Here is a 52,629-nt window from a genome sequence, read left to right on the forward strand (position 1 = left end):
TTCCGACCGAGTAGAACACCATGTAACCGCCCACCAGTCGGCTCGCCGCATCGGGCCGCACGGCGATGATCAGGCTCTGGCTCGTCACGTGCACGGCCTGGAGTCCCAGATCCAGCACGATCACGCCGGCGACGACCAGCCAGAGCGAGCTTTGCAGGCAGGCGATCGGAGCCCAGGCAGCCAGCATCAGCAGCAGTGACAGCCCGGTGGTCCGCTGGGCCCATCCGAGATCGGCAAGCCGCCCGGCATTGCGCGCCGCGAGCGCTCCGGCGAACCCGGCGACGCCGAGCAATCCGATGGTGGTATGCGACAGCGCGAAGGGAGGCGCCGAGAGCGGCAGCACGATCGACGTCCAGAACACGTTGAGATTGGCGAAGATCAGAAACGCAAACAACGCGCGCTCGCGCAGTATCGGCTCCTCGACAAACAGCGAGGCGGTTGAGCGCAACAGCGACAGATAAGAGGATCGGGCCAGCGCCGACTGCCGGCCGCGCGGCAGCACGCGCAGGAGCAGCGCCGCCATGGCCAGCATGAGGCCGGCCGAGACCAGGTAGACCATTCGCCAGCCGCCGAAATCGGCCAGCGCGCCCGAGGCGAACCGCGCCAGCAGGATGCCGGCGACGATGCCGCTCGTGACGGTGCCGATCGCGCGGCCGCGCCCGTCCGGTCTGGCCAGCGTCGCGGCAAAGGCGACGAGGACCTGGACGACGACGGCGAGCATGCCGACTAGCGCCATTCCCACAAGCAGCACGGCGGCATGCGCCGCCGTGCCGACGATGACGAGGCCGATCGCCGACAGCACGGTCTGGCCGACGATCAGGCGGCGGCGATCCCAGAGGTCGCCGAGCGGCACGATCAGGATCAGGCCGAACGCGTAGCCGATTTGGGTGAAGGTCACCACCATCCCGATCGCGGCGGGGTCGATGCCGAGATCGCGCGCCATGGCATCGAGCAGCGGCTGCGCGAAGTAGATATTGGCGACGCTCAGGCCGCAGGTCAGCGCCAGCAGCATCGCCATCCCGCGCGAGAGCCCGCGCCCGGCGGTGTCGTCGGCCTTTTCGTCGGCGTTGGTCGGTCCGGCTGTGGCGGCATCGTGGATTGTCATTGTCGTCTCCGGCACGTTCTATCTAGTCTTAAAATAAGACCAGTTGCACACCGCGCTGTCCAGTCCTATTTTAAGACCAATTTGGAGGCGGCGAATGAAGCGGACCGGTTTTGCCGAGGCTGACTGCCCGGTGGCGCGTGCACTGGACGCAGTTGGGGACATTTGGTCGCTTCTGATCGTGCGCGATGCCTTCGACGGGCTGCGTCGATTTGGCGATTTCCAGAAGAACCTCGGCATCGCCAAGGGCATGCTCACTGCGCGGCTGCACAGGCTGGTGGAGCTTGGCGTGCTCGAACTGATTCCGGCCTCCGACGGCAGCGCCTATCGGGAATATGCGCTGACCAAGAGGGGGCGCGAGCTGTTTCCAGTCGTGGTCAGCTTGCGCCAATGGGGCGAAGCGAATCTCTACGCGCGCGGCGAAGTCCATTCGGACCTGGTGGACGAGACGGGCCAGCCGGCCGGGAAGCTCGTGCTTCCGTCGCGGGCCGGCCGTCCACTGGCATGGTCCGATACCAGGGTGAGAAAGGCCGGTCTGCGCAAGCGCTGATTCGCGTCGGCCTTGGTGCGTCCTCGAGCTAGAAGCGCGACTCAGGGCACCGGATGATTCGCCGATCCCTGCACGATCTTTCCGGCCGCGTTCACCCGCAGATATTCGCAGATCCGCTTTCCCCGCTCGTTCTCGTAGAACACCACCACGCTATCAGGGCTGACGAACAATTCGATCAGCGAGAAATGCAGATTCGGCAACAGGGCGAGCGCCTTGCCCCAATAGGCGCGCAACGCATCCTTTCCGCGCACGGTGCCGCTTTCATCGAATCCCATCGCGGGGATGCGGTCCGAGGTCATCACGGTTTCCTCGTCATAGAGCGTGAGCACGCGTTCGAGCTCGCGCGCGTTCCAGGCCTCGACCCAGGTGCGGCCGAGCTCTGCAAGCGATGACGGCTGATGATGGTTTGGCATGGCGTTCTCCCTGATCGGCCCTTGGTGAGTGGCGGGCCATATAGGTCAATAATACTTACCTATATCAATTTGTCCATACCCCAAAGAAGAATGTGGGCGCGCGGCCCGCGCGGTTGCGGGAAAAGCCCCCGTCGCGTATCTGCTTGCCATGACAGCAGCACAGACCGACCGCTCCGCGTCGACGCCCTCGGTGGCCTCGGCGCATGACAAGATTCTCATCGTCGACTTCGGCAGCCAGGTGACGCAGCTCATTGCGCGTCGCGTGCGCGAGGACGGCGTCTATTGCGAAATCGTCCCGTTCAACAAGGCCGAACAAGCCTTCAACGAGATGAAGCCGAAGGCGGTGATTCTCTCCGGCGGCCCTGAATCGGTACATGAGGCGGGATCGCCCCGGGCGCCGCAAGCGATCTTCGATTCCGGCGTGCCGGTAATGGGCATCTGCTACGGCCAGATGGCCATGGCGGAGCAGCTCGGCGGCACCGTCGAGGGCGGCCATCACCGCGAATTCGGCCGCGCCGATGTGGAGGTGAAGGCGCCGAGCAAGCTGTTCGAGGACGTCTGGTCGGCAGGCGGCAAGAACCAGGTCTGGATGAGCCATGGCGACCGCATCACCAAGATGCCGCCGGGCTTCTCGGTCGCCGGCACCTCGCCGAACGCGCCGTTCGCGATCATACAGGACGAGACGCGCAAATATTACGGCCTGATGTTCCACCCGGAAGTGGTGCACACGCCCGACGGCGCCAAACTGATCCGAAATTTCGTCCGCAAGATCGCAGGCCTTTCCGGCGACTGGACCATGCGCGCCTTCCGCGAGGAGGAGATCGCGAAGATCCGCGCCCAGGTCGGCACGGGCAGGGTGCTCTGCGGCCTGTCCGGCGGAGTCGATTCCGCGGTCGCGGCCGTGCTGATCCACGAAGCGATCGGCGAGCAGCTCACCTGCGTTTTCGTCGATCACGGCATGCTGCGCCTTGACGAAGCGAAGACGGTCGTCGACCTGTTCCGCCACCACTACAACATCCCGCTCGTGCACGTGGATGCCTCGAAGCAGTTTTTGGGCGAGCTCGAAGGCGTCACCGACCCGGAAGTGAAGCGCAAGACCATCGGTCGCCTCTTCATCGAGGTGTTCGAGGCGGAGGCCAAGAAGATCGGCGGCGCTGACTTCCTGGCGCAAGGCACGCTCTATCCTGACGTGATCGAGAGCGTCTCCTTCACCGGCGGCCCGTCGGCGACGATCAAGTCGCACCACAATGTCGGCGGGCTCCCCGAGCGCATGAACATGAAGCTGGTCGAGCCCCTGCGCGAGCTGTTCAAGGACGAGGTGCGCAAGCTCGGCCGCGAGCTCGGCCTGCCCGAAATCTTCGTCGGCCGCCACCCGTTCCCGGGCCCCGGCCTCGCCATCCGCTGCCCCGGCGAGATCACCCGCGACAAGCTCGAGATCCTGCGCAAGGCGGACGCGGTCTACATCGACCAGATCAGGAAGCACGGTCTCTACGACGACATCTGGCAGGCCTTTGCCGTGCTGCTTCCTGTGAAGACCGTGGGCGTCATGGGCGACGGCCGCACCTACGACTTCGTCGTCGGCCTGCGCGCCGTCACCTCCACCGACGGCATGACCGCGGACTTCTACCAGTTCGACATGAAGTTCTTGGGCGAGACCGCGACGCGCATCATCAACGAGGTGAAGGGCGTGAACCGGGTGGTGTATGACGTGACCAGCAAGCCGCCTGGGACGATTGAGTGGGAGTAGTTTTTAGAGACCGAGGCATGCTGATGCGCGCCGCGTTGAAAGTGGTGATGGCCGCAATATTTGCCATGCCGGCTGCGGTGGCTCTGGCGAAGTCTCCGGACTGCGCGAGTTGGCCCAATAACATGGCCCTCGTGCACCTCAAGAACGCCGGCCTGATTGATATCCCATCAGTGATCGAGGCGCAGACCAAGGCCGTTCGTCTCGCATCCGAAAAGATCGGCAAAGACCTCTACCAGCAGGTTTACGACATCACGTTTCACACCAAGGATGGCAAGACGATCGAGGTCATCACGAAAAGCCAAGCATCAAGCGAGGAATGCTCGATGAGCGGCGTCGACATCTACGTGGTCTCGAACAAAATCGGCGGGTCGGCGGAGCTGCCATCTGACGGCAGGACTAAAAAGTGATCCGGTTGCATCGAAAGCTCAAGAACCGAAATTGACCTGCAGCGGATGCGTAGGGCGGATTAGCCGCAAATCCGGCCTCTCTCGCCGAGTCGCGCGCAAGATGGCAGATTACGCTTCGCTAATCCGCCCTACGATCTCTGTCACGGCTTCACGAACCGATACACGAAGCGATCGGTTTTGCCCTTGATGGCGGGATCGAACACCTTGATCGTGTGCGGATCGTCCTTGTTCGCGAGCAGGGTGCTTTCCGCGTCCAGCACGAAGCCGACCGCCTCCACCTCCTTGCGAACGGATGCAGGCTCAATCCGATGCAGCGATTGGGCCTCGCTCGTGCCCGCCCCGAGCGCGGCGGCGTGGTCGACGATGACGTAGCACCCGCCGGGCTTCAGCCGCTCGTAGACGGCGCGATTGAAGTCGGCCGCCGTCGCGCCCCTGGCCTGGATCAGCGCGGTGTGGAGGTCGTGATAGAACAGGTGCAGCCACAGGACATCCGCTGGTCGCGTGACCTGCGGCATCGCCACGAGGTCCGCTGACACGGCTTCGACGTTGTCTCGGCCCGGCTCCTTCGCAAGCCTCCGCATAAGGCCGAGCGGATCGTTCTTGAAGTGCACGACTTCGGCCGGCACGAAGCTGTCAACCCGTCCTTCGGGTCCCACGATCTCGGAGAAGACACGGGTCCAGTCGCCGTCGGCTGGGTAAACGTCGATCACGGTGGCGCCCGCATCGATACGTGCGAACCGGATCAACTCGGACAGCTTGGATTGGTCGTACATCTGGATTTCCTTTAGGCTTGGGCATTCGACACGCGCGCGGCTCGTGCCAGTGCCTGCGTGTCGACGTACTCCCGGATGTTCGTCAGTTTGCCGTTGCGAACGGCGATGGCGAAGACCCAGTCGTCCCTAAACGTCTTGTTCGTGGCTTTGATCTTTCCCTTTGCGAATCCGACGACCAGGACCCGGTCTCCTTGCGCCACGAACTCGCGGGGTTCGGTGGACGTTTCGATCGACTTGGATGCCGTCTCGAGCAAATCCGCCACCCCGTCGTGCCCGCGATGCGTTCCGGCCAGCGGCCAGTCCTCGCCGGGGATGATCCACTCGATGTCCTCGCTGACCAGCGCCAGCAGAGCCTCGCTGTCGCCGCGGCCGATCGCGGCGAAGAAGTCCTTCACGGTCTGGATGTTCTTGTCGGTGCTCACAGTCATTTCTCCATGTCACTCGGATCGGATCGCGCGCGATCCGATCCCGTGTGTCGTATCCCCCAGGGTGGGAACCTCGTGTTCGTCAGTCGAACTTGACCAGATCCTTGAAGATCAGTTGACCCCAGCTGTTTCCACGCGCCTGCAGGAGCAGTCCGCCTTCCGAAAGCCCGCCAAGCTTGATCGGCGCGAAGCCGAGAGTTTCCGCAAGCGTGCCAATCTCCACTGTGGCGTCGTGATCGTCGCTCGCCAGGAACACGACTCTCCTGCCACCATGGAGGGCCGGATCCTGGGCAAGGACGGCAGCACCCAAATGGTTGAAGCCCTTGACCAGTCGACCGCCGGTGAAGGCTTGCGCGAGGGCCTTGGACGAAGGTTGTCCCCCCAGTCTCTCAGGCGGCACGCCGTAGGCGTTGGTCACATCGACGATCGTCTTGCCCTGCCAGGTGGGCAGCGCTTTCGCGACATCCTGGTGCGACTCGAAACGGACCGCCAAAAAGACGATGTCCGCCTTGACGGCGTCCGCCAGCTTTTTGGGAATGATCGAGGGTCCGATCACGGCCGCGGCGGATGTAAAGCTTTCCGGGTCGCGCGTGGTTGCAACGGAGACTTCGATGCCGTTGCGGGCAAACGCGCTGGCCAGGGCTTGGCCGATAGGGCCGAAGCCGATGATTGCGTAGCTCATGATGTTTCTCCGAATTTGTGTCGATGGCGCGGTCAGACCTGGGCCATGCCGCCATCGACGGCGAGATCCACGCCGGTGATGTAAGAACTTTCATCGGAGGCGAGGAACGTGACGGCAGCCGCGATTTCCTCCGGCTTGCCCCTGCGACCCATCGGGACCTGTGAAGCAAATTGGCTGGCCGCTTGCTCGGCTTGCTCGCGGGTCAAGCCCGTCGTCGTCTCCAGGGCGGGAGTCTCCGTTGGCCCGGGGCTCATCGTATTGACGCGGATTTTGCGGTCCTTCAGCTCCAGCGTCCAAGCGCGCGAGAAGCTGCGCACCGCCGCCTTGCTCGCGGCGTAGACGCTGAACCCCGGCAACCCCTTCACGTTCGACACCGAAGAGTTCAGGATGATCGAACCGCCGTCCTTAAAGAGGGGGAGGGCTTTCAGCACCGTAAAGAACAGGCCTTTCACGTTCACATCGAAGGTCTGGTCGAAATGGGCCTTGGTCGCTAGCGCGAGCGGCGCGATTGTCCCCGCGCCTGCGTTCGCGAAGAGAATGTCGATGTGACCATGTTTCTCCTTCACGACGGCATAGAGCCGGTCCAGATCTTCCAGGCGCGACACGTCGCTCACGACCGTCGTCACGTTTCTCTCGATGAAGGCTGCGGCCTCCTTCAGCTCTTTCTCGCGTCGCCCGGTGATCACCACGTGCGCACCTTCGTCCACGAAGCGCTTGGCCGTGGCCAATCCAATGCCGCTGCTGCCGCCGGTGATGACGGCGATCTTGCCTTCTAGTTTTTTCATGATGTTTATCTTTCATTGTGTGTGGGCCAGGCGCGGGACCGCGCCGGGATCAGAGTTGCGCCAGGCCGCCGTCGACGGCGACTTCGCTGGCGGTCATGAAGCTGCTGTCCGAGGAGGCGAGAAAGGCAGCCACCGCCCCGATCTCCGCCGGATCGGCCATGCGCTGCAGCGGAGTCATCGCGGCGAACACCTTCTGTCCCTCTTCGCCCAGCGCTTCCTTCGCGAGTTCGGTCGCGGTCGCTCCGGGCGACAGCACGTTGACCCGGATGCCGCTGCCTTTCAGGTCCTCCGCCCAGGTCCGCGCGAGGTTGCGCACGGCCGCCTTGCTCGCGCTGTAGGCGCTCATGGCCGGGGCGCCCGTCGTGCCGGCGCTCGATCCCGTCAGGATGATCGAACCGCCCCGGCGCATCAGCGGCAGCGCCTTCTGCACCGTGAAAATCGTACCCTTCACATTGGTGTCGAAGGCCTCATCGATGTGCGCGGCGGTGATCTTGCCGAGCGCAAGCTGACTTCCCGCGCCGGCATTGGCGAAGACGATGTCGAGGATTCCGCGCTCGGCCTTCACCGCCGCGTAGAGGCGGTCGAGGTCGGCTTCATCCGAGACCGAGCCCTTCACCGCGCGGGCATTGGGCCCGAGGGCGGCGACAGCAGCGTCGAGGGCTTGCTGTCGGCGGCCGAAGATGAAGACGAAAGCGCCATCCTCGATGAAGCGCTTTGCCGCGGCGCGGCCGATGCCGGTCGCGCCACCCGTGATGACTGCAACCTTGCCGTCAAGCTTTCCCATGATGTCTCCTGTCGTGGTGTCGGGGCAGCATCTGCCCCCGAGGACCCCGACATAGGTCCGCCGGCCCCAAGCGTTGAGTGCGGAAGCGCGCACATCGGTGGTGCGAAATCGATCCGGCCGGACGACTAACGCCGACGGCGACGATCGGTGTCCGTCGCTCAGAATGGGCCCTGCTGGCCGGAACCGGCTATGATCACTGCCCATACTGCTGTAGGAGGCATCAGATACGGCTTGAAAGGCGCACCGCGCGGTGCGGGATTGCACCATGATCGACTGGGACGATGTTCGCTATTTTCTAGCCGTCGCGCGGGGAGGCTCGGTGCGGGCGGCCGCCGAGCACCTCGGCGTGAACCACGCGACCGTGCTGCGACGCATCGCCCAGCTCGAGGAACGCCTTGGGGTCCAGATGTTCGAAAAGCTGCCTTCGGGCTACCGGCTGACGGCTGCGGGCGAGGAGGTCCTCGAATTCGCCGACCAGATGGAAGCCTCGTCACACCAGCTGGAGACGCGCGTGTTCGGGCGCGATCAGAGCGTGCGCGGGCGTCTGCGGGTGACGCTGGCGCCGCCGATGGCGACACATTTGCTGATGCCTGATTTCGCCGATTTCGCGCGTCTGCATCCCGATATCGAGATGGATGTCCTGTCGTTCGGCGAACTGGCAAATCTGACCAACCGTGAGGCCGACGTCGCGATCCGCGTCGTCTACGAGCGCAAAACCCTGCCGCAAAATCTTCATGGCATGAAGGGACCGGAGCTGTTCGGCGCCGTCTACATGTCCAGGGATCGACTGGCCGCGTGGCGTGCGGGCGCGCCGGATCCCTTCCGCTGGATCGTCATCAGCATGCACGGCATCCCGGATTGGGCCAGCGCGGGCGAGGTTCGCACCACGGACGTTCCATTCAGGACCAGTGACGCCGGAGCGCAGATCGCTGCTGTCCGGCAAGGGCTGGGGATCACGACACTGCCGTGCTTCGTCGGCGATGCCGACCCGCTGCTGGTGCGGGTGCCGGGGACCGACCTGCACATGTACGGAACGGTCTGGCTCCTCACGCAGGGAGAGACGCGCAAGACCAAGCGCGTGCGGCTGTTCACGGAGTTCGTATCACGCAGGCTCGCCGCGTACGCGCCGCTGCTGGCGGGGCTGTCGGTGGCGCGCGAGTGACGCGGGGCGGGTCGTGGGCGGAAAGCTTGGCCTCGACAGATCAAGGCGTTATCGTGCTTCCGAAACAATCGAGCGGGAGTAGGGTTGTGACTGCTATTGATCCAGCATCGCTGGGTGTTGTTTCCTGGAGAGGCAGCGCCGCTTAGGTCATGGGGTTTGGGGTATTCATCCATCGATTGGACTCGATCTACGACGACAGCCCCGCTGAGCAGTACCAATTTCCCAGTCAATATCTTCATCGCGTTGAAGCCTGCATCGGCGATTGGATAGTATATTACGAACCGAGCAAGGTTGCTGAAACGCGCGGTTACTTTGCAATTGCTCGGGTTCAGCAGGTTCTTCCCGATCCCGGTACTTCCGGGATGTATCTCGCTTTAATGGAACCGGGAAGCTATCTCGATTTTGCCAATTCAGTCCCATTCAACGGACCGACGGGTCCAGTAGAGCGCGGTGTTCTTAACGAACAGGGGCGGATTTCAGGACGCGCTCAGTCCGCAGTCCGCCCAATCTCTCCCGACGATTTCAATAGAATATGCGAGCTTGGTTTCGCGGAGAACGCGCCGCTGCTGCCGCGGCGCGACGGCGACCTTCCATCGCTCGATCTTAACGACCAGCCGCAGGTGCCATTCGCGGTTGAGCAGCAGCGCGACCGTGTTAGCGTAACGATCTCGAAAGTCCTGCGTGATCGAGTTTTCCGCCGCATCGTGCTGCGTGCCTATGAAGAGCGTTGCGCCGTCACCGGCCTCAAGCTCATCAATGGAAAGGGGCGCGCGGAGGTCGCGGCGGCTCACATACGCTCCGTCGAGGCAAACGGGCCGGACATCATCAGCAATGGCGTTGCTCTTTCGGGCACCGCACATTGGATGTTTGATCGTGGTCTCATCAGCTTCGCGGACGATCTGGAGATATTGATCTCGCGCCAGACAAACGATCTGGAGGGAGTGCAATCGATCATCAACAAGACGGGGCGCGCTCTTGCGCCGCGTCGTGCGTCAGATCGGCCACATCCGCACTTCTTAAAGTGGCACCGCGAGCATTGTTTCAAGCAATAAGCAAAACCATACGGCTCATGCGCTCGTACCCGCCCGCCGCTGAGCCGCAATCAGCATCTCCACAAACGCGGTCACCTTCGGCGGGCGGAAGCGGGCTGCGGGGTAGACCGTGTGGATGCCGCCGGATGGCAGTTGCCATTGCGGCAGGATGTGGATGAGGCGGCCCGCCGCGAGATCGTCGGCCACCAGGAAATCCGGCAGCACCGAAAGGCCGCCGCCGGCGAGCACCGCTGCGAGCACCCCCGGCGTCGTGTCGATGGCGATGCTCGCCTGCAGGCGCACGGCGCATCGATCGAGATCACCGCGCGAGAACTGCCACAGCAACGGCTCGCGCAGCGCCATGTTGGCGATGAACGGTAGCGTCACCAATTCGTCGGGATCGCGCGCGGCGGCGATCCGATCCGCGAATGCGGGAGCGCCGACCAGACATTGCCGGAACGATCCGATCTTGCGCGCCTGCAGGCTGGAATCGACCAGCCACCCCACACGGATCGCCATGTCGATCTGGCCTGAGGCGAGGTCGACCGTCTGATCTTCGAGCGTCAACTCCACGCGGCAGTGGGGATAGCGTGCCGCGTAGGCCGTGACGACGGCGACGACGACGGCGGTGCCGTAGTCGTTGGGCGCCGTGATCCGCAAGGTGCCGGTCGGCGCGGCGGCTGCCTGAGCGAGCTCGTCGAAGGCATCCTCCGCTTCGCGCAGGATCATGACGCAGCGCGCATGAAACATGCGGCCCGCCTCGGTCGGATGAACCCGGCGCGTCGTGCGCACGAGCAGGCTGGTGCCGAGATCGCGCTCCAGCTGCGCCACCTGCTGGCTCACCACGGCCTTGGTGATGCCGAGCCGTTCGGCGGCCCGCGTGAACGATCCGCTGTCCACGACGGCTGCGAAGTAGGCCAGTCGGTTCAGGTTCATGGGCTCTGTCCGGTCAGATTTATTGTCAGTCAATACCATACATTATGTCTGTTTTGTTGATATTTATCTACCAATGTGCGCGTGCCACATTGCGGTTCAAGGAGATCGCCATGTCCGCGCCCATTCAAATCACCTACCTGTTCGATCCGCTCTGCGGCTGGTGCTACGGCGCCGCCACGCTGCTCGAACAGCTCGTGACCCGTCCGGCTTTCGCTGTCGAACTTGCGCCGACAGGTCTGTTCGCCGGCGAGGGCGCCCGTCCGATGGACGACGGCTTTGCCGCTTATGCCTGGAGCAACGACCAGCGGATTTCGCGCTTGAGCGGCCAGCCCTTCAGCGAAGCCTATCGCCGCGATGTGCTGGGCGACCGTACGCGCCTGTTCGATTCCGGTCCGGCGACACTGGCGCTCACGGCTGTCGCGCTCACGGCGCCTGATCGGGAGTTCGCGGCGCTGAAGGCCTTCCAGCTCGTCCGCTATGTCGAGGGCCGCGACAGCACGGACATCTCCGTTCTGTCGGATGTGCTGCGCGCGATGAATTTGCCGGAGGTTGCCGCGCGCTTGGCGAGCCCCGACGCCGCGTTGATCGCCGCGTATCGCGCACGCCTCGAGGCCGCGCGTGCCGAGATGCGCCGGTTCGGTGCAAGCGGCGTCCCGGCCCTCATCGTCGGGGCGGGCGATGACCGCCGCCTCGTGCAGGCAAGCGCCCTGTTCGGCAGCCTGAACGTCCTGATCGACGGACTGAAGGCGGCCTGAGCGCAGCGGTCAACACGACCGGACGATCAGTGTGAATTTCCCAATCGCAGACTAGCACCAGGAGACCAACATGCCGACAAGGAGAACCATCATGAAAACCACTCTCGCCGCGGGCGCCGCCGCCGTCTTCGCACCCGCAGGCCTCGGCCATGCCGCGGGCGGGCTCGCCTGGAAGCATTTTCCGGCCGGACAGAACGGCTTCTTCCGGGCGCCCGTTCTGGTGTCCGGGCCAAGCGAAGCCGTGCTGATCGATGGCGGCTTCACGCTGTCCGATGGCAAGGCTGTCGCCGACGCCATCAAGGCCACCGGCAAGAAGCTCACCACCATCTATATCAGCCAGTCGGACCCGGATTATTATTTCAGCCTCGGCGCGATCAAGGCTGTCTTCCCCGAGGCCCGCGTGCTCGCGTCGCCAGCGACATTGGCGGCCATTCACGCCAGCGTCGAAAAGAAGCTTGCCGTCTGGGGGCCGCAACTCAAGGCGAACGGCCCGCAGGTGCTGGCCGATGTGGTCATCCCCGAAGCGTTCGACGGCAAGACGCTCAGCGTCGACGGCGAGACCATCGAGATCGTCAGCGCCGACGGCCTGGCCAACCGGCGCTATCTGTTCGTACCCTCGCTCAACGCGGTGTTCGGCGGCGTGCTGATCTTCTCCGGCGTCCATGTCTGGACCGCCGACACGCCGACCAGGGAGCAGCGCGCCGCCTGGATCGCCAATCTCGAAAAGATCGCGGCGCGCAAGCCGGCGATCGTCGTGCCCGGCCATTTGTCGGCGGATGCGAAGACCGACCTGTCCGGTGTCGAGCACACCATCGCCTACCTCAAGGCGTTCGACGAAGAGTTGGCCAAAACCAAGGATTCGGCGGCGCTCAAGGCGGCGATGGAAGCGCGCTTCCCCGGCCTCGGCATGGGCGTTGCGCTCGACATCGGCGCCAAGGTCGCCACCGGCGAGATGAAGTGGGGTTGAGATGGGGGCGAACCTCGACCTGATCCGCGCCACCTATGAGGGATCATCGTCGGAAGAGAACGGCCGCAACTTGCTGGCCGCTCTCGCTCCCGATGCCGCATGGACCGAAGCGGAAGGGTTTCCATACGCGGGCACCTATGTCGGGGCGGAGGCGATCATATCAGGCGTGTTCCGGCGTCTCGCCATCGAATGGACCGGCTACCGCGCCGATGTTCACACCTATCTCGAAGACGGCGACCGCGTCGCCGCCTTCGGCGTCTACTCCGGGACCTACAAGGCGACGGGCAAGTCCATGCGCGCCAATTTCGCGCATCTCTATCTGGTGAAGGACGGCAAGATCGCCAGCATGACCCAATATGTCGACACCGCGATGGTGCAAAAGGCATTGGAGCCTGCCGGCCGGTAACAGCCGCATCACGTCGGAATGCAGGAGGGGGAGCCCGCGACATGCGGGCTCCCCTTTTTCGTTCCGGCGTCTGCTAGATCTTGATGGAATTGTGCCTGGCCGAGGAAGTCCACCGCGCGCCAGAACGTGGTCATGGATATGACCGCCGGCCCCGTCTATACCGAGGTCCCACGACAGGCCAGAGCGGCGATCGTATGCTCGCAGTCATGGTGTTGAAGATATGACTGCCGACGACCTTGGATTTTTGACGTGAGGAGCCATGGCGGTTTCGGAAGACAACAAATCTCTCGCCCGCTATCTGAGAGATGTTACGCAGGGTTCACCGACGGTTACGAAATATTGGGATGACGCCCACGTCAGTGACGTCGACATCATGATCATCAAGGACGTGCCGGCAGGAGGCGTTTCCACTTATGCCAGCCTCGCGCTCTCTGACGCAAAAACCGGCCTGACGTCTGGCGGCAAGGCCCTGGGCGTCGAGATTCTGCTGGCTCTGGCGACGGCCGAGGGCGCCAACATGATCGCGACTTGCGCTTTCAGCATCAAGAAGGGCGAGATCACACCCTTGCCCGGCGTCGTCATTCCGCGAGCCCTGGAACTGTATGGCGAAGGGCGCGAGATGAAGCACGCCATGCTCATCTCTCCGTTCGTTTGGGACCTGGAAACACAGTCCTTCTCGGCCAAGTCCGTCGCCTGGCTGCAGGTACTGCCTATTTCCGACGCCGAGCGGGACTACGCGCTGGCGAACGGGCCCGAAGCGCTGGAGGATCTGCTCCAGGACCGACAGATCGACGTGTTTGACATCGATCGTCCCAGCGCTCTTTGATACCCTGACCGCCGCTATCTTCGTGGACGCCTGCGCTTCGCCTGGAGGATGCTGATGGCATTCGGCCCGATGGGTATCGCTTCGCGTCTCCCTACCGCGGCGCCAGCCCCGCACCGTTTTGAAATGCCAACAGCCCAATGCAGAAAATCGCTGCGCCAACCCACAGCACCACCGGGACCAGGTACGGCGACGAAATGACTTCGAGCACCGGGAACGCTTTGTCTGAAACAAACCTTCTGTGTGCCACCCATGCGGTTGCGACGAGGGGTGTAAAGGTGACAACGAAGTAGAGCGCCCCCAAAACCCAGCCAAAGGCGGTCAAATCCCTGGATCGCGTGACCTCTCCCGCGAAGCCAAGCGCGGCAATTGATACGAACGCGCCCAACGCGCTGATGAGGAGCTCGGCAGCCAGGACGACGATGGATAGAGTTGCAGTCATGCTTGGATTCCGTTTGCGAATGAGATTTCCCTGAAGCCGCAGCCCGGATGGCCGGTGACCGCATCAGCCACGATTGAAGTCCTCGAGATCGCGGATGAAGCGTTCGAAGTCGGGCGCCAGTTCGTGCAGAGGAAGGCAGTTCATCCGTACTGACATCTTGAAGGGGAACGCCCACTTTGTGGGTGAAGGGGGGCCGACAGTCTAACGCGTAGAGGAAGGTGCTTGCAATCGGTGTGGTGTTCCCTGAGGAAACCAGTTGCCGGACGTAGCTCCATCCGGGCTAGCGATCCGTGCCAAACCGCAATCGGTCGAGCGTGTCATGGCCGTCAGCGACTAGATGGCGCCGCCACGGAGGAGGGACGATGAAGGCGGCGCTGCAAAACTATCAGGACCGCATGCGACGGGTGCTGGACCATATCGACCGGCATCTCGACGGAGATCTGGACCTGGACGGCTTAAGCGCTGTTGCCGCCTTCTCGAAATTTCATTTCCACCGGCAGTTCTCGGCAACCTTCGGATTATCTGTGCATCGCTATGTCCAGCTGGCCCGCATGAAGCGCGCTTCGCACCAGCTGGCCTATATGGACGCCCTTGATGTCACGGATGTTGCGATGGATGCCGGTTACGACGCACCGGATGCCTTCGCCCGCGCCTTTCGGCAACGGTTCGGGCAATCTCCGTCGTCGTTCCGGAAGTCTCCCGACTGGGAGCCGTGGCTTGCGGCCTTAGGGCCTCTCGACAACGCCAGGAGCAAGCTCATGCAGAAGACGTTTACCACCGACGACGTGACGATCCGCGATGTGCAACCCACCAAGGTGGCGATCATGGAGCATCGCGGCGACCCGGCGACGCTTCCCGCCACAATCCAGCGCTTCATCGCGTGGCGCAAGGCGGCTCACCTGCACCCCAGCACAAGTCCGACCTTCAATGTCTGGCGTTCCGAGCGGCGGCCTGCGTCACCCGCCGATTACAGCGTGGACCTTTGCGTCGGGACCGCACAAGCGATCGTGGCGAACGGCGAAGAAATCAAGGCCGGCGAGATCCCCGGCGGACGCTGCGCGGTGCTGCGCGTTGTCGGTTACACCGACAATCTGGAGCCCGCCGCGCTCTATCTTTATCGCAACTGGCTTCCCGCCAGCGGCGAAGAAGCACGCGACTTCCCGATCTATTGCCAGCGGCTGAGCTTCTTCCCGGAGGTGCCGGAGCACGAGACAGTCGCGGACGTTTTTCTGCCGCTGAAATAGCGCCGCTCGCGGCGGCCTGTCGCTTCCGATCACGGAAACGGGCAGGCCGCCATTCCCCGATCAATATCGCCACGATGTGATCCCGCGTTCAACTCGGGAAACGGGTGGCAGCTCGCCGGTGCCTGATGTCTTGTTCGGCTCCTTTTTGACATCAGGAGAGTCTCGCGGTGGAACTGGCAAACAAGACGATCATCGTAACCGGCGCCAGCAGCGGTATCGGTGCTGCCGCAGCATCGTTGTTCGCGTCCGAAGGCGCCGATGTGGTGCTCGGGGCGCGTCGCGGCCCCGAGCTGCAGGCCGTTGTTGCAAGCATCAAGAGCGCCGGAGGGCGCGCGACGTTTCTCGCCGGGGATGTTCGGGACACCGGCTATGCAGCCCGCCTTGTCGAGCACGCCGTCAAGACTTTCGGAAAGCTCGACGGCGCTTTCAACAATGCCGGCATTGTCGGCGAGATGACGCCAGTCCCCGAGATGAGCGTCGAAAACTGGACCGATGTGCTTGCGGTGAATCTCACCTCGGCGTTCCTCAGCGCGAAGGCGCAGATCCCGGCACTGCGCAAGCAGGGCGGCGGTTCGATCGTTTTCACCTCGTCCTTCGTTGGCTTCAGCAACGGGGGCCTGCCGGGAATGGCGGCGTACGCAGCCTCAAAGGCAGGACTGATCGGCCTGGCTCAATCGCTGGGCGCCGAGCATGCGGCCGAAGGCATTCGCGTCAACGCGCTTCTGCCTGGAGGGACCATCACCCCGGCGGCGGGCGAGGGAAATCCCGACGCCCTGAATTTCATCGCCGGGCTCCACCCGATGAAGCGGATGGCCAGTCCCAAGGAGATCGCGCAGGCGGCGGTTTTTCTCCTGAGCGACCGGGCATCGTTCATGACGGGCAGCCCCATGACGGTTGACGGCGGCATGTCGGTCCGCCTGACCTGACCACGAATCCGCTCGGGCCCGATCGACGGGGCTCTGCGCCGTCGATCGAGCCAATTGATAGCGGGGCGCGCAGTGCGCGAAGGCCTGCTTCACCCGTGCGCCTCCTGCCAGTGCGGATAGGTGACATAGGCGGTGACGGCGCCTTGCTCATGCGAGCGAATGGTGACCTGCGTGCCCTTGGGCATGTGGACGGTCTCGCCCGGACCGGCGGTCATGGTGCCGGCGTTGCTCGACACCGAGAGCTTCCCTTCGAGCACGATCATGACGTCGTCGACAGCGATTGTCTCGTCGAGGATCTGGTTCGGCGCGTAGCGGCCGTAGCCGATGGTGATCGGCGCGCCGTGACGCTGGTCGATCACGTTGCCGACGAATATGTCGCCATCCTGGCCGGGCGAACGCTCGAGCGTTGCGTCCGAGATGGCAAACTTGCGAACTTGCATGAGATGTCTTCCGTCTTTTCAAAGTGGGCGGGTTGAGGACGATAGAAGCCTCAGGCAAGTGTTTTGTTCAGCGCGCCTTGCGGGACCGTTTGACGCAGATTGCGCGACGATGGCTGGCGCGCAGGAGACGATTGGTGCCCAGCCCACGGCGACGGTCGCCTCGGCGCAAACACTGGATGTTCGCCACGCATCTCCATGATACGAAACCCCCGTCGTTCGCTTCCGGAGCCAATGTTCATGTCTGCCACCGCGCCGAGTCAGTCGCCCGCAACCGCCGCCGAAACTGATCCCGAAACACTCGGCTGGATGAAAGGCTTCCCGCCGTCTCCGGACCGCACCATCAGCTTCCAGGATGGTTCGTTCCGCAGCTTCCCCGAGCTACGCTGGGCATGGAGCAACATCCGCCAGCTGGTGCCGACCGTGAATGTCTGGCGCGGCGCGGGGCCTGCATCGGTGTTGCCGCGGGAAGGCCACGACATCGATGCGTCGGCCTCGACCACCATGGACAGGCGGCCCATGACGTTCGCGAAGATGCTCGAGGAAACCTACACCGACGGCATCGCCGTGCTGCATCGGGGCAAGCTGATCTATGAGCGCTATTTCGGTGCGTTGAAGCCGCACAAGCCGCATATCGCGATGTCGGTGACGAAGTCGTTCACCGGCGTGCTCGCCGGCATTCTGGTCGCCGAGGGCAAGATCGATCCGCAGGCGCCCGTCACGGACTATGTGCCGGAGCTGAAGGCGAGCGCGTTCGGCGACGCGCGCGTGCACGAGGTCATGGATATGACCACCGGGCTCGAATACACCGAAGTCTACACCGACAAGAACTCGCATGTGTGGGGACTGCGGCGCGCCAACGGCATGGCGCCGATTCCACCCGACTATGACGGTGCGACCACCATCTTCGATTTCCTGGTCGGGCAAAAGAAGCAGGGCGAGCACGGCAAGGTCTTTGCCTACAAGACCGTCAACACAGACGTGCTGGCCTGGATCATCCGGCGCGTCAGCGGCATGACGTTGTCCGATCTGCTCTCCGAGCGCATCTGGCAGCCGATGGGCGCGGAGGAAGACGCGCATTACCACGTCGATCGCATCGGCACCGAAAGCGGCGGCGGCGGCCTGTCGACCTGCTTGCGCGATCTCGCCCGATTCGGCGAGACCATGCGCAATCACGGCCGCTCCAACGGCCGGCAGATCGTGCCTTCATCTGTCGTCGAGGACATCGCGCGCGGTCGCGATCCCGAGAAATTCAAGCCCGCCGGTTACACCACGCTACCCGGCGCCTCCTATCGCAATCAATGGTGGGTCACGCACAATGCCCACGGCGCATATATGGCGCGTGGCGTTCACGGCCAGGGCATCTATATCGATCCCAAGGCCGAGATGGTGATCGCGCGCTACGCCTCGCACCCCGCAGCGGGCAACGCCGCCAACGACCCCGTGACGCTGCCGGCCTACATGGCGCTGGCGAAGGAGCTGATGGCGGGCGAGTGAGGTCCGCCTACGGCAGCTCCCGCCAGCGCATCGGCAAAATGCCGTCCTGCCTGAAACTGGCGAGGAAGCGGAAGCGGGCGGCTTGCGGATTGGGGCGGGCTTCGATCGGCGTGCCCAGGATCTGCACAACGTCCGTCTCGTCATAGGCGGGCCAGGGTGGCAGACCCGATCCGTTCGGGTCCCCGTGCGCAGCGAAATTCACCCAATAGCTCATCATGATCCGCGCCAGAGCGCGGTCCTGTTCGGCCGGCGGTGCTGAGCTGCCGATCACCTGTTGCGGTGTCAGTGTGCCGAACACGAACGGGATTTCAGTGACGTGCGAGGCGATCGGCGTGTAGTGCGAGGTATAGCTGAAGTGATAGCCGTAGACTGGCGCGCGTCCCCCGCGCCAATGCAATCGCAGCCACTGCCAGCATTGCTCGCCGACCACGATGTCGCCCGTGAGCGCCGCCGCAGAAGTCCTGGCCTCCGCATCGGTCGCCGCGGGATAGACCTTCAGGAAATCGGCCATGCGCTCCTTGCCGAACATCGCCTCGGCCGCGGCGAGAAAGGCTTGCGCTGATTCGTCGGGGAGTGACTGCGAACGGAAAGGAAATTCCTCGGCCGCATTCCAGCCCGCCAGCAGCGGGATGTACATCTGTTCGCCGCGCCGGAAGCGCCGCGCGGGCACATCAGGAACGACAAGACCATCGATACTCGGCGAGAAGGCCGTCACGACCGGGCTGGTCCTGAAACTCCACGGCGCGGCTGCATTCAACGAATCGGCCGGCATGCTGCGCAAAGCTGCGATCGACGCGTTGTCCTGCTGCCGGGCAAAAGCGAGACCACGCGCGCGGGCTTCTTCAAAGCCCTGAAGCGGGCCGTGTTTGCCATCCCAGAACGCGCCGCTCTGTCCTATGGCCTTGTGAAACAGTCCGTGCGCGAGCGGCGAGGCGATCAGGATTCCGACGGCCATGGCGCCGGCGGATTCGCCGAACACGGTGACGTTCTCGGGGTCGCCTCCGAAGCCGGCGATGTTGGCCTTGACCCAGCGCAGCGCCGCCAGTTGATCCTGCAGGCCGTAATTGCCTGAAGGCGCCTCCGCGTCGAGATCGGGGTGGGCGAAGAAGCCTAAGATGCCGAGGCGGTAGTTGAAGCTGACGACGACGACACCTTTCGCTGCTAGCGCGTTGCCATCGGTTGCGGGATTCGCCGAGGAGCCGAACTGAAAGCCGCCGCCGTGAATCCACACCATCACGGGCCGCTTCTCATCCGCGTGCTTCGCCGCGGTCCAGATGTTGAGATAGAGGCAATCCTCGTCGCGCGGTCCCGGCCGCGGGTCGTTTTCGAGCGCCGATAGACACCCCGCGCCGAACACAAGCGCATCGCGCACGCCATCCCAGGACTCCGGGGGCTGCGGAGCGCACCAACGCAGAGGCCCGACCGGCGGTGCTGCGTAGGGAATGCCTTTGAACGCGATCACGCCGCTTGCATCGCGCGGGCCGCCACGCACGGCCCCCGCTTGCGTGCGGACCACGCGTTGCAGCCCGGCTGCTGTCGTACTCGTGAAACCATGCATGGCCGTTTCTTTCGATAGCGTGGGCGGCGCCCGGACGCCCCCGGGCAGGTTCAGGCGGCACCCTATCGACATTCCTCTTCGCTCGATTTAGATGTTCTACCAATCAATTTCTAAAAACCGGCAACATGCGGCAGCCGCTCCGTTTTCCATGGCCTGATCTTGATGTGGATGATGTCTCCGCGCCCGTTATCGCCGTGCGCGTCGACGTGATCGGGACCAAGGACGAGGTGCCCGATCACAGGCACCGCAAGGGGCAACTTGTCTTTGCGCTGGGCGGCGCCGTGACGTGCCGCGTTCCCACCGGTCTGTGGATGGTGCCGCCGCATTGCGCGGTGTGGATTCCAGGAGGCATGCAGCACAGCAACCTCGCGACGGAAAACGCCCGGCTGGTTTTCGTCTACATCGAGCCTGAGGTCGTGGACCTGCCGGATCGGTGCTGCACGCTTTCGATCTCCCCACTGCTGCGTGAAGTGATCGTCGAGCTGGCCAATCAGATCGCGGATGACGAGGCGAGGGTGGAGCTTCTGGCGAGCGTCCTGCTGCGCGAGCTTCCCCGCATGCCGGTTCAGCAGCTGCATCTGCCGCTCTCGCCCGAGCCGCGGTTGAAGAAGATTGCCGCGGCGCTGGCGAAAAACCCTTCCGATCGCAGGACGCTGGCCGAATGGGCCGATCGCGTCGCGCTGAGCGAGAGCAGCCTCGCGCGTCTCGTGGTCAGGGAGACGGGCTTAAGCTTCGGGCGGTGGCGCCAGCAATTGCACCTGATCGTCGCCTTGCGGGAGCTGACGTCCGGCGCGAGCGTGCAGCAGGTGTCCGCCGATCTCGGCTACGACTCCGTCGCGGCCTTCATCACCATGTTCAAGAAGGCGCTCGGGAAACCACCAGGGAAATATCTGAGCGGTATTTTCCCTGAATATAAGAATTGACTTATATTAGCGTCGACCGATATTAATCCTGGCACGAAACGACAAGGAGGAGCGCCATGGAGATCGACGTCGTCAGGGTATTAGGGCTGGTTACGCGTTCGGTGAGGAATTTCGAGAAGGACGGGAAGGCAGCCAGTGCGGTGACACTGACGCGGCTTTACGAGACCAGCGTCGACGATCTCTGGGACGCAGTGACCAGCGAGCAACGCATTCCGCGCTGGTTCTTTCCGGTCGGGGGAGATCTCCGGCTCGGCGGAAAATACCAGCTCAAGGGGAATGCAGGCGGGACCATCACGGCATGTACGCCGCCGACCCATTTTGCGGCGACCTGGGAATTCGGCGGCGCGATGAGCTGGATCGACGTCAAGCTGACCGCAGAACGAAGCCAGGCGCGGCTGACGCTCGAGCACACCGCGATGATCGAGGATCATTGGAATCAGTTCGGTCCAGGGGCAGTCGGGATCGGCTGGGATCTCGCCATTGCCGGGCTGGAGCGATATGTTGCGACCGGGGCATCGGTCGACCATGAGACGGCCGAGGCATGGATGGGCTCTCCCGCGGGCAAGGAATTCATGACGAGCAGCGGCGAGTATTGGCGCGCAGCGCATGTCGCAAGCGGCGTGGATCCTGCGTCCGCGAAACAGCGGTCGGACCGTACCATCGCTTTCTATCGCGGCGAGACGCCGCCCGACGTGGCGCATCCGGGCACAGGAAGCTGATGCAAATCTTCGAGGTCCTTGCCGACCCCGTCCGCCGTCGCATCCTCGAGCTGCTTGCGCCCGGCGAGATGGCGTCCGGCGAGGTCGTCGAAGTGATCGGAGCGGAGTTCGGGATCACGCAGGCCGCCGTGTCGCAGCACCTCAAGGTGCTGCGCGAGAGCGGCTTCGCGACGGTTCGGGCGGAGGCGCAAAGACGGCTCTATTCGGTCGATGCTGCGGGCCTCCAAGCGGTGGATGCATGGATCGGTCAGTTCCGCAATTTCTGGGAGCCGAAGCTGGATGCGCTGGCGACGGAAATCGCGCGCGGCAAACGCGAGCGTCGTAACGCGCCAATGAGCAAGCGGAGCGGGAAGCGGGCGTGAAGGCATCGCGGCCACGCCTCATGGAGACGTTTCCGTTCTTTGCCCGGCGGGGGATGGGCTTGAGCGGCGGCATCTCGGTGTCGCCCGGGCTGGCGGCCCATCTGAGGCCGTACTGCAGGTTCGCGGCCTGCGCGGCGGCGACGAGCTGTACAAAGCCCCAGACGATTGCGGCGGGCAGCATCGATAGCTCGAAGCTCATCGCCATTGGCTGTCCCCCAATCTGCAAGAAATCAGCGCGATCCCGGGTGCCATCCGGGAGTTTGGGAATCTCGGGATCGAGGTGATCCCAGGCATATCCGCGCGAGCAGAACAGCACGACGGACGGTTTGAACGTGCTGGCATCGTCCAGCGTGCCGACATAGATGCCGATTAAGTCCGGCTTCTCGTCCGGCTTGTTGTAGATAGGCGAGCCGCAGTTCGGACAGAACCCTTTGCGCTTGACCGCGCCGCTGACGGCAGTGCGCTCGATTTCGCGCACCTCGCCTGTCACCGCGACTGCGCTGCGCGCGAACACGAAGATGGAGCTGTGGCCGCTGCCGGTATCGCGCTGACAGTCGCTGCACTGGCATTGGAAGCCGCGGATCGGCGCGGACGCAATGGTGTAACAAACCGCGCCGCAGGCACAACGACCTGAATATGTCATTCGTCTCCCTCCCAACGGGCCGGCGCGATTTCACACAAGCCGGATATTTGCCGGCCCGCTCACTCGCGCGACATCTTCTCGAACCTCTTCACCAGCCGCTCCCGCTTCAGCCGCGACAGGCGCTGGATCCAGAACATGCCGTCGAGCTGGTCGATCTCGTGCTGGTGGCAGACAGCACGCAAGGCTTCCGACTCCTCTTTGTGCATGCTGCCGTCGAGATCCCGATAGCTGATCCGCACGCGGGCGTGGCGCTGGACCTCGTCGTTGACGCCGGGCATCGAGACGCTGCCTTCGTGATGCAGGATCATCTCGGGTGAGGCCCATTCGATCTCCGGATTGACATAGGTCTGTGCACCGTCCCTGGCGTCGAGCTCGAGCACGACGACGCGCAAGGGCACGCCGACATGCGGCGCCGTGATGCCGATGCCGGGCGCGGCGCGCATGGTCTCGAGCAGATCATTTGCAAGCTCGCGGAGCGCATCGTCGAACGCGGTGACGGGGTGAGCCGGCATCGCGAGCCGGCGGTCGGGATAGCGGACGATCGGGCGAATGGTCATGCAAGCTCCTAGCACTCACGGATGGTTGAAGATCCCGTTCTTGACGCCCTACCAACTGGAAGGTAGCTAGGGACCATGACCAACGTTTCCTCGACAGCCGACGACATCCTGGCCTGCGCGCGCAGCTTGATCATCGCGGGCGGCTACAATGGTTTCAGCTACGCCGACGTGGCCGAGGTGGTCGGTATCCGCAAGCCGAGCATCCACCATCATTTCGCCAGCAAGGTCGATCTGGTCCGCACGCTCGTGTCGCGCTACCGCGCCGAAGCCGAGGCGGGACTGTCCGCGCTCGAGCGCAATGTCCCTGATCCGCGCGACCAGCTCGAAAACTATGTCGCGTACTGGAAGGCGTGCATCAATGATGCGACAGCGCCGTTCTGCGTGTGCGCGCTGCTGGCCAGCGAGCTTCCGATCCTGCCGGAGGAGGTTGCGCTCGAAGTCCGTGCGCACTTCCGCTCCTTGGCTTCCTGGCTGACGGCCGTCATGGAGCGTGGCAAGCGGAAAGGGCAACTCAAACTCTCCGGCACAGCCCGCGTCGAGGCCGAAGGATTCATGGCGACCATTCACGGCGCCATGCTGTCGGCGCGTGCCTATGGCGATCCAAAGATGTTCGGTGTGATTACCACCCCGCTGCTGGACCGGCTGTCCAACAAGCACTGAGAGACATCGGCGAGACGATGACGATAGCCAGCAAGTGGGCTGGATCGAAGACGGTTTCGTTGTGTGTAAGAAAACTACCAACTAGTAGGTATAGGAGAGACTGCGATGGCGCGATATCAATTGAATCCGGTTCATTGCGACCGCGAGCGATGGCTGAAGCAATATTACTTCGTGCGAGCGGCGTTCTCGGTTGCCTGGGTCGCTGCTGCGGTTGCCGCCGGGGCTTCTTCTCCAGTGATCGCCGGCGCCTTGCTCGTCCTCTATCCCGCATGGGACGCCGCTGCCAACTTCGCGGACGCGGTTCGCAGCGGCGGACTCGCTCAAAGCCGCCCGCAGGCTCTGAACGTTGTGGTCAGCCTGGCGACCACCGTCGCGGTGCTTGTGACCTTGCAGATGAGCATGAACCGGGTGCTCGGAATCTTCGGGGCATGGGCGATCCTGTCGGGATTGCTCCAACTCGGAACGGCCATCCAGCGCTGGCGGAGTTTTGGCGCGCAATGGGCCATGGTGCTCAGCGGGGGCCAGTCGGCTCTCGCAGGCGGCTTCTTCATCTTTCAGGCCACGATGCCCGCGATTCCCTCGATCGCGAATGTCGCGGGCTATGCTGCAGTCGGTGCGCTCTACTTCCTGGTCTCGGCGGTCTGGCTCACGGTCGGCGAGTGGCGGCGTAGCGCGGCTGTTTGAAGCCTTGCCATTCAAGCCTTGTCGCGGACGCTCACCCGTCCGGATAGGGCGTGCCGTCCTTGTGCACGAATCGGCCGTCGGAGTTGGCGCTCATCATGTCGATGTCGGAGCAAATCGTGAGATCGTCGGGCGAGCGAGAGCCGACTTCGAGATAGAGGGCGATGGCGCTCGAACGGTTGATCAAGTGATGGCCGTTGCCGCTGTTTTTCGCGAAGGCGGCGCAGTCACCGGCGCGGAGCACGATCTCGCATTTGTCCTCGATCAGCGTCACTTCGCCTTCGAGGACATAGACGAATTCGTCCTCATGCGAGTGCCAATGCCGCTGGCTCGACCAGTTGCCGGGCGGCAAGCGCATCAGGTTGACGCCGAAATCGGACAAGCCTCCGGCATTGCCGAGCCGCTGCCGGACCCGATCGGCGCAAGGTGCATCGAAGGGCGCGGGGTAGCCGGCGCCCTTGCGGGCGGGTACGGCAGCGATGTCGATTTTCGGCATAAGCATTTCCCTGCAGTTCTCTAGCGTTGCGTGGCCTGGCACATCGCGGAGCGCCAGGCGCGTCGTCGAACCCGGTCACGGATTTCGCCGCATCCGCACGGCCAGTTCCGCACGGCAAGGCCGGATGGCGCGCGAGGAGGCGGACGATCGCGTTTGCGACGGGACGAATTCAATAGCGGCGGGATGATGCCATCATGCAGGTGTTTTGCCCGACGAGTCAAACGGCGGGTCTTCCTTCGCACTGCAAAGAGCTGCGCTGTAAGTCCTTGATCCGACAGCGCCCCGCTACTGTGCATGGGGTTGTTTTCGCGTTTTTTGTTTGGCAGGTCACAAAAGCGTGCCGCAAAAACTTGCGTCGGCCTGTCGGCCCACCATGTTCCCATTCGTCTTCCACCCAGACAGATCTGACGGGAGACCAAAATGAACGCTTCCTCCTATCGCTGGGTGATCGTCGCCGCGGGCGGCTTGCTCGGCTGCGTCGCCATCGGCGGCATGTTTTCGCTGCCGGTATTCCTGCAGCCGATCGCAAAGGACACCGGCTGGTCCGTGACCGGCATCTCCAGCGCCATGACGATCGGCTTTCTGGCAATGGCCTGCACCAGCATGGTCTGGGGCACGTTGACGGACCGGTTCGGGCCGCGGCTGGTGGTGCTGACGGGATCGACGGTGCTGACCGTGAGCCTGTTCGCGGCGAGTCACGCCACCTCGCTGCTGGCGTTTCAGTTCGTCTTCGGGCTTCTGGTCGGAGCGTCCTGTGCGGCGATCTTCGCGCCGATGATGGCGACCGTGACCGGCTGGTTCGACACCCATCGCAGCCTCGCGGTCTCGCTGGTGTCGGCCGGCATGGGCATGGCGCCGATGACGATGGCGCCGCTCGCGGCCTGGCTCGTCTCCGGCCATGACTGGCGCACCTCGATGCAGATCGTGGCGCTGGTGGTCGGCGCCATCATGATCCCGGTCTCGTTCCTGGTGCGCCGCCCGCCGGCGCTCGCGCACGCCGTGGCCGCGCCTGCGGGCGAGGGCGCCGTGCAAGGTGAGATGTCGATGGGAGAGGCGCTGCGCTCGCCGCAATTCCTGATCCTGCTCGCGACCAATTTCTTCTGCTGCGCCACCCATTCCGGCCCGATCATCCACACCGTCTCCTATGCCGTGAGCTGCGGCATCCCGCTGGTCGCGGCGGTGACGATCTACAGCATCGAAGGCTTTGCCGGCCTTGGCGGACGCATTGCCTTCGGCCTGATGGGTGACCGCTTCGGCGCCAAGCGCGTGCTCGTCTCGGGCCTGCTGTTGCAGGCGTTCGGCGCACTCGCCTATGTCTTCGCGCACCAGCTTGCGACGTTCTACGCCGTCGGGGCCGTCTTCGGCTTCATTTATGCCGGCACCATGCCGCTCTACGCGGTGCTGATCCGCGAAAATTTCCCGCTCAAGATGATGGGCACGGTGATCGGCGGCACCGCCATGGCCGGCAGTCTCGGCATGGCCACGGGCCCGCTCGCCGGCGGCCTGATCTACGATGCGTTCTCGAGCTACGCTTGGCTCTATATCGCCTCCTGGGCGATGGGCCTCGGCGCCTTCCTGATGGCGATGAATTTCAAGCCGTTCCCGAAGCCGCGCGCGGATTTGGCGCCGGCGGCAGCGTAAGCAAGTTCATCGAGGCACAGCGCTAGAGCTGCGCCTCGATCGCGGGCTTGTCGATGATGGACCACACGTGCCGTATTTTTCCGTCGTGAAATTGATAGAACACGTTTTCACAGAAGGACATGCGCCTGCCGTTCACATCCAGCCCCAGAAACGTTCCAGCCGGTGTGCAATCGAACTTCAGCCGGGCGGCGATATGGGGCGGATCGCAGACCAGCAGCTCGATGTTGAAATGCAGATCCGGAATTGTGCGAAAATCCTGCTCCAGCATGGCACGATAGCCGGACAGTCCGAACGGTCGCGCATTGTGGGCGACATCATCGTGGACGAACTGTCCGAGGGCGGGCCAATCCTGCCGGTTCAGGCAGGCGATGTAGTCGCGGTAGATGTCGGCGAGGTCGGACCTGGTCATGGCGTGCTCCTGCGGCTCCGGCCCTAACGCGGCAACGAGAGAAAAGGCGCAGGCGCTCACAGACGTTTTTCGAAGAACAGGTCCGGGTAGGGATCGTCATTGAAGCGGGGGATCTCGCTCCAGCCGCTTCGTCGGTAGAGCTGGCCGGCTTCCGCCAAGGCGCTGTTGGTGTCGAGCCGCAATAGCTTGATGCCGAGCCCGCGCGCGGCGTTCTCGGTCATGTCCATCAGGCGCCGGCCGAGCCGCAATCCGCGCGCCGCCGGTGCGACCCACAGCCGCTTGATCTCGGCATAGCCGTGATCGGTGCCCTTGAGCCCGACGCAGCCGACCGGTAGCGTGTCCGACATCGCGACGATGAACGTGCCGCGCGGGCGGCGCATATCCTTGGCGTCGGGATCGCGCGACAGCGAGACGTCGAACCCCTGCTTGAAGCGGCGGCCGAGCTCGCCATAATATTCGCCGAGGCAATAGCGCGCCTGTTCGCTCCGCGGGTCCATCTCGTCCAGCGTGACGCGCTCGCGCGTCAGCGCGGAAGCAACCAAATCCATCGCCGCCAGCAGCGCCTCGCGTTGCGCATGTTGGGCGAGGAAGCCCTCGGCCTGCGTATTCGACAGCGCCTCGTAGGCCGCGAACTCGCGCCGGCCCGCACGCGTCAACGTCGCGACGCGACGGCGCGCATCGTCCTCATGCGCATTGGTCTCGACCAGCCCTTCGTCCTCGAGGCAGCGGAGGAGGCGGCTCATCAGGCCGGAATCGAGGCCGAGATAGTCGCGAATCTCGGCCACGTCCGAACGTCCATGCCCGATCGCGTTGAGCACGCGCGCCGCCCCCAGTGGCCGCCCGCGTCCCAGGAATGACGTGTCGAGCGCGCCGACAGCGGACGTGACGGCACGATTGAAGCGGCGGACGCGGGAAACAGGGTCGAGCATGATATATCTGACTTTAGTCAGACATATCATCGAAGTCAATCAGTGCACGTTTTCGCTTCACCAGCGAACTGCGCTTCAATCCAGGCCCAGGACCTTGCGGGATTTCCGCGTGAGTTTCGCCGCGATCAGCGCGTGCGCCTGCGCCAGATAGGCCGTGAGCTCGGCGTCCGGCAGCGCGTTGTTGCCGACGAGTTGCACCCATTTGGCGCGCGCCAGATAGGGCGCCGGCCGCGCAAGGCCGTGCTCGATCAGCATGGCATAGGCCATGTTCGAGACCTTGAACATGTAGCCGCCGGAGCGCGCGGCAAAGCCGCCGCCGAGTGCGAACATCTTGCCGCCGACCTTGAACACGGAGGTACCCTCCCACTGCACCACCTTGGTGACGGCGGGCAGGCGCAGGCAGCGGGTTTCGAAAGTTTTGGGAGTCATCGCCTAAGCGATAGCACAGCGTACGCGGCTTGCAACGCCGCAACGATGGAGCGCCTCTGCGTGCCGCACCGCGTCCGCGATACGAGAGGAACGACCCCACTTGTATCGTGCCGTCCGATCCCCCACACTCCACATCACTCAATCAGTCACAGGAATAAGGTCATGGCTCGCATTCGCTGTATCACCGAGATGGGGATGGGCGTCGACGTGCACGGCAGGGACGCCACCAAGGCGGCGAAGCGTGCCGTTTCTGATGCCATCAGGCATTCGAGCCTCGGCTTCTTCCGGATGATCGACAAGACTGCGAACGACATGTTCGTCGACGTCACGATCGCGGTGCCGAATCCCGAAGCCGTCGACAAGGACGCGGTCGCGAAGGAACTGCCTTACGGCACCGTCACCGTCAACGCGGTGAAGGGCGGGCTGGAGATTCCCTCGGCTGCGGAGCAGGGCAACGACCCCATCCTCATCGCCAATGCCGCCGTCATCGTCAGCTTCGATAAGGACTAGGCCGGTGTCCGACGGTGACGTGACCCTACTGGATCGCCCGATCTGGAGCGCGCTGACGACCAGCCACAAACATCTGGCCGAGGGTGGCCCGGGAGCGCTGCGCTATCCGGTGGACGTGACGCCTTTTGCCGACATGGTCGACATGTCCGAGACGAGCTTTGCCGAGCTCGGCAATCTCCTGTCGGGCTCGCAGGTCGCCGCGCTGTTCACACCCGAGGCCGTCGACGTTCCCGCCGGTTTCAAGGTCGTGCTGGCCGGACCCTGCGAGCAGATGATCGGCTCCCCGGCCGATAGCCCGCTTCGCGATGCCGAGATCGTCCGGCTGGGTGCAGCCGACGTTCCCGCCATGATGGCATTGACGGAGTTGACGAAGCCCGGTCCATTCGCGCGGCGCACGCACGAACTCGGGACGTTTCTTGGCATCCGCGCCGGCGGCGAATTGGTCGCGATGGCCGGCGAGCGCATGAAGCCGGGCAATTTCGTCGAGATGACGGCCGTCTGCGTCCACCCTGATCATCGGGGGCGGGGCTACGCGCAGGCGCTGCTGGCGGCGGTCGCGCGGCAGATCGAGGCGCGCAGCGAAATTCCGTTCCTGCACGTGTTCTCGAGCAACTCGTCGGCCATCGCGCTGTACCAGCGGCAGGGGATGCGGACTCGGCGCCGCCTGCACGTGACTGCGTTCATGAAGCAGAGATGAGCCGCGCCGTCCGGTCAGGCTTCATATCTGGCGAATTCACGCTATATCGATCCCAACCATCATTGGGGAAACACATGGACGCCAGAACACCTGATTTTTCCGCCATGCGGACAGCAATGCAGAGTTACGTCGATCAGGAGATCATTCCGGGTGCATCCTGGGCGGTGCTGCGGGGCCGCGAGGTCGTCGATCAGCAGTGCGTCGGTTTCGCCGATCGCGAGACCAGCACCGCGCTGCGGCCCGATCACATTTTTCGCGCCTTCTCCAATACCAAGATCTTCGTCACCTGCGCGATCATGCTGTTGGCCGAGGAAGGCCGCATCGGGCTCGATGACGTTGTCGAGAAATTCCTGCCGCAACTCGGCAATCGCAAGGTTCTGAAGCCGGGCGCTTTGAGCCTTGCCGACGTCGAACCGGCGAAGAGCCCGATCACGATCCGGCAGCTTCTGACCCATACCTCCGGCCTCAGCTACGGCATCTTCGATCCCGGCACGGTGCTGTTCAAAAGCTATAACGAGGCACGCGTTCTCAATCCGTTGACGCCGCTGACTGACATGATCGACCGGCTCGCCGATCTGCCGCTGTCCTTTCATCCCGGCGCGTCCTGGGAATATTCGGTTGCGACCGACGTCCTCGGGCGCGTCGTGGAGGTCGTCTCCGGCAAGCCGCTCGACGCCGTGCTCAAGGCGCGCATTTTCGAGCCGCTCGGCATGACCGACACCGGCTTCCACGTGCCGGACGCGCAGCAGGGCAGGCTGGTCGCGCTCTACAACGGCACGGATGTCCTCGATCCCATGAAGCCCGGCCTCACCCGGGCCGACGACCTGCCTTATCCGCAGGCCTATCGGCGGCAGTTCCCGCGGCTGTCGGGCGGCGGCGGACTGGTCTCGACCTTGCCCGACATGCTCGCTTTGATACAGGCGCTGCTTCCCGGCTCGGATGCTCTGCTGAAGCCGGAGACGCTGCGGCAGATGACGACGAACCAGCTGCCCGCCGGCGAGAACATTCGCTTCGCCAATCTCGGCCCGATCCCCGGCAAGGGCTTTGGCCTCGGCGGCGCGGTCACCTTCGCGCCGATGCCGTTCGATCCCCCGAATTCGACCGGCGAATTCCAGTGGGGCGGCCTCGCCGGCACCCATTGGTGGATCTGCCCGCAGGCCAATACCGCCGGTGTGCTGATGACGCAGCGCTACATGGGCTTCTGGAATCCGTTCTTCTTCGAGTTCAAGCGTCTGGCCTATCAGGCCGTCGGAGGCTGATCGCGAAAAAAATTGCAGGTTGCCGCGAATCCTTTCCGGTCGTCGCGCCCTCTCTTGACGGTCGAGGCATTTTGCTTCGGCTCATCTCGGAGAATGTGATGGCATTTTACAGAAAGAACATCGGCGGCCTGCATCAGGCCGTGCGGATCGCCTTTGGCGTCGCGGTGGCGGTCGCGGCGGTCGTGTATCTCACCGGCGCTGCGGCGTGGCTGGTTGCACTTGGCGGTGCCGGCTTCGCGCTGACCGGCCTCGTCGGCTATTGTCCGATGTGCGCGATGGCCGGCATCGGAAGAGGAGGCGCGTCGTGAGCGCGGCTGGGATCTCGCCGGACCTGTTCGAGGCCGCGCGCCTCGGCGATCCCCAGGCGATCGCGTCTCTGCTCGAGACGGCGCAACCGAACATCCGCCGCTACGCCCGCGCCACCTGTCGCAGCTCGGCGGACGCCGAGGATGCGACGCAGGAGGCGCTGTGGATCCTGTTTCGCCATGTCGGCACGATCCGCTCGTGGCTGGCGTTTTCGGCCTGGCTGTTCAGTGTGGTCCGCCGCGAATGCCTGCGGCTTGCCCGCAAGGCAGGCCTCGCGCCGGCGATCGACGACGGAGAGGCGGAGGCGCTGCTGCTGTCGCGTCCTGAGGCCGATTTGCGGATCGACATCGCGGCGGCCTTCGAGGCGCTGCCGCCGCACTACCGCGACGTCGCGCTGATGCGCGACGTCAAGGAAATGACCATCGATGAGATCGCCGTCGCGCTCGGCGCGACCCGGCAGACCGTGAAGGCACGTCTGCATCGCGCCCGCGCCCTGATGCGCGAATATCTGACGAGATGAGCCATGACCGATTATCAAAGACGTGACGACCTGAAATCTATCCCGGCCTTCGTGGCGCTCGCGCCGGTCGAGGCCAACGCGTTCCTTGCGTTCAACCACGCGGTCGAGCGCAAGGACGGATTGATTCCGCCAAAATATCGCGAGCTGATCTCGCTCGCGGTCGCGCTCACCACGCAATGCGCCTATTGCCTCGACGTGCACACTGCGCAGGCGGCGAAGGCCGGTGCAACGCGAGAAGAAGTCGCGGAAGCCGCGTTGATTGCGGCCGCGGTTCGCGCCGGCGGCACGCTCGGCCATGCGTTGTTGGCGCAGCGCCTGTTCGAGCGACATCGGGGCGAGGAACTGGGATAGAGGAGCGGGCGGATGTCCCGCAGAGATCAGGAACTTGCCAAACTATCTCGGCCTCGACGGATTTCGCTTCGGCTGGGTCGTCGCCTGGATCGACCAGCGCGGCGATCACGGCTTTGATTATTCGCCGGGTCTTGCGCGGCTGCTCGCGCTGCCGCATGCCGGGGCGATGATCGACATGCCGATCGGATTGAAATGGAGTGGTTATCGCATCTGCGATTTGCGCGCACGCGAGCTGGTCGGTCCCGCCGTGTTTCTCGGCGCCCGCCGCGATCTCTGGACGTTCGCCGATATGGCGGCAGCCAATCGCCACTACTGGGAGCGCGAGGGCAAGGGCAGGGGCGTATCGGCGCAGCTCTGGAACATCAGGGACAAGATCAGGGACGTCGACGCGATCATGACGCCGGCGCGGCAGGCGACCATCGGCGAAGCGCATCCGGAATTGATTTTTTGGAATTTGGCTGGGCGGGTCCGGCTTGCAAAGAAGACATCGGCGGAGGGCCGCGGGCAGCGCATCGCACTCCTGCAGCAGCGCGGCTTCGGGCGCTTGCCGACATGGCTGACTCAACGACATGGCACCGGCATCGGCGGTGACGATCTGATCGACGCCTGTGCCTGCGCGATCGCGGCACGCGACAGCACGCAGCGGTTCGGCGGGGAGGAGACCGATCCGCGGGGCTTGCGGATGGAGATCAATTATTGAGGCCGTCGGGGTGCGAGGAGCCGGGAAAAAGCTGCAATTTATTTGAAGCTTGCAGGAACAGACGACGGCTGGCCCGCGTTCCTCGTGCGAACCGAACACGGAGAAGCTCGTCCGATGAGGGATGTCAGTCAGTTCGCGACCGCGATGCTTGCGCTCGTCTTCACCGGAGCACTGCTCGTCACCGGCCAGCTCTTCATCGAGCAACGCGCACAGCGCGATGTGATGCACGCCACCAACCATTTGCTGCGGCCATTGTGACCTGTACGGGAAAATGACCTGACTACTCGACCTTGCGTCGTTCGTCCGCTCGCCTAGACTAGGCGGCATCTCATGAACGAAGCCGGGGTCCTGATGTCCGATCTGTCCGCCTTTCCCATCACCAAGCGCTGGCCGGCCAAGCACCCGGAGCTGCTCCAGCTTTATTCGCTACCGACGCCGAACGGCGTCAAGGTCTCGATCATCCTGGAAGAGATCGGGCTTCCCTACGAAGTCCATCTCGTCGATTTCGGCAAGGATGACCAGAAGACGCCGGAATTCCTCTCGCTCAATCCGAACGGCAAGATCCCGGCGATCCTCGATCCCGATGGTCCCGGCGGCAGGCCGCTGCCGCTGTTCGAGTCCGGGGCGATCCTGCAATACCTCGCGGAGAAGACCGGCAAGCTGCTGCCGCAGGACGCCGCGCGCCGTTATCAGACCATCCAGTGGCTGCATTTCCAGATGGGCGGCATCGGGCCGATGTTCGGCCAGGTCGGCTTTTTCCACAAATTCGCCGGCAAGGACTTCGAGGACAAGCGGCCGCTCGAGCGCTACGTGGGCGAAGCCAAGCGGCTGCTCGGGGTGATGGAGATGCATCTTGCCGGCCGGCAATGGTTCATGGACGACGATTACACCATCGCGGACATCTCCATGCTCGGCTGGGTGCGCAACCTCATCGGGTTCTACGGCGCCCGCGATCTCGTCGAGTTCAGCCAGTTCAAATCCGTCGCCGCCTGGCTCGACCGCGGGCTGGCGCGTCCGGCGGTCGAGCGCGGGCTGAACATTCCGAAGCGGCCGTGAGATCAGGTTAGCGCCTTTTGGGTCATGTAGAGCGCCATCAGCAAGATGAGGGCGATCAAGACCCGGCGCAGCACCGATTTGCTGACGCCATTAGCCGCGCGTGCGCCGAGATCGGTGCCGACCCAGAGGCCGGCAAGGATGCCGATGATGGCAGGCCAGCCGACCATGAGGCCCTTGCTCCAGTAGATCCAGGCCGCCGGAATATTGGTCGGGATGACCGAGAAGACGAGGCTGACGAGCTGGGCCTGATGCTGCGGCACCCGCAGGCCCGCCGCGAGCCCGACGGTGATCGCGAGCCCACCGCCGATGCCCATGAAGCCGGAGGAAAATCCGGCAAGCATTCCGATGAGGAGCAGCGGCAGCCAAGGCAGCTTGTCTCGGTCGCAGGTCTCATTGCTTTTCTCCTCGCGGTCGCTGCGCAGGATCAGGAGAGCGATCAGCGCGACGAGATAGACGACGTAGGTCCATTGCAACACCGAGTCGGAGACTGCGGCCGCAGCGTAGCCGCCGCCGGCACCGCCGAAGAGAAACCCGATGCCGATCCAGACGATCCACAGCAACGGGCTGCGATTGCCGCTCTGCCAGTAGCGGCGAACGCCCGCGAGTCCCGTCGGTGGAACCTGCGTGATCAGCGATGTCCCCTGGGCGACGTGTTGCTCGGCGCCCAGTAGCAGTACGCTGAAAATCACGAGGCCGCCTCCGGGACTCGTGCCCATGAAGCCCGATGTCAGCCCGCCGATGAGGCCGACCCCAATGCCTGCGAGCAGATCATGGACCCACGACATCGCTCAGCTCCTGGTCCGTCGCTTGACGTCGGCCTTTGTGGTGCGAAATCCATCGATCACGCTGGTCACGGCCGCCATGCAGGCCTCGATGTCAAAATCCTGGCCCCAGCATTTTTGCAGCACAAAACCCTGGAAGATCGCGATCAGCACGCGCGCGATCGCTTCCGCACCGAGATCGCGTTTGATGAGGCCGCCATGCTGGCCCCGCTCGACCAGGGCGACGATCAGGGCGCGGGGTATGTCGATGCCTTCCACGACGCTGGTGCGGACGCGGCGGTTGCGTAGGGCTTCGGCCCAGCCATGGATGCCGACACGGCGGCGCGCTTCGCCGGCGGAGTCGGTGAGCCATTGCGCGTAGACGCCGACCAGCGCGTGAAGTCCTTCGATCGGATCGCCGGATCCTTGCGCGACCGAATTGAGCACGGCCTCGCGCCGATGCCGGTCGTCGGCGAGTGCCTCGATCAGATCGTCCTTGCTCTGGAAGTAGAGATAGACCGCACCGTGGCTCAGCCCCGACCGTTTGACGATGTCGGCCATCCCGGTCTGGTGAAAACCGTCCTCGGCGAAGCAGGCAAGGGCGGCTTCGAGAATCTGCTGCCGCCGGCCTTCACGTTGCTTGTCGCTGATTTTCGGCATTCGGCCATCCACAAAAAACTGACAGATCAATCGTTTAGTCGTTCTGCAGGACAAGCGGTTCCGTAGCACTGGATAAGATAAAAAACGATCAGTCAGTCATTTTTAGCTCAAAGAGTATCGTGGTCAAGCCCGAGGAACCGGGGGCCGGGAACGAGGAGGTGAACCTTAAAGGGCGCCCCCGGCGGCCAGGAACCGCCCCTTGAGCGCGCGGTGCTAGAACAGCCGTCCGCCGTTCGGCACGGGCTTGCTCGGCTGCACCAGCACGACCTTGCCGTCGGCATCGGGGAAACCGAGGGTCAGCACCTCCGAGACAACGGGGCCGATCTGGCGCGGCGGGAAATTCACGACCGCAGCCACCTGTTGGCCCACTAGCGTTTCAAGCGGATGATTTTCGGTGATCTGCGCCGAGCTCTTGCGCACGCCGATCGCGGGACCGAAGTCGATCCACAGCCGCCAGGCCGGCTTGCGCGCCTCGGGGAACGGCTTTGCATCGACGATGGTGCCGACGCGGATATCGACCGCGAGAAAAGTGTCGAAGTCGATGGTCGGCGATGCGGTCGCGGCTGGATCGTGGGTGACGTGCATGGAGTGTCCGTTCGAAGAGCTGGCATCGTTTTCGCAATATTGTCGCGCGAACCGGAGTTGCGTACAACGCCTTGGGATCACGATACGACGCATGCGCGAGGAACGCTTTGCCCAACATCATCTACGGCATCAAGAACTGCGACACCATGAAGAAGGCGCGCGCCTGGCTCGACAGCCATGGCGTCGCCTACGCGTTTCACGACTACAAGACGGCGGGCGTGGAGAAGGACAAGCTCAAGCAGTGGAGCGAGAAGGTCGGTTGGGAGACGCTGCTCAACCGCGCCGGCACGACTTTCAAGAAGCTGCCCGATGCCGACAAGGAAGGCCTCTCCGAGAAAAAGGCGCTGGCGTTGATGCTAGCGCAACCATCGATGATCAAGCGGCCGGTGCTTGAAGTCGGCGGCAAGCTGCTGGTCGGCTTCAAGCCGGAGATCTATGCCAAGGAAGTCACGACCAAGGAAGCCGCCGCCAAATCGCGCTGACCGCTAGTTCAGCTCGATGATCTCGGTGGGAACACCTGAGCCCTGCTGGTCCGCGAACTCGACCAGTTCGGCCGGCGCGATGCGGCCCGGGGTGCGATGGAACAGGTCGTGGTCGATCACCGCGCGCAATCTCGGGCGCGGCAGCGCGTCATTTCCGCGCATCAGATTCTTGATCTCGAAGCCGCCGTCCTCGCAGAAGGTCTTGAGCGACGCGATGATGTGACAGACCTTGCCGTCGCTCTGGAACGGCAGCAGCAGGCGCTCATAGGCGACGATACGGCCGTAGATGTCATCGACGTCGGCAACGCTGTAGACAGGCAGCCCACGCGCCACGCATTCATGATAGACCGGCATCACCAGGGGCGCGAGACGCGGCCCGATATAGTCGTCGAGCAGAACGCCCTTGCCGGTGTGTCCATAGGCGCGCGAGATGCGCGTGCCTTCGCTCTGGATGGTCAGACGCGGTGTCGGCATCGACGCATCCACCGTATAATAGATCAGATCGGAGAGCTCTTCCTCGAGCCGCGCAGGCTGGTACTCCCAGATCGCCGGGGCCGTCTGCTCGCGCGCATAGAGCCGCAGCCACGTGTTCAGGAGATCACGCTGCCTGATCGACTTGACCACGGAAGGAGCCGCGCTTGCAAAATCCAAGACAATATTCCCGGCGAATAGAAATTCCGGACGCATGAAACGCGCGCATGATCCTCGCTGCGGGAAAATTTTCTATGAAGGCTGGCGCATGGAACGAAAGACCGTTAACGACGGCTTGATGACCGGCGCTTTGCGAACCGGGAAGCCGGGCAGGCGCGACATCAAAACATGTCCGACTAAGGGAGCATAAGTCTCCCGGCCGGAGGCCTGACCTGCTCAGCTTTCCGCCTTGCCTAACCCCCGTCACCTCCGGCATATTCCGCGCCCGGAGGCGGCGTTCCGGATGGGCTCCAGGGAGTGGCTCCAAGGGCCTCCGGAAAGCCGAAGCAACAAGGATAGCCACGCGCGTTGTGCGGGCAGGGGGAAAACTGTTTGGCCGATGAGTTCATTCTCGAAACGGAAGGCTTGACCAAGGAGTTCGCGGGCTTCTTCGCCGTCCGCGACGTTGCGCTCAAGGTTCGCCGTGGGAGCATTCACGCGTTGATCGGCCCGAACGGCGCCGGCAAGACGACGTGCTTCAATCTTTTGACCAAGTTCCTCAAACCGTCTGCCGGAAAAATCCTGTACAAGGGGCAGGACATCACCGCGATGGCGCCCGCCGACGTGGCTCGCCTGGGGCTGGTTCGCTCGTTCCAGATCTCGGCGGTATTTCCCCATCTCACCGCGCTGGAAAACGTGCGCGTCGCGCTTCAGCGCCAGCACGGCAGCTCCTTCGATTTCTGGCGCTCCAAGTCCGTCCTCAACCAATTCAACGATCGCGCGCGCGAGCTGTTGAACGACGTCGGCCTCAGCGAGTTTTCCAATACGCCCGCGGTCGAGATGCCCTACGGGCGCAAGCGCGCACTGGAGATCGCAACCACGCTCGCGCTCGACCCGGAGATGATGCTGCTGGACGAGCCGATGGCCGGCATGGGCCACGAGGACATCGACAAGATCGCGGCGTTGATCAAGCGCATCTCCGCGAAATACACCATCCTGATGGTCGAGCATAATCTGAGCGTCGTTGCCAATCTCTCCGACATCATCACCGTGTTGACGCGCGGCCAGGTGCTGGCGCAAGGCCATTACAGCGAGCTCACCAAGGACGAACGCGTCAAGGAAGCCTATTTGGGAGCCGGTCATGGCTGAGACTGCAACGGCGGAAGCTCCCGCAAAGGCCGCGAGCGGCGGCAACCTCCTCCAGGTCCGCAACCTCGAAGCTTGGTACGGCGAGTCCCACATCCTGCACGGGATCAACTTCGACGTGAACGCGGGCGAGGTCGTCACCCTGCTCGGGCGCAACGGCGCCGGCAAGACCACCACGCTGAAGTCGATCATGGGCATCATCGGCAAGCGCACCGGCTCGGTGAAGTTCAATAACCAGGACATCATCCGCACGACCTCGGACAAGATCGCGCGGATGGGAATCGCGTTCTGCCCGGAAGAGCGGGGAATTTTCGCCAGCCTCGATGTCCGCGAGAACCTGCTGCTGCCACCGGTGGTGCGTCCCGGCGGATTGCCGCTCGAGCAGATCTTCGATCTGTTTCCGAACCTGAAGGAACGGCTCAACAGCCAGGGAACCAAACTCTCCGGCGGCGAGCAGCAGATGCTCGCGATCGCGCGCATCCTGCGCACCGGCGCGAACTTCCTGATGCTGGACGAGCCGACGGAGGGTCTCGCGCCCGTCATCATCCAGCAGATCGGCCACACCATTGCGCGGCTCAAGAAGGAGGGTTTTACGATCCTCCTGGTCGAGCAGAACTTCCGGTTCGCATCCACTGTCGCTGACCGCTATTACGTGGTCGAGCACGGCAAGATCATTGACGGATTTTCCAATGCGGAGCTCGCCGCCAACATGGACAAGCTCCACACCTATCTCGGTGTCTAGAACTGCCAACAAGAAGATTCATAGGGAAGTAGCATGATGACAAAGTCGATTGCGTCGTTTCTGCTCGGCACGGCGCTGGCCGTGACCACCGCGGGCGTAGCCTTCGCGCAGGACAAGACCGTCAAGATCGGCGCGCTGTCCGATCAGTCCGGGCTCTATGCCGATCTTGGCGGGCCGGGCTCGACGCTCGCCGCGCAGATGGCCATTGAAGATTCCGGTCTGGCTGCGAAGGGCTGGAAGATCGACATCATCTCGGGTGATCACCAGAACAAGCCCGACATCGGCACCGCGATCGCGCGGCAATGGTTCGACGTCGACAAGGTCGACCTCATCGTCGACGTGCCGAATTCCGGCGTGGCGCTCGCGGTCAACAACGTCATCAAGGAAAAGAACGGCGTCTATATCAACTCGGGCGCGGCGACCTCGGATTTGACCAACGCGCAGTGCTCGCCCAACACGGTGCACTGGACCTACGACACCTACATGCTTGCCCACACCACCGGCCAGGCGCTGGTGAAGGCCGGCGGCGACACGTGGTTCTTCCTGACCGCGGACTACGCCTTTGGCGCGGCGCTGGAGCGCGACACCACCGCTGTCGTTACCGCAAATGGCGGCAAGGTGGTCGGCGGCGTCAAGCACCCGCTGAACACGCCGGACTTCTCGTCCTTCCTGCTGCAGGCGCAGGCTTCCAAGGCCAAGATCATCGGCCTTGCCAATGCCGGCGGCGATACCACCAACACGATCAAGCAGGCGGCCGAGTTCGGCATCGTCAAGGGCGGCCAGAAGCTCGCGGCGCTGCTGCTGTTCCTCACCGACGTCAAGGCGATCGGGCTCGAGACCGCACAGGGCCTCAACTTCACCGAGACCTTCTACTGGGACATGAACGACCAGACCCGGGCGTTCTCGAAGCGCTTCGCCGAGAAGATGAAGAACAACGCGCCGCCGACCATGGTGCAGGCCGGCGTCTATGCGGGCGTGCGTCACTATTTCAAGGCACTGGAAGCGCTCGGCGGCAACCCGCATGACGGCGTCAAGGTCGTCGAGAAGATGAAGTCGATGCCGACGGAAGACGATCTGTTCGGCAAGGGCGAGATCCAGCCCAACGGCCGCACCATCCACAATGCCTATCTGTTCGAGGTGAAGAAGCCCTCCGAGTCCAAGGGACCGTGGGACTTCTACAAGCTGGTCGGCACGGTGCCGGGCGACCAGGCCTTCACGCCGCTGTCCGAGAGCAAGTGCGCGCTCTTGAAGAAGTAAGCTAACCGCCCGCAGGCCATCAGGCCTGCGGGCGACTTTCAGGGAACGCCGAAGGGACCAGGTGCGGGATCGATGCAGGCTCTTTACGCTCAGCTACTGGTAGGACTGATCAACGGCTCGTTCTACGCGCTGCTCAGTCTCGGGCTTGCCGTGATCTTCGGCATGCTCAACATCATCAATTTCGCCCATGGCGCGCTCTACATGATGGGCGCGTTCGTCGCCTACTTCCTGCTGAACCTCGGCGGCATCAACTACTGGTGGGCGTTGCTGCTTGCGCCTGTTATCGTCGGCATCTTCGGCATGATCCTGGAACGGACCATGCTGCAATGGCTGACCGGGCTGGATCATCTCTACGGCCTGCTGCTGACCTTCGGCATTGCGCTGATCGTGCAGGGCGTGTTTCAGAACTACTTCGGCTCCTCCGGCCTGCCTTACGCCATTCCGGACCAGCTCAAGGGCGGCATGAATCTCGGCTTCATGTTCCTGCCGGTCTATCGCGGCTGGGTCGTCATCTTCTCGCTGGTGGTCTGCATCGCGACCTGGTTCCTGATCGAGAAGACGCGGCTCGGCGCCTATTTGCGCGCCGCCACCGAAAACCCGACGCTCGTGCGCGCCTTCGGCGTCAACGTGCCGCGCATGATCACGCTGACCTACGGCCTCGGTGTCGGCCTTGCAGCGCTCGCCGGCGTGCTGTCGGCGCCGATCAACCAGGTGCGGCCGTTGATGGGCGCCGACCTCATCATCGTGGTGTTCGCGGTGGTCGTGATCGGCGGCATGGGATCGATCATGGGGTCCATCATCACCGGCTTCGCGCTCGGTGTGATCGAAGGCCTGACCAAATATTTCTACCCCGAGGCCTCCAACACCGTCGTGTTCGTGCTGATGGTGCTGGTGCTCTTGGTGAAGCCAACGGGATTGACGGGAAGGGCGGCCTGATATGACAGCCTTGACGGACGACACGCTGCCGGTAACCCCGCGCGCGATCCGCGACGAGATGATCGTGTTCGTGGTGATGGCGCTGCTGCTGGCTTCGGTGCCATTCACGGGGGTCTACCCGTTCTTCGTGATGCAGGCGCTGTGCTTCGCGCTGCTCGCCTGCGCCTTCAACCTGCTGATCGGCTACGGCGGTTTGCTGTCCTTCGGCCATGCGATGTTCCTGGGCACGGCCGGCTATTGCAGCGCGCATGCGCTGAAAGTATGGGCGCTGCCGCCGGAACTCGGCATCCTCGTCGGGGTCGCCGGTGCCTTCGTGCTCTCGCTCATCACGGGCTATATCTCGATCCGCCGCCAGGGCATCTATTTCTCGATGATCACGCTGGCGCTGTCGCAGCTCTTGTACTTCATCTACCTCCAGGCGCCGTTCACCCATGGCGAAGACGGCATCCAGGGCATTCCGCAGGGACGCATGTTCGGCGTCTTCGATCTGACCAAGCCCACCGTGCTCTACTACGTGGTGCTGGTCGGTTTCCTCGCCGGCTTCCTGCTGATCTTCCGCATCATCAACTCGCCGTTCGGCGAAGTCCTCAAGGCGATCCGCGAGAACGAGCCGCGCGCGATCTCGCTGGGTTACCGCACCGATCAGTACAAGTTCCTGGCTTTCGTCCTGTCGGGCACGCTGGCCGGCTTTGCCGGTGCGCTGAAAGTCTTCGTGGCGCAGAATGCCTCGCTCACCGACGTGCACTGGTCGATGTCGGGCGAAGTCGTGCTGATGACGCTGGTCGGCGGACTCGGAACCGTCTTCGGTCCCGTGGTCGGTGCCTTCGTGATCATCGCCATGCAGCAATATTTGGCGGGGTTCGGCCAATGGGTGACCGTGATCCAGGGCTCGATCTTCGTGATCTGCGTGCTCACCTTCCGCCGTGGCGTCATCGGCGAAATCGCGCATTACTTCCGGCGGTCGCTGTAAGTCATTGATATAATAGAAGATGTGTTGACGCGCGAAAGCGGTGGATGATCCGGCTCCACGGGCGTGAGGTGGCACGCGCGTGGATCGAAAATGGTCTATGACAGTTTCATGACGGCCCGCTTGGGCCAGGCCATCATCCAACCGGTAGTCTCTCCCCCATGATGCGATTGTTTCGCGCTTTCCTGCCGAAGGAAGAACGGTTCTTCGACCTGTTCGACCGCCACGCCCAGACCGTGATCCAGGGCTCGATCGCGCTCCAGAGCATGCTCAACGGGGGCGAGGAGACGCCGGTCTATTGCCAGCGCGTCAACCAGTTCGAGAACGATGCCGACAACATCACCCGTGAGGTGCTGACCGCGGTGCGCCGCACCTTCATCACCCCGTTCGACCGCGGCGACATCAAGAACCTGATCACCTCGATGGACGACGCCATCGACCAGATGCAGCAGACCGCCAAGGCCGTGATGCTGTTCGAGGTCCGCAGCTTCGAGCCGCCGATGCGGGAGATCGGCGGGCTTCTGATCGAATGCGCCAATCTGGTCGGCCGCGCGCTGCCGCTGATGCAGAAGATCGGTCAGAACGTGGCCATGCTGACCGCGATCACGGAAGAGCTTGGCAAGCTGGAAGGCCGCGTCGACGATCTCCATGATATCGGGCTGAAGGAACTGTTCCTCAAGCATCGCGGCGGCAACGCGATGGACTTCATCGTCGGCGCAGAGATCTACGACCATCTCGAGAAAGTCGCCGACCGCTTCGACGACGTCGCGAACGAGATCAACAGCATCGTCATCGAGCAAGTTTAGGGCAGGGGCCACGCCGTGGATGTTGCGCTGGGTCTTCCCGTCCTGGTCGGATTGATCGCCGTCGCGCTGCTGTTCGACTTCCTGAACGGCCTGCACGACGCCGCCAATTCGATCGCGACCATCGTCTCGACCCGCGTGCTGCGGCCGCAATACGCGGTGTTCTGGGCCGCGTTCTTCAACTTCGTCGCCTTCATGGTGTTCGGGCTGCACGTTGCCCAGACTATCGGCACCGGCATCATCGATCCCGCGATCGTGGATGCTCAGGTGATCTTCGCCGCGCTGGTCGGCGCCATCGTCTGGAACCTGGTGACATGGGCGCTCGGCATCCCATCGTCCTCGTCTCATGCATTGATCGGCGGCTTGTTTGGTGCCGGCGTGGCCAAAGCCGGCCTTTCAGCGGCGGTCTGGAGCGGGTTGTCCAAGACGGTGATCGCCATCGTGCTGTCTCCGCTGGTCGGCTTCCTGCTCGCGATGGTGCTGGTCGCGATCGTCTCCTGGGCCTCGGTGCGCTCCACGCCCTTTGCCGTGGATCGCGCCTTCCGCATCCTGCAATTCGCCTCCGCCTCGCTCTATTCGCTCGGCCATGGTGGTAACGACGCTCAGAAGACCATGGGCATCATCGCCGTGCTGCTCTATTCGCAGGGCCAGCTCGGCGGCGAATTCTTCGTACCCTTCTGGGTGGTGCTCTCGTGCCAGGCCGCGATGGCGATGGGGACGCTGATGGGCGGCTGGCGCATCGTCCGCACCATGGGCCTGCGCATCACCAAGCTGACCCCGATGCAGGGCTTTTGCGCCGAGACCGGCGGTGCCGCGACCCTGTTCATGGCGACCTTTCTCGGTGTTCCGGTCTCGACCACCCACACCATCACCGGCGCCATCGTCGGCGTCGGCGCGGCCCGCCGCCTCTCGGCGGTGCGCTGGAACGTCGCCAGCTCGATCGTCTATGCCTGGGTGATCACGATGCCGGCCTCGGCCATCGTCGCCGCACTGAGCTGGTGGGCGGTCAAGATCTTCGTCAGGTAACCAGCTTCAGTCCGACAATGCCGGCGACGATCAGCCCGATGCTGGCGAGGCGGAACGCGGTGGCCGGCTCGCCGAACAGGATGATGCCGAGCGTCGCGGTGCCGACCGCACCGATGCCGGTCCAGACCGCATAAGCGGTTCCAATCGGCAGCGATTTGAGAGCGAGCCCGAGCAGGATGATGCTGCCGGCCATGGCGCCGAGCGTGAGGATTGACGGAACGAGCCTGGTGAACCCCTCGGTATATTTGAGGCCGATCGCCCAGGAGATCTCCAGCAGACCGGCGACGAACAGGATGCTCCAGGCCATGACGACCCTCCATTCAAGGCAGGGTCGTCCCCGCGACTGGTGTGCTGATAGCAAGGGAAGGCCGTCCCTCCCAACCCAAGCCCGATATGGGGCTGGCCGGAAGCCTCCGCAATCACCAGATCAGGCTTGATCAGGCTCATTTTCCCTGCCAAACGCTGCCGCAATGTCCGACATCGCCACCACAGCCGAATCGACGGCCCGTTCCTCGCTTGCCGCTGAAGTGTCGCGGCGGCGTACCTTTGCCATCATCTCGCATCCGGACGCCGGCAAGACCACGCTGACCGAAAAGCTGCTGCTGTTCGGTGGCGCCATCAATCTGGCCGGCCAGGTCAAGGCCAAGGGCGAGCGGCGCAACACGCGTTCGGACTGGATGAAGATCGAGCGCGAGCGCGGCATCTCGGTCGTGACATCGGTCATGACTTTCGAGTTCGAGGGCCTCGTGTTCAACCTGCTGGACACGCCGGGCCACGAGGACTTTTCGGAAGACACCTATCGCACGCTTACGGCGGTCGATTCCGCCGTCATGGTGATCGACGCCGCCAAGGGCATCGAGGCGCGCACCCGAAAGCTGTTCGAGGTATGTCGTCTTCGGGATATCCCGATCATCACCTTCATCAACAAGATGGACCGCGAGAGCCGCGACGTCTTCGAGCTCCTCGACGAGATCGAGAAGACGCTGGCGCTCGATACCACGCCGATGACCTGGCCTGTCGGCCGCGGCCGCGAGTTCCTCGGCACCTATGACGTCGTCAATGGCGGCGTGCGCCTGCTCGAAGGCGGTGGCGCCAAGACCGGCGCGGCGCAGCAGATCGAGATCGCCGAGCTCGCCAAGCTCAATGCCAATCTCGACGTGTCGGCGGTCAAGGACGAGCTCGAGCTCGTCACCGCGGCTTCAAAACCGTTCGAGCTCGAAGCGTTTCGCGAGGGCCATCTGACGCCGGTTTATTTCGGCAGCGCGCTGCGCAATTTCGGCGTCGGTGACCTGCTGCAAGGACTCGGCAAGTTCGCGCCCGAGCCGCGCGCGCAGGAGAGCGACCAGCGCAAGGTCGAAGCCACCGACCCGCGCATGAGCGCCTTCGTGTTCAAGATCCAGGCCAACATGGATCCCAACCACCGCGACCGCATCGCTTTCGCCCGCCTCTGCTCCGGCAAGCTGAGCCGCGGCATGAAGGCGAAGCTCGTGCGCACCGGCAAGAGCATGCCGCTGTCCAGCCCGCAATTCTTCTTCGCGCAGGACCGTTCGGTTGCGGACGAGGCTTATGCCGGCGACGTCGTCGGCATTCCCAATCACGGCACGCTGCGCATCGGCGACACGCTGACCGACGGTGAGGATTTCAACTTCGTGGGCGTGCCGAGCTTTGCGCCGGAAATCGTCCGCCGCGTGCGTCTCACCGATGCCATGAAAGCGAAGAAGCTGAAGGAAGCGCTTCAGCAGATGTCGGAAGAGGGCGTGGTGCAGGTATTCCGCCCGCGCGACGGCGCACCGGCGTTGGTTGGCGTCGTTGGCGCACTCCAGCTCGACGTGCTGAAGGCCCGGCTGGATGCGGAATATTCCCTCCCAGTCGAATTCGAGGTCAGCGAGTTCCAGCTCGCGCGCTGGGTCTCTTCGGACGACCGCAAGAAGCTCGATACCTTCATCGCTGCCAACACCTCCAGCATCGCCGACGATGTCGACGGGGATCCCGTCTATCTGGCGCGGAACGAGTTCTATCTCGGCTACACAAGGGAACGTGCCGAGGGCATCGAGTTCACCAACGTCAAGGACGTCAAGAAGAAGGGCTAGGGCGTAGCTCCGTCCGCTCCTCACCCTCCGCTGTCATGCCCCGGCTTGACCGGGGCATCCAGTACGCCGCGGCTTCCCGGCTCAATCACAGACGTCCCGGAGTACTGGGTCGCCCGGTCAAGCCGGGCGACGACACCGAGGTTGAACGCGAGCACGTGAACGCCGGCGATCTTGACGTTGTCGGAGGTAATGCCACGTTTTACTCTTGCGGTATTGTGAGATCGCATGATGTGGCGCGGCATCCTTGTTTTTCTCCTGCTGGCGATCTCGATCGTTGCCGCCGACGCGCGGCCGCGACAGATCAACCCAATTCCGTTTTCGCACGAGCCATGCAGTGTGCTCGACGGCCGGCCCTGCACGCCGTCCTATTGCAGCCCGCTTGAGCCTGGTCCCTGTATTCCCGAGATCGACTATCCCTATGGGCAGAACCTCCAGCTCACGATCCAAAGCGTGCCAGCGGACGCCGATCGCGCCAAATATCAGAAGCCCGATCACGATCTCGATACGATCGGCGATCTCTTCGCCGAGCTGCGCACCTGCTGGTCACCGCCATCGGACAATGCGCGCGCGGGCATGCAGATCGCCGTGCGTTTCAGCTTCAACAAATCGGGCGGCCTGATCGGCCCGCCGCGCCTGACCTATGCGACCGCAGGCGTCCCCGCCGAGACGAGAACCTCCTACCTCAATGCGATCAATTCATCGTTGAACGCCTGCCTGCCGCTGAAATTCACCGGCGGCCTTGGCGGTGCCATCGCCGGGCGGCCGATCGCGATCCGGTATGTCGACAATCGCGAGATCGGCAAGTAGCGCATCAGTTGCGACCCGCGGCCAATCGATGATACGCCATGGGCTGGGGCGCTGGTTGAGGGGAGAATCTCGTGGGTCTGCTGGTTATGATCCTGGGGCTTGCGCTGTTTTTTGCGGCGCATGTGTTCACGACGAAACGCGATGCACGCGCGCAGGCCATCGCGAGAGTGGGCGAGGGGACCTACAAGATCCTCTATTCGCTTGCCTCGCTTGCGGGGCTCGCACTGATCATCTGGGGCTTCGCGCATTATCGCGCGACCGGCTGGATCGACGTCTGGTATCCGCCGAAGGCGCTGAAGCACATCACGCTCGCACTGATGCTGCCCGCGGTCATCCTGGTGGTTGCGTCCTATCTGCGCGGCCGCATTTACGCGACACTGAAGCATCCGATGCTGGCCGGCATCAAGCTGTGGGCGGCGGCGCATCTTCTGGCCAATGGCGATCTCGGCTCCATCATCCTGTTCGGGTCCTTTCTGGGCTGGGCGGTGTATGACCGCATCACGCTGAAGCGTCGCACCGATGGCGGCGGTCCGCCGATTCCGGTCGGCGGCGTCACCAACGATCTGATCGCGGTCGTGGTTGGAATCGTCGCTTATCTGGCGCTGGCTTTTGCGTTCCATCCCGTCGTCATCGGCGTTCCCGTGATGGGCGGCTAGCCGATCAGCACAAGACAGGACCGCATGCCCGTGCGCGGAAGATAACGAAAGTAACAAGCCAAGGGCAATCCGATGGACTGGCCGCATTCTCAGATCCCGCCAATGCGGTTCGAGGCGCGCTTCGGCGATCGGGTGGTACCGGCATTTTGCGATCGGCCGTCGAGCCTGTGGGCGATGATTGCGGACGCCTGCGCCCGCAATCCCGACGGCGAAGCGCTGATCTCAGGCGGTGTCCGGCTGAGCTGGCGGCAGGCCGTCGAGCAGGCTGCGCGGATCGCGGCGGGATTTCGCAAGCTCGGATTGCAGCGCGGCGATCGTGTCGCGATCCTGCTCGGCAACCGCGTCGAATTCCCGCTGCTGCTGTTTGCTGCCGCGCATGAGGGGCTTGTCACGGTGCTGCTCAGCACGCGGCAGCAGAAGCCGGAAATCGCCTATGTGCTCGCCGACTGCGGCGCCAAGATCCTGATCCACGAGGCGGCACTTGCGGAGCGGCTGCCGGACGCACTGGACGTGCCCGATGTGATCGACCGCATCGCCATCGACCACGATCCGGCTCTGTCGGATTTCGCGGTGCTCGTCGACAACGCCCCGGCCGCGGCGCCGGTCGAGACGAGCGAGGAGGACACCGCGATGATCCTCTACACCTCGGGCACGACAGGCAAGCCGAAGGGCGCGATGCTGGCCCATTGCAACATCGTCCATTCCTCGATGATCTTCATGTCCTGCCTGCAATTGACGGCGGCCGACCGTTCGATCGCGGCAGTGCCGCTCGGCCATGTCACCGGCGTGGTCGCCAACATCACGACGATGATCTGCTGCGGTGGCGCGTTGATCATCATGCCGGAGTTCAAAGCCGGCGAATATCTCAAGCTCGCCGCGCGCGAGCGCGTCACCTACACGGTGATGGTGCCGGCGATGTACAATCTGTGCCTGCTCCAGCCCGATATCGAGAGCTACGATCTGTCGAGCTGGCGCATCGGCGGCTTTGGCGGCGCACCGATGCCGGTTGCCACCATCGAGAAGCTCAAGGCGATCATTCCCGGCCTCGCGCTGGCGAATTGCTACGGTGCGACCGAGACCACGTCGCCGTCCACGATCATGCCGGGCGAGTTGACGGAAAGCCATATCGACAGCGTCGGACTGCCGTGTCCGGGTGCACGCATCCTGGCGATGGACGCGGACGGGCGTGAGCTGCCGCCTGGGGAAATCGGCGAGCTCTGGATCCAGAGTGCCTCCGTCATCAAGGGCTATTGGAACAATCCGAAAGCCACGGCCGAAAGCTTCACCAGCGGGTTCTGGCATTCCGGCGATCTCGGCTCGGTCGATGCGGAGGGATTTGTCCGGGTGTTCGACCGGCAGAAGGACATGATCAATCGGGGTGGCCTCAAGATCTATTCGGCCGAGGTCGAATCGGTGCTGGCCGGCCATCCCGCCGTGGTCGAGAGCGCGATCGTCGCCAAGGCCTGTCCGGTGCTGGGCGAACGCGTCCACGCCGTGGTGGTGGCGCGTGCGCCGGTGGACAGCGAGGCCTTGCGCGCCTGGTGCGCGGAACGGCTGTCCGACTACAAGGTCCCGGAGACCATGGTGATCACCGCGGAGCCGCTGCCGCGCAATGCCAATGGCAAGGTGCTGAAGCGACAGCTGCGGGAGCTGTTGGGAAATTGACCCGGGGAGGCGGTCTCTCGGGCTGTCCCGGGTGGTTAACGCCTTGATCGGGCTCGCTTTGCCTTGCCACCGCCATATCGTTAGGGTACCCCGCCGCCACGTGGGGACGGGATTCCTGACGCGAACGCTTTGGCGCGCGCACCCGGACGGGCATGGGATTAGCATAAGTGTCTGAATTATTTGACGAAGTCGACGAGGAAGTACGTCGCGAACAGCTCAAGAAGCTGTGGGATAAATATTCGATCGTCTTTATCGCACTGATGGTGCTGATCGTCGCCGCCGTGGGTGGCTGGCGCGGTTACCAATATCTTGAAGCCAAGAAGGCTGCCGAGGCCGGTGCTGCCTTCGAGAAGGCCGCTGAGCTGTCCGAGCAGGACAAGCATGCGGAGGCCGAGGCGGCCTTCACCGAGCTCGCTGCCAAGGCTCCATCGGGCTATCGCACCCTGGCGCGGCTGCGTGCTGCGGCCGAGGCGGCGGCCCGCGATCCCAAGGCAGGCGCCAAGCTGTATGACGACATCGCCGCCGACCGCAGTGTAGGCGGCGAGTGGCAGGATCTGGCAAAGATCCGCGCCGCCGGTCTCCTGCTCGACAGCGCCGGCTATGCGGACATGCAGCAGCGGCTGGAAGCCTCGACCGCACCCAAATCGACCTTCCGTCACACCGCCCGCGAGATGCTGGCGCTGTCGGCCTGGCGCAACAACGATGTGACTGCGGCCCGCAAATGGCTCGACGCGATTGCCGAGGACGGCGAAACGCCGCCCGGCCTGCGCTCACGCGCCGAGGCGCTGCAGGCCCTGCTGCCGCCCGTAGCGAAGAGCTGAGCCGAGAGCTGAGACGAGATACCGACATGCGCCGCACGCCACGCTTGATCGCAACCGCCGTCCTGATCGCCTTCACGGGCGTGCTGGGCGGTTGCTCCAGCTTCGATCCGAGCGACATGCTCGACTTCCTCGACACCAAGAAGAAGCTGCCGGGCGACCGCAAGCCGGTGTTCCCGGAAGGCGTGCCCGGCCTCGAGCAAGGCGTTCCGAAGGATATGTACAAGGGCGCCCAGCAACAGCCCGATCCGAACGGACCCGCCGTTGCGGCTCTGCCCACCGAGCCTGCGCCCGAGCCGAAGCCGGCGAAGGGTGCCAAGGCGAAAAAGACCAGGCAGCCGGCCACCGCAGCCGTCGCGCCGGCTGAGGCGCCCGCCGGCGAAGTCGACGGCGAGGCCCAGCCCGAGGCCGCGCCGCCCGCGGCCACGCCGCCGCCCAGGCAGAAGATCGTGCGCAAGCGCACCACCGCGCCGCCGCCCGATCAATCCGTCCAGCAGGCGCAACCGACCCAGACCACCCAGCAGCAAACGCAGGGCGCCTTCCCGGCGCCCATGCCGAGCGGCAGCTTCTCGCGCTGATTTTTTCATTTCATTGACAGGCGCGGCTCCGGCAGCGCACGAATGACCCATGTCCTTTAAGATTGCCATTATCGGCCGACCCAATGTCGGCAAGTCGACGCTGTTCAACCGTCTGGTCGGGCAGAAGCTCGCGCTTGTCGATGACCTCCCCGGCGTCACCCGCGACCGCCGCGAGGGCGAGGCCAGGCTCGGCGATCTCGACTTCACGATCATCGACACCGCCGGCCTCGATGAGGGTGCCAAGGGCTCGCTGACCGCCCGCATGCAGGAGCAGACGGAGGCCGCGATCGCACAGGCCGACGCGCTGTTCTTCGTGATTGATGCCCGCATGGGCCTCACGCCCAACGATCGCGCCTTCGCCGATTTCGCCCGCAAGGCCAACAAGCCGGTGATGCTCGTCGCGAACAAGAGCGAAGGCAAGCACGGCGATGCCGGCGCGATGGAGGCTTTCGCGCTCGGCCTCGGCGATCCCATCCAGATCTCGGCCGAGCATGGCGAGGGCCTGGGTGAGCTCTATGACGCCTTGAGAGAGCTGATGCCGGAGCCCGTCGAGGAGGATGAGGTCGAGGACGACGAGCCGCTGACGGAGGAAGAGGCGGCCACGCGTCCGATCCGGGTCGCGATCGTCGGCCGGCCCAACGCCGGCAAGTCGACGATGATCAATCATCTGCTCGGCGAGGAGCGCCTGCTGACGAGCCCGGAGGCGGGTACCACGCGCGATTCCATCGCGGTCGAGATCAACTGGAAGGGGCGCGAGTTTCGGGTGTTCGACACCGCAGGTCTGCGCCGGCGCTCGCGGATCGAGGAGAAGCTCGAGAAGCTCTCGGTCGCCGACGCACTGCGCGCGGTGCGCTTTGCCGAAGTCGTCGTGATGATGATGGATGCGCAGAACCGCTTCGAGGAGCAGGATCTTCGCATTGCCGACCTGATCGAGCGCGAGGGTCGGGCCGTCGTGCTCGCCGTCAACAAATGGGACCTGATGGAAAGCAAGGGCGGCGGCGCGATCTCGAACCTGCGCCGCGATGCCGATCACTTGCTGCCGCAGATCAAGGGCGTGCCGATCGTCGCCGTCTCCGGCTTGATGGGCGAGGGCATCGATCGATTGATGCAGGCGATCCAGGATGCCTATGCGCTTTGGAACAGGCGTGTGTCGACCGCGGCGCTGAACCGCTGGTTCGAGGAGGCGGTCCAAGCCAATCCGCCGCCGGCCGTGTCCGGACGACGACTCAAGCTGAACTACATCACGCAGACCAAGGCCCGCCCGCCAAGCTTCGTGTTGTTCTGCTCGCGTGCGGACGCGGTACCGCAGTCGTATCTGCGATATCTCACCAATTCGCTGCGTGAGGCCTTCGAGCTGCCGGGCACGCCGGTGCGCATCACCTTGCGCGAGAAGGCCAATCCGTTCGCCCACAAGCGCAAGCGGCCGTCGTGAGCAACGACGCCGGCGAGGCGATGGCGCAGGGCGCAGCGCCAGTCCGGCGCGGTGCGGTCGCCTTCATCTTCGTCACCATCCTGCTCGACATGCTCGCGCTCGGCGTGATCATGCCGATCCTGCCAAAACTGATCGAGAGCTTCGTCGACAACGACACGGCCCATGCGGCCCGCATCTTCGGCCTGTTCGGCACCGCCTGGGCGCTGATGCAGTTCGTATTCTCGCCGGTGCTCGGCGCGCTGTCGGACCGCTTCGGGCGGCGGCCGGTGGTGCTGCTGTCGAATTTCGGGCTCGCGGCAGACTATGTGCTGATGGCGCTGGCGCCGTCGCTGGTCTGGCTGTTCGTCGGCCGCGTCATCTCGGGCATCACCTCGGCCAGCATCTCGACCGCCTTTGCCTATATCGCCGACATCACGCCGCCGGAGCGGCGCGCAGCGGTGTTCGGCAGGATTGGCGCTGCATTCGGCGCCGGCTTCGTGCTGGGCCCGGCGCTGGGCGGCCTGCTCGGCGATATCGATCCGCGCCTGCCGTTCTGGGCCTCGGCGGCCTTGAGCTTCGCCAATGCGCTCTATGGGCTCTTCGTCCTGCCGGAATCGTTGGCGCCGGACAAGCGCGCGCCGTTCCGCTGGAGGAGCGCCAATCCGCTCGGAGCGCTCCGCCTGCTGCGTTCCAACGCGGTGCTCGCCGCGCTGTCCGTCGTCAATTTCATCGCGCAGGTCGCGCATGTCGTGTTGCCCTCGACCTTCGTGCTCTACGCCACTTATCGCTACGGCTGGGATTCGAAAACCGTGGGGCTGACGCTGGCGATGGTCGGCATCTGCGCGATGGTGGTGCAGGGGCTCGCGATCGGCCCGATCGTGCGTGTGCTCGGCGAGCGGAACGCCTTGT

65 protein-coding genes and 1 pseudogene (2 of these 66 running past the window's edge) are annotated in these 52,629 nt (G+C 63.9%); 43 read left to right on the forward strand and 23 right to left on the reverse strand.

The features are described 5' to 3' along the window. On the reverse strand, window positions 1-1,105 hold the 5' portion of the coding sequence (locus ACFQX9_RS21100; protein WP_377790333.1) for an MFS transporter. The gene continues 167 nt to the left of window position 1, outside the view; the window shows 1,105 of its 1,272 coding nt (coding positions 1-1,105); its start codon is at window positions 1,103-1,105; its stop codon lies off the left edge, out of view. Window positions 1,106-1,199: 94 nt separating this feature from the next. On the opposite strand from ACFQX9_RS21100, the gene ACFQX9_RS21105 reads away from it, so the two are divergent. Next, window positions 1,200-1,652 carry a winged helix-turn-helix transcriptional regulator gene (locus ACFQX9_RS21105; RefSeq protein ID WP_377790335.1) on the forward strand — a complete coding sequence of 151 codons (453 nt, stop codon included), beginning with the start codon at window positions 1,200-1,202 and terminating at the stop codon, window positions 1,650-1,652. A 41-nt stretch (window positions 1,653-1,693) separates the two neighbouring features. Here the strand turns inward: ACFQX9_RS21105 and ACFQX9_RS21110 are convergent, their stop codons facing one another. Next, on the reverse strand, window positions 1,694-2,065 hold the full coding sequence (locus tag ACFQX9_RS21110) for a nuclear transport factor 2 family protein (protein ID WP_085352858.1): 372 nt from the start codon (window positions 2,063-2,065) through the stop codon (window positions 1,694-1,696). Between the two features lie 148 nt (window positions 2,066-2,213). On the opposite strand from ACFQX9_RS21110, the gene guaA reads away from it, so the two are divergent. Both guaA and ACFQX9_RS21120 read left to right on the forward strand, forming a co-directional pair. After that, window positions 2,214-3,812 carry a glutamine-hydrolyzing GMP synthase gene (gene guaA / locus ACFQX9_RS21115; protein WP_377790337.1) on the forward strand — a complete coding sequence of 533 codons (1,599 nt, stop codon included), beginning with the start codon at window positions 2,214-2,216 and terminating at the stop codon, window positions 3,810-3,812. Window positions 3,813-3,829: 17 nt separating this feature from the next. Next, window positions 3,830-4,219: a hypothetical protein gene (locus ACFQX9_RS21120; protein WP_018459189.1), complete on the forward strand. Its 390-nt coding sequence runs from the start codon at window positions 3,830-3,832 to the stop codon at window positions 4,217-4,219. Between the two features lie 140 nt (window positions 4,220-4,359). Here the strand turns inward: ACFQX9_RS21120 and ACFQX9_RS21125 are convergent, their stop codons facing one another. From ACFQX9_RS21125 to ACFQX9_RS21145, 5 genes are all read right to left on the reverse strand, one after another. Next, entirely contained in the window at window positions 4,360-4,992 is a 633-nt protein-coding gene (locus tag ACFQX9_RS21125; protein WP_377790339.1) for a methyltransferase, read from the reverse strand. Between the two features lie 11 nt (window positions 4,993-5,003). Then, window positions 5,004-5,414 (reverse strand): nuclear transport factor 2 family protein, encoded by a 411-nt coding sequence (locus ACFQX9_RS21130; RefSeq protein ID WP_085352861.1) that lies wholly within the window; start codon window positions 5,412-5,414, stop codon window positions 5,004-5,006. 85 nt (window positions 5,415-5,499) lie between these two features. Further along, window positions 5,500-6,099 carry an NADPH-dependent F420 reductase gene (locus ACFQX9_RS21135; protein WP_085352862.1) on the reverse strand — a complete coding sequence of 200 codons (600 nt, stop codon included), beginning with the start codon at window positions 6,097-6,099 and terminating at the stop codon, window positions 5,500-5,502. Window positions 6,100-6,131: 32 nt separating this feature from the next. Beyond that, window positions 6,132-6,884 (reverse strand): SDR family NAD(P)-dependent oxidoreductase, encoded by a 753-nt coding sequence (locus tag ACFQX9_RS21140; protein WP_377790342.1) that lies wholly within the window; start codon window positions 6,882-6,884, stop codon window positions 6,132-6,134. Between the two features lie 49 nt (window positions 6,885-6,933). Further along, window positions 6,934-7,668: an SDR family NAD(P)-dependent oxidoreductase gene (locus ACFQX9_RS21145; RefSeq protein WP_377790344.1), complete on the reverse strand. Its 735-nt coding sequence runs from the start codon at window positions 7,666-7,668 to the stop codon at window positions 6,934-6,936. Window positions 7,669-7,933: 265 nt separating this feature from the next. Between ACFQX9_RS21145 and ACFQX9_RS21150 the strand changes: the two genes are divergently transcribed. Together ACFQX9_RS21150 and ACFQX9_RS21155 are read left to right on the forward strand one after the other, a co-directional pair. Beyond that, on the forward strand, window positions 7,934-8,830 hold the full coding sequence (locus tag ACFQX9_RS21150) for a LysR family transcriptional regulator (RefSeq protein WP_018459184.1): 897 nt from the start codon (window positions 7,934-7,936) through the stop codon (window positions 8,828-8,830). 149 nt (window positions 8,831-8,979) lie between these two features. After that, entirely contained in the window at window positions 8,980-9,882 is a 903-nt protein-coding gene (locus ACFQX9_RS21155) for an HNH endonuclease (RefSeq protein ID WP_377790347.1), read from the forward strand. Window positions 9,883-9,897: 15 nt separating this feature from the next. Here ACFQX9_RS21155 and ACFQX9_RS21160 read toward each other — a convergent pair whose 3' ends face one another. Beyond that, window positions 9,898-10,797 (reverse strand): LysR substrate-binding domain-containing protein, encoded by a 900-nt coding sequence (locus tag ACFQX9_RS21160; RefSeq protein ID WP_377790348.1) that lies wholly within the window; start codon window positions 10,795-10,797, stop codon window positions 9,898-9,900. Between the two features lie 110 nt (window positions 10,798-10,907). On the opposite strand from ACFQX9_RS21160, the gene ACFQX9_RS21165 reads away from it, so the two are divergent. The 4 genes from ACFQX9_RS21165 to ACFQX9_RS21180 all read left to right on the forward strand — a co-directional run bounded on the left by ACFQX9_RS21165 (window position 10,908) and on the right by ACFQX9_RS21180 (window position 13,751). Next, window positions 10,908-11,552, forward strand: coding sequence for a DsbA family protein (locus ACFQX9_RS21165; protein ID WP_377790350.1), 645 nt, complete (start codon window positions 10,908-10,910; stop codon window positions 11,550-11,552). A 70-nt stretch (window positions 11,553-11,622) separates the two neighbouring features. Continuing rightward, window positions 11,623-12,519, forward strand: coding sequence for an MBL fold metallo-hydrolase (locus ACFQX9_RS21170; protein WP_026233752.1), 897 nt, complete (start codon window positions 11,623-11,625; stop codon window positions 12,517-12,519). A gap of 1 nt (window position 12,520) precedes the next feature. Continuing rightward, window positions 12,521-12,925: a nuclear transport factor 2 family protein gene (locus tag ACFQX9_RS21175; RefSeq protein WP_204510960.1), complete on the forward strand. Its 405-nt coding sequence runs from the start codon at window positions 12,521-12,523 to the stop codon at window positions 12,923-12,925. 259 nt (window positions 12,926-13,184) lie between these two features. Further along, window positions 13,185-13,751, forward strand: a complete 567-nt coding sequence (locus ACFQX9_RS21180) for a suppressor of fused domain protein (protein ID WP_085352868.1) — start codon at window positions 13,185-13,187, stop codon at window positions 13,749-13,751. Window positions 13,752-13,842: 91 nt separating this feature from the next. Here the strand turns inward: ACFQX9_RS21180 and ACFQX9_RS21185 are convergent, their stop codons facing one another. Continuing rightward, a complete protein-coding gene (locus tag ACFQX9_RS21185; protein WP_085352869.1) occupies window positions 13,843-14,190 on the reverse strand; it encodes a hypothetical protein in 348 nt (115 codons plus the stop codon). Between the two features lie 362 nt (window positions 14,191-14,552). On the opposite strand from ACFQX9_RS21185, the gene ACFQX9_RS21190 reads away from it, so the two are divergent. Beyond that, window positions 14,553-15,434 (forward strand): GyrI-like domain-containing protein, encoded by an 882-nt coding sequence (locus ACFQX9_RS21190; RefSeq protein WP_377790353.1) that lies wholly within the window; start codon window positions 14,553-14,555, stop codon window positions 15,432-15,434. Window positions 15,435-15,601: 167 nt separating this feature from the next. Further along, window positions 15,602-16,360, forward strand: a complete 759-nt coding sequence (locus ACFQX9_RS21195; RefSeq protein WP_085395942.1) for an SDR family oxidoreductase — start codon at window positions 15,602-15,604, stop codon at window positions 16,358-16,360. A gap of 89 nt (window positions 16,361-16,449) precedes the next feature. Here the strand turns inward: ACFQX9_RS21195 and ACFQX9_RS21200 are convergent, their stop codons facing one another. Continuing rightward, window positions 16,450-16,800, reverse strand: a complete 351-nt coding sequence (locus ACFQX9_RS21200) for an ethanolamine utilization protein (RefSeq protein WP_247338078.1) — start codon at window positions 16,798-16,800, stop codon at window positions 16,450-16,452. A gap of 237 nt (window positions 16,801-17,037) precedes the next feature. Between ACFQX9_RS21200 and ACFQX9_RS21205 the strand changes: the two genes are divergently transcribed. Further along, a complete protein-coding gene (locus ACFQX9_RS21205) occupies window positions 17,038-18,294 on the forward strand; it encodes a serine hydrolase domain-containing protein (protein ID WP_377790356.1) in 1,257 nt (418 codons plus the stop codon). A gap of 7 nt (window positions 18,295-18,301) precedes the next feature. Here ACFQX9_RS21205 and ACFQX9_RS21210 read toward each other — a convergent pair whose 3' ends face one another. After that, window positions 18,302-19,852 carry a carboxylesterase/lipase family protein gene (locus tag ACFQX9_RS21210; protein ID WP_247368805.1) on the reverse strand — a complete coding sequence of 517 codons (1,551 nt, stop codon included), beginning with the start codon at window positions 19,850-19,852 and terminating at the stop codon, window positions 18,302-18,304. A gap of 125 nt (window positions 19,853-19,977) precedes the next feature. Between ACFQX9_RS21210 and ACFQX9_RS21215 the strand changes: the two genes are divergently transcribed. From ACFQX9_RS21215 to ACFQX9_RS21225, 3 genes are read left to right on the forward strand one after another with little or no spacing between them, the layout of a single operon-like run. Continuing rightward, window positions 19,978-20,775 carry a helix-turn-helix domain-containing protein gene (locus ACFQX9_RS21215; protein WP_247297497.1) on the forward strand — a complete coding sequence of 266 codons (798 nt, stop codon included), beginning with the start codon at window positions 19,978-19,980 and terminating at the stop codon, window positions 20,773-20,775. Between the two features lie 56 nt (window positions 20,776-20,831). Next, the gene (locus ACFQX9_RS21220) at window positions 20,832-21,494 is read left to right on the forward strand and encodes an SRPBCC family protein (protein ID WP_247368455.1); all 663 of its coding nucleotides are present in this window, start codon (window positions 20,832-20,834) and stop codon (window positions 21,492-21,494) included. Continuing rightward, window positions 21,494-21,856, forward strand: a complete 363-nt coding sequence (locus ACFQX9_RS21225; protein ID WP_018459176.1) for a helix-turn-helix transcriptional regulator — start codon at window positions 21,494-21,496, stop codon at window positions 21,854-21,856. The genes ACFQX9_RS21220 and ACFQX9_RS21225 overlap by 1 nt, the downstream gene beginning before the upstream one ends. A gap of 361 nt (window positions 21,857-22,217) precedes the next feature. Here the strand turns inward: ACFQX9_RS21225 and ACFQX9_RS21230 are convergent. Together ACFQX9_RS21230 and ACFQX9_RS21235 are read right to left on the reverse strand one after the other, a co-directional pair. Then, window positions 22,218-22,499, reverse strand: a pseudogene (locus ACFQX9_RS21230) (GFA family protein); the annotation flags it as partial. Window positions 22,500-22,558: 59 nt separating this feature from the next. After that, window positions 22,559-23,056 carry a peptide deformylase gene (locus ACFQX9_RS21235; protein ID WP_377790359.1) on the reverse strand — a complete coding sequence of 166 codons (498 nt, stop codon included), beginning with the start codon at window positions 23,054-23,056 and terminating at the stop codon, window positions 22,559-22,561. A 75-nt stretch (window positions 23,057-23,131) separates the two neighbouring features. Between ACFQX9_RS21235 and ACFQX9_RS21240 the strand changes: the two genes are divergently transcribed. Further along, on the forward strand, window positions 23,132-23,716 hold the full coding sequence (locus ACFQX9_RS21240; protein WP_247297494.1) for a TetR/AcrR family transcriptional regulator: 585 nt from the start codon (window positions 23,132-23,134) through the stop codon (window positions 23,714-23,716). Window positions 23,717-23,821: 105 nt separating this feature from the next. After that, window positions 23,822-24,400, forward strand: coding sequence for a DUF308 domain-containing protein (locus ACFQX9_RS21245; protein ID WP_377790362.1), 579 nt, complete (start codon window positions 23,822-23,824; stop codon window positions 24,398-24,400). Between the two features lie 31 nt (window positions 24,401-24,431). Here ACFQX9_RS21245 and ACFQX9_RS21250 read toward each other — a convergent pair whose 3' ends face one another. After that, the gene (locus ACFQX9_RS21250) at window positions 24,432-24,893 is read right to left on the reverse strand and encodes a cupin domain-containing protein (protein ID WP_018459171.1); all 462 of its coding nucleotides are present in this window, start codon (window positions 24,891-24,893) and stop codon (window positions 24,432-24,434) included. 420 nt (window positions 24,894-25,313) lie between these two features. Between ACFQX9_RS21250 and ACFQX9_RS21255 the strand changes: the two genes are divergently transcribed. Continuing rightward, window positions 25,314-26,534, forward strand: a complete 1,221-nt coding sequence (locus tag ACFQX9_RS21255) for an MFS transporter (RefSeq protein WP_204510967.1) — start codon at window positions 25,314-25,316, stop codon at window positions 26,532-26,534. 22 nt (window positions 26,535-26,556) lie between these two features. Here the strand turns inward: ACFQX9_RS21255 and ACFQX9_RS21260 are convergent, their stop codons facing one another. From ACFQX9_RS21260 to ACFQX9_RS21270, 3 genes are all read right to left on the reverse strand, one after another. Continuing rightward, complete coding sequence (locus ACFQX9_RS21260; protein WP_247297491.1) at window positions 26,557-26,943, reverse strand: ester cyclase; 387 nt, start codon at window positions 26,941-26,943, stop codon at window positions 26,557-26,559. A 56-nt stretch (window positions 26,944-26,999) separates the two neighbouring features. Beyond that, complete coding sequence (locus ACFQX9_RS21265; RefSeq protein ID WP_204510969.1) at window positions 27,000-27,872, reverse strand: bifunctional helix-turn-helix transcriptional regulator/GNAT family N-acetyltransferase; 873 nt, start codon at window positions 27,870-27,872, stop codon at window positions 27,000-27,002. A 75-nt stretch (window positions 27,873-27,947) separates the two neighbouring features. Continuing rightward, the gene (locus tag ACFQX9_RS21270; protein ID WP_085352880.1) at window positions 27,948-28,301 is read right to left on the reverse strand and encodes an MmcQ/YjbR family DNA-binding protein; all 354 of its coding nucleotides are present in this window, start codon (window positions 28,299-28,301) and stop codon (window positions 27,948-27,950) included. Between the two features lie 162 nt (window positions 28,302-28,463). Here ACFQX9_RS21270 and ACFQX9_RS21275 point away from each other — a divergent pair, with 162 nt between their 5' ends. From ACFQX9_RS21275 to ACFQX9_RS21315, 9 genes are all read left to right on the forward strand, one after another. Continuing rightward, complete coding sequence (locus ACFQX9_RS21275; protein ID WP_026233749.1) at window positions 28,464-28,811, forward strand: Lin0512 family protein; 348 nt, start codon at window positions 28,464-28,466, stop codon at window positions 28,809-28,811. 4 nt (window positions 28,812-28,815) lie between these two features. After that, the gene (locus ACFQX9_RS21280) at window positions 28,816-29,508 is read left to right on the forward strand and encodes a GNAT family N-acetyltransferase (RefSeq protein ID WP_085384875.1); all 693 of its coding nucleotides are present in this window, start codon (window positions 28,816-28,818) and stop codon (window positions 29,506-29,508) included. Window positions 29,509-29,582: 74 nt separating this feature from the next. Then, the gene (locus tag ACFQX9_RS21285) at window positions 29,583-30,767 is read left to right on the forward strand and encodes a serine hydrolase domain-containing protein (protein ID WP_377790366.1); all 1,185 of its coding nucleotides are present in this window, start codon (window positions 29,583-29,585) and stop codon (window positions 30,765-30,767) included. A 98-nt stretch (window positions 30,768-30,865) separates the two neighbouring features. Continuing rightward, complete coding sequence (locus ACFQX9_RS21290) at window positions 30,866-31,075, forward strand: DUF2892 domain-containing protein (RefSeq protein ID WP_247368788.1); 210 nt, start codon at window positions 30,866-30,868, stop codon at window positions 31,073-31,075. Continuing rightward, the gene (locus ACFQX9_RS21295; RefSeq protein WP_085352883.1) at window positions 31,072-31,593 is read left to right on the forward strand and encodes an RNA polymerase sigma factor; all 522 of its coding nucleotides are present in this window, start codon (window positions 31,072-31,074) and stop codon (window positions 31,591-31,593) included. The genes ACFQX9_RS21290 and ACFQX9_RS21295 overlap by 4 nt, the downstream gene beginning before the upstream one ends. A 3-nt stretch (window positions 31,594-31,596) precedes the next feature. After that, a complete protein-coding gene (locus ACFQX9_RS21300) occupies window positions 31,597-31,944 on the forward strand; it encodes a carboxymuconolactone decarboxylase family protein (protein ID WP_247368785.1) in 348 nt (115 codons plus the stop codon). 34 nt (window positions 31,945-31,978) lie between these two features. Continuing rightward, entirely contained in the window at window positions 31,979-32,644 is a 666-nt protein-coding gene (locus ACFQX9_RS21305; RefSeq protein ID WP_247368782.1) for a DUF429 domain-containing protein, read from the forward strand. Window positions 32,645-32,758: 114 nt separating this feature from the next. Next, window positions 32,759-32,902, forward strand: a complete 144-nt coding sequence (locus ACFQX9_RS21310; RefSeq protein ID WP_162847292.1) for a hypothetical protein — start codon at window positions 32,759-32,761, stop codon at window positions 32,900-32,902. Window positions 32,903-32,995: 93 nt separating this feature from the next. Continuing rightward, window positions 32,996-33,700, forward strand: a complete 705-nt coding sequence (locus ACFQX9_RS21315; RefSeq protein WP_377791045.1) for a glutathione S-transferase family protein — start codon at window positions 32,996-32,998, stop codon at window positions 33,698-33,700. A gap of 2 nt (window positions 33,701-33,702) precedes the next feature. On the opposite strand, the gene ACFQX9_RS21320 is transcribed toward ACFQX9_RS21315, so the two are convergent. From ACFQX9_RS21320 to ACFQX9_RS21330, 3 genes are all read right to left on the reverse strand, one after another. Next, window positions 33,703-34,485 (reverse strand): sulfite exporter TauE/SafE family protein, encoded by a 783-nt coding sequence (locus ACFQX9_RS21320; RefSeq protein ID WP_247403129.1) that lies wholly within the window; start codon window positions 34,483-34,485, stop codon window positions 33,703-33,705. Between the two features lie 3 nt (window positions 34,486-34,488). Beyond that, the gene (locus ACFQX9_RS21325) at window positions 34,489-35,121 is read right to left on the reverse strand and encodes a TetR/AcrR family transcriptional regulator (protein WP_018459157.1); all 633 of its coding nucleotides are present in this window, start codon (window positions 35,119-35,121) and stop codon (window positions 34,489-34,491) included. A gap of 213 nt (window positions 35,122-35,334) precedes the next feature. Next, window positions 35,335-35,706: a tRNA-binding protein gene (locus tag ACFQX9_RS21330; RefSeq protein WP_018459156.1), complete on the reverse strand. Its 372-nt coding sequence runs from the start codon at window positions 35,704-35,706 to the stop codon at window positions 35,335-35,337. A 107-nt stretch (window positions 35,707-35,813) separates the two neighbouring features. Between ACFQX9_RS21330 and ACFQX9_RS21335 the strand changes: the two genes are divergently transcribed. After that, window positions 35,814-36,188, forward strand: a complete 375-nt coding sequence (locus ACFQX9_RS21335; RefSeq protein ID WP_018459155.1) for an ArsC family reductase — start codon at window positions 35,814-35,816, stop codon at window positions 36,186-36,188. Window positions 36,189-36,191: 3 nt separating this feature from the next. Here the strand turns inward: ACFQX9_RS21335 and ACFQX9_RS21340 are convergent, their stop codons facing one another. Next, window positions 36,192-36,875 carry a PAS domain-containing protein gene (locus ACFQX9_RS21340; RefSeq protein ID WP_018459154.1) on the reverse strand — a complete coding sequence of 228 codons (684 nt, stop codon included), beginning with the start codon at window positions 36,873-36,875 and terminating at the stop codon, window positions 36,192-36,194. Between the two features lie 336 nt (window positions 36,876-37,211). Here ACFQX9_RS21340 and ACFQX9_RS21345 point away from each other — a divergent pair, with 336 nt between their 5' ends. The 7 genes from ACFQX9_RS21345 (at window position 37,212) to ACFQX9_RS21375 (ending at window position 43,695) form a co-directional block, all read left to right on the forward strand. Further along, entirely contained in the window at window positions 37,212-37,967 is a 756-nt protein-coding gene (locus tag ACFQX9_RS21345; RefSeq protein ID WP_018459153.1) for an ABC transporter ATP-binding protein, read from the forward strand. Further along, entirely contained in the window at window positions 37,960-38,706 is a 747-nt protein-coding gene (locus tag ACFQX9_RS21350) for an ABC transporter ATP-binding protein (protein ID WP_007609233.1), read from the forward strand. The genes ACFQX9_RS21345 and ACFQX9_RS21350 overlap by 8 nt, the downstream gene beginning before the upstream one ends. Window positions 38,707-38,739: 33 nt before the next feature. Beyond that, window positions 38,740-39,963 carry an ABC transporter substrate-binding protein gene (locus ACFQX9_RS21355; protein ID WP_018459152.1) on the forward strand — a complete coding sequence of 408 codons (1,224 nt, stop codon included), beginning with the start codon at window positions 38,740-38,742 and terminating at the stop codon, window positions 39,961-39,963. Window positions 39,964-40,035: 72 nt separating this feature from the next. Continuing rightward, complete coding sequence (locus ACFQX9_RS21360; protein WP_018459151.1) at window positions 40,036-40,899, forward strand: branched-chain amino acid ABC transporter permease; 864 nt, start codon at window positions 40,036-40,038, stop codon at window positions 40,897-40,899. A gap of 1 nt (window position 40,900) precedes the next feature. Continuing rightward, window positions 40,901-41,869: a branched-chain amino acid ABC transporter permease gene (locus tag ACFQX9_RS21365; RefSeq protein WP_007592084.1), complete on the forward strand. Its 969-nt coding sequence runs from the start codon at window positions 40,901-40,903 to the stop codon at window positions 41,867-41,869. Between the two features lie 158 nt (window positions 41,870-42,027). Continuing rightward, window positions 42,028-42,672 (forward strand): DUF47 domain-containing protein, encoded by a 645-nt coding sequence (locus tag ACFQX9_RS21370; protein ID WP_018459150.1) that lies wholly within the window; start codon window positions 42,028-42,030, stop codon window positions 42,670-42,672. Window positions 42,673-42,687: 15 nt separating this feature from the next. Next, a complete protein-coding gene (locus ACFQX9_RS21375) occupies window positions 42,688-43,695 on the forward strand; it encodes an inorganic phosphate transporter (protein WP_085395960.1) in 1,008 nt (335 codons plus the stop codon). Here ACFQX9_RS21375 and sugE read toward each other — a convergent pair. Then, on the reverse strand, window positions 43,688-44,002 hold the full coding sequence (gene sugE, locus ACFQX9_RS21380; protein ID WP_085395961.1) for a quaternary ammonium compound efflux SMR transporter SugE: 315 nt from the start codon (window positions 44,000-44,002) through the stop codon (window positions 43,688-43,690). The two genes, ACFQX9_RS21375 and sugE, sit on opposite strands and share 8 nt — an antisense overlap. Before the next feature lie 163 nt (window positions 44,003-44,165). Between sugE and ACFQX9_RS21385 the strand changes: the two genes are divergently transcribed. Continuing rightward, window positions 44,166-45,785, forward strand: coding sequence for a peptide chain release factor 3 (locus tag ACFQX9_RS21385; RefSeq protein WP_085352891.1), 1,620 nt, complete (start codon window positions 44,166-44,168; stop codon window positions 45,783-45,785). A 20-nt stretch (window positions 45,786-45,805) separates the two neighbouring features. Here the strand turns inward: ACFQX9_RS21385 and ACFQX9_RS21390 are convergent, their stop codons facing one another. After that, complete coding sequence (locus ACFQX9_RS21390; RefSeq protein ID WP_157643098.1) at window positions 45,806-46,027, reverse strand: hypothetical protein; 222 nt, start codon at window positions 46,025-46,027, stop codon at window positions 45,806-45,808. Here ACFQX9_RS21390 and ACFQX9_RS21395 point away from each other — a divergent pair. The 7 genes from ACFQX9_RS21395 to ACFQX9_RS21425 form a co-directional block, all read left to right on the forward strand. Further along, complete coding sequence (locus tag ACFQX9_RS21395; RefSeq protein ID WP_026233744.1) at window positions 46,014-46,592, forward strand: hypothetical protein; 579 nt, start codon at window positions 46,014-46,016, stop codon at window positions 46,590-46,592. The two genes, ACFQX9_RS21390 and ACFQX9_RS21395, sit on opposite strands and share 14 nt — an antisense overlap. A gap of 71 nt (window positions 46,593-46,663) precedes the next feature. Next, entirely contained in the window at window positions 46,664-47,248 is a 585-nt protein-coding gene (locus ACFQX9_RS21400) for an NnrU family protein (RefSeq protein WP_026233743.1), read from the forward strand. Between the two features lie 72 nt (window positions 47,249-47,320). Then, window positions 47,321-48,913: a class I adenylate-forming enzyme family protein gene (locus ACFQX9_RS21405; RefSeq protein WP_247297483.1), complete on the forward strand. Its 1,593-nt coding sequence runs from the start codon at window positions 47,321-47,323 to the stop codon at window positions 48,911-48,913. A 167-nt stretch (window positions 48,914-49,080) separates the two neighbouring features. Next, window positions 49,081-49,734, forward strand: coding sequence for a tetratricopeptide repeat protein (locus tag ACFQX9_RS21410; protein WP_018459142.1), 654 nt, complete (start codon window positions 49,081-49,083; stop codon window positions 49,732-49,734). Window positions 49,735-49,760: 26 nt separating this feature from the next. Further along, on the forward strand, window positions 49,761-50,309 hold the full coding sequence (locus ACFQX9_RS21415) for a hypothetical protein (RefSeq protein ID WP_026233742.1): 549 nt from the start codon (window positions 49,761-49,763) through the stop codon (window positions 50,307-50,309). Window positions 50,310-50,358: 49 nt separating this feature from the next. Further along, the gene (gene der, locus ACFQX9_RS21420) at window positions 50,359-51,741 is read left to right on the forward strand and encodes a ribosome biogenesis GTPase Der (protein WP_018459140.1); all 1,383 of its coding nucleotides are present in this window, start codon (window positions 50,359-50,361) and stop codon (window positions 51,739-51,741) included. Further along, window positions 51,738-52,629 carry the 5' portion of a TCR/Tet family MFS transporter gene (locus ACFQX9_RS21425; protein ID WP_247338069.1) on the forward strand. The gene runs 362 nt beyond the window's last position, so 892 of the gene's 1,254 nt are visible here — the first part of the coding sequence; the start codon lies at window positions 51,738-51,740; its stop codon lies off the right edge, out of view. The genes der and ACFQX9_RS21425 overlap by 4 nt, the downstream gene beginning before the upstream one ends.

The organism is Bradyrhizobium sp. GCM10028915 (assembly GCF_042666195.1).
In the GTDB taxonomy this organism is placed as follows: domain Bacteria; phylum Pseudomonadota; class Alphaproteobacteria; order Rhizobiales; family Xanthobacteraceae; genus Bradyrhizobium; species Bradyrhizobium canariense_D.

What these genes read in the sequence shown, in the direction of transcription:
- ACFQX9_RS21105 (WP_377790335.1), top strand. Translation starts at nt 1,200, where the DNA reads ATGAAGCGGACCGGTTTTGCCGAGGCTGACTGCCCGGTGGCGCGTGCA.
- ACFQX9_RS21110 (WP_085352858.1), bottom strand. Translation starts at nt 2,065, where the DNA reads ATGCCAAACCATCATCAGCCGTCATCGCTTGCAGAGCTCGGCCGCACC.
- guaA (WP_377790337.1), top strand. Translation starts at nt 2,214, where the DNA reads ATGACAGCAGCACAGACCGACCGCTCCGCGTCGACGCCCTCGGTGGCC.
- ACFQX9_RS21120 (WP_018459189.1), top strand. Translation starts at nt 3,830, where the DNA reads ATGCTGATGCGCGCCGCGTTGAAAGTGGTGATGGCCGCAATATTTGCC.
- ACFQX9_RS21125 (WP_377790339.1), bottom strand. Translation starts at nt 4,992, where the DNA reads ATGTACGACCAATCCAAGCTGTCCGAGTTGATCCGGTTCGCACGTATC.
- ACFQX9_RS21135 (WP_085352862.1), bottom strand. Translation starts at nt 6,099, where the DNA reads ATGAGCTACGCAATCATCGGCTTCGGCCCTATCGGCCAAGCCCTGGCC.
- ACFQX9_RS21140 (WP_377790342.1), bottom strand. Translation starts at nt 6,884, where the DNA reads ATGAAAAAACTAGAAGGCAAGATCGCCGTCATCACCGGCGGCAGCAGC.
- ACFQX9_RS21145 (WP_377790344.1), bottom strand. Translation starts at nt 7,668, where the DNA reads ATGGGAAAGCTTGACGGCAAGGTTGCAGTCATCACGGGTGGCGCGACC.
- ACFQX9_RS21150 (WP_018459184.1), top strand. Translation starts at nt 7,934, where the DNA reads ATGATCGACTGGGACGATGTTCGCTATTTTCTAGCCGTCGCGCGGGGA.
- ACFQX9_RS21155 (WP_377790347.1), top strand. Translation starts at nt 8,980, where the DNA reads ATGGGGTTTGGGGTATTCATCCATCGATTGGACTCGATCTACGACGAC.
- ACFQX9_RS21160 (WP_377790348.1), bottom strand. Translation starts at nt 10,797, where the DNA reads ATGAACCTGAACCGACTGGCCTACTTCGCAGCCGTCGTGGACAGCGGA.
- ACFQX9_RS21165 (WP_377790350.1), top strand. Translation starts at nt 10,908, where the DNA reads ATGTCCGCGCCCATTCAAATCACCTACCTGTTCGATCCGCTCTGCGGC.
- ACFQX9_RS21170 (WP_026233752.1), top strand. Translation starts at nt 11,623, where the DNA reads ATGCCGACAAGGAGAACCATCATGAAAACCACTCTCGCCGCGGGCGCC.
- ACFQX9_RS21175 (WP_204510960.1), top strand. Translation starts at nt 12,521, where the DNA reads ATGGGGGCGAACCTCGACCTGATCCGCGCCACCTATGAGGGATCATCG.
- ACFQX9_RS21180 (WP_085352868.1), top strand. Translation starts at nt 13,185, where the DNA reads ATGGCGGTTTCGGAAGACAACAAATCTCTCGCCCGCTATCTGAGAGAT.
- ACFQX9_RS21185 (WP_085352869.1), bottom strand. Translation starts at nt 14,190, where the DNA reads ATGACTGCAACTCTATCCATCGTCGTCCTGGCTGCCGAGCTCCTCATC.
- ACFQX9_RS21190 (WP_377790353.1), top strand. Translation starts at nt 14,553, where the DNA reads ATGAAGGCGGCGCTGCAAAACTATCAGGACCGCATGCGACGGGTGCTG.
- ACFQX9_RS21200 (WP_247338078.1), bottom strand. Translation starts at nt 16,800, where the DNA reads ATGCAAGTTCGCAAGTTTGCCATCTCGGACGCAACGCTCGAGCGTTCG.
- ACFQX9_RS21205 (WP_377790356.1), top strand. Translation starts at nt 17,038, where the DNA reads ATGTCTGCCACCGCGCCGAGTCAGTCGCCCGCAACCGCCGCCGAAACT.
- ACFQX9_RS21210 (WP_247368805.1), bottom strand. Translation starts at nt 19,852, where the DNA reads ATGCATGGTTTCACGAGTACGACAGCAGCCGGGCTGCAACGCGTGGTC.
- ACFQX9_RS21215 (WP_247297497.1), top strand. Translation starts at nt 19,978, where the DNA reads ATGCGGCAGCCGCTCCGTTTTCCATGGCCTGATCTTGATGTGGATGAT.
- ACFQX9_RS21220 (WP_247368455.1), top strand. Translation starts at nt 20,832, where the DNA reads ATGGAGATCGACGTCGTCAGGGTATTAGGGCTGGTTACGCGTTCGGTG.
- ACFQX9_RS21225 (WP_018459176.1), top strand. Translation starts at nt 21,494, where the DNA reads ATGCAAATCTTCGAGGTCCTTGCCGACCCCGTCCGCCGTCGCATCCTC.
- ACFQX9_RS21235 (WP_377790359.1), bottom strand. Translation starts at nt 23,056, where the DNA reads ATGACCATTCGCCCGATCGTCCGCTATCCCGACCGCCGGCTCGCGATG.
- ACFQX9_RS21240 (WP_247297494.1), top strand. Translation starts at nt 23,132, where the DNA reads ATGACCAACGTTTCCTCGACAGCCGACGACATCCTGGCCTGCGCGCGC.
- ACFQX9_RS21245 (WP_377790362.1), top strand. Translation starts at nt 23,822, where the DNA reads ATGGCGCGATATCAATTGAATCCGGTTCATTGCGACCGCGAGCGATGG.
- ACFQX9_RS21250 (WP_018459171.1), bottom strand. Translation starts at nt 24,893, where the DNA reads ATGCCGAAAATCGACATCGCTGCCGTACCCGCCCGCAAGGGCGCCGGC.
- ACFQX9_RS21255 (WP_204510967.1), top strand. Translation starts at nt 25,314, where the DNA reads ATGAACGCTTCCTCCTATCGCTGGGTGATCGTCGCCGCGGGCGGCTTG.
- ACFQX9_RS21260 (WP_247297491.1), bottom strand. Translation starts at nt 26,943, where the DNA reads ATGACCAGGTCCGACCTCGCCGACATCTACCGCGACTACATCGCCTGC.
- ACFQX9_RS21265 (WP_204510969.1), bottom strand. Translation starts at nt 27,872, where the DNA reads ATGCTCGACCCTGTTTCCCGCGTCCGCCGCTTCAATCGTGCCGTCACG.
- ACFQX9_RS21270 (WP_085352880.1), bottom strand. Translation starts at nt 28,301, where the DNA reads ATGACTCCCAAAACTTTCGAAACCCGCTGCCTGCGCCTGCCCGCCGTC.
- ACFQX9_RS21275 (WP_026233749.1), top strand. Translation starts at nt 28,464, where the DNA reads ATGGCTCGCATTCGCTGTATCACCGAGATGGGGATGGGCGTCGACGTG.
- ACFQX9_RS21285 (WP_377790366.1), top strand. Translation starts at nt 29,583, where the DNA reads ATGGACGCCAGAACACCTGATTTTTCCGCCATGCGGACAGCAATGCAG.
- ACFQX9_RS21290 (WP_247368788.1), top strand. Translation starts at nt 30,866, where the DNA reads ATGGCATTTTACAGAAAGAACATCGGCGGCCTGCATCAGGCCGTGCGG.
- ACFQX9_RS21300 (WP_247368785.1), top strand. Translation starts at nt 31,597, where the DNA reads ATGACCGATTATCAAAGACGTGACGACCTGAAATCTATCCCGGCCTTC.
- ACFQX9_RS21310 (WP_162847292.1), top strand. Translation starts at nt 32,759, where the DNA reads ATGAGGGATGTCAGTCAGTTCGCGACCGCGATGCTTGCGCTCGTCTTC.
- ACFQX9_RS21315 (WP_377791045.1), top strand. Translation starts at nt 32,996, where the DNA reads ATGTCCGATCTGTCCGCCTTTCCCATCACCAAGCGCTGGCCGGCCAAG.
- ACFQX9_RS21320 (WP_247403129.1), bottom strand. Translation starts at nt 34,485, where the DNA reads ATGTCGTGGGTCCATGATCTGCTCGCAGGCATTGGGGTCGGCCTCATC.
- ACFQX9_RS21325 (WP_018459157.1), bottom strand. Translation starts at nt 35,121, where the DNA reads ATGCCGAAAATCAGCGACAAGCAACGTGAAGGCCGGCGGCAGCAGATT.
- ACFQX9_RS21330 (WP_018459156.1), bottom strand. Translation starts at nt 35,706, where the DNA reads ATGCACGTCACCCACGATCCAGCCGCGACCGCATCGCCGACCATCGAC.
- ACFQX9_RS21340 (WP_018459154.1), bottom strand. Translation starts at nt 36,875, where the DNA reads ATGCGTCCGGAATTTCTATTCGCCGGGAATATTGTCTTGGATTTTGCA.
- ACFQX9_RS21350 (WP_007609233.1), top strand. Translation starts at nt 37,960, where the DNA reads ATGGCTGAGACTGCAACGGCGGAAGCTCCCGCAAAGGCCGCGAGCGGC.
- ACFQX9_RS21355 (WP_018459152.1), top strand. Translation starts at nt 38,740, where the DNA reads ATGATGACAAAGTCGATTGCGTCGTTTCTGCTCGGCACGGCGCTGGCC.
- ACFQX9_RS21360 (WP_018459151.1), top strand. Translation starts at nt 40,036, where the DNA reads ATGCAGGCTCTTTACGCTCAGCTACTGGTAGGACTGATCAACGGCTCG.
- ACFQX9_RS21365 (WP_007592084.1), top strand. Translation starts at nt 40,901, where the DNA reads ATGACAGCCTTGACGGACGACACGCTGCCGGTAACCCCGCGCGCGATC.
- ACFQX9_RS21370 (WP_018459150.1), top strand. Translation starts at nt 42,028, where the DNA reads ATGATGCGATTGTTTCGCGCTTTCCTGCCGAAGGAAGAACGGTTCTTC.
- sugE (WP_085395961.1), bottom strand. Translation starts at nt 44,002, where the DNA reads ATGGCCTGGAGCATCCTGTTCGTCGCCGGTCTGCTGGAGATCTCCTGG.
- ACFQX9_RS21385 (WP_085352891.1), top strand. Translation starts at nt 44,166, where the DNA reads ATGTCCGACATCGCCACCACAGCCGAATCGACGGCCCGTTCCTCGCTT.
- ACFQX9_RS21395 (WP_026233744.1), top strand. Translation starts at nt 46,014, where the DNA reads ATGTGGCGCGGCATCCTTGTTTTTCTCCTGCTGGCGATCTCGATCGTT.
- ACFQX9_RS21390 (WP_157643098.1), bottom strand. Translation starts at nt 46,027, where the DNA reads ATGCCGCGCCACATCATGCGATCTCACAATACCGCAAGAGTAAAACGT.
- ACFQX9_RS21405 (WP_247297483.1), top strand. Translation starts at nt 47,321, where the DNA reads ATGGACTGGCCGCATTCTCAGATCCCGCCAATGCGGTTCGAGGCGCGC.
- ACFQX9_RS21415 (WP_026233742.1), top strand. Translation starts at nt 49,761, where the DNA reads ATGCGCCGCACGCCACGCTTGATCGCAACCGCCGTCCTGATCGCCTTC.
- der (WP_018459140.1), top strand. Translation starts at nt 50,359, where the DNA reads ATGTCCTTTAAGATTGCCATTATCGGCCGACCCAATGTCGGCAAGTCG.